The organism is Thalassiella azotivora, from assembly GCF_054781695.1.
Window position 1 is genome coordinate 1 of sequence record NZ_BAAGTX010000027.1, and the last position, 53,071, is coordinate 53,071.

Consider the following 53,071-nt stretch of genomic DNA (forward strand, 5'->3'; position numbering starts at 1 on the left):
ACCGAGGCCCATCGCCATCGCGGCGACGCCGAAGGAGACGACCGAGGTGAACAGCGAGGCCCGCAGGAACGAGCCGTTCATGACCATCGCGCGGCGGGGGTCCTCGCGGTCGAGCTCGGCGTAGGTCATGCCCTCGGCGCCCTCGAGGGCGTGCTTCTCGATGATGTCGGCCTGGGAGTAGGCGGTCAGCGGGCCGTCGACCGGCTCGCCGGCGAACCACTGCGCGTCCTCGGCGACCGTGATCTTCTCGTCGCCCAGGGACGTCTGCACCATGCCCCAGGTCGCGGCGCCACCGACGGCGAGGACGACGCCGCCGACCATGACGAGGACGGCGAGCAGGCGCACGATCCGGGAGCCGGAGGCGGTGGCGGGGGTGGTGGCCGGGGTGCTGCTGACGGGGGCGGCGAGCGTGGCGCTCATGGCGGGGCTCCATGTCTGGTGATCGGGTGAGCGGCGTTCTCGCCGTTCACCAGGATCATCGGGAGGGCACGCCGTCCCCCCGACGTGCCGGACGGCCCCTCCTGGGGGGACCTTGGTCCCCGGACGCCGTCGGCCCGCCGCAGCCGGGGCTGCGGCGGGCCGACGTGGCGCGTCGTGGCGGGTGGCCGTCAGGCCATCGCCGCCGTGAGGTTCTCGTCCAGCGCGGCGAGGAACTCCTCGGTGGTGAGGTGCCCCTGGTCGGGGCCGACGAGCAGCGCGAGGTCCTTGGTCATCTTGCCGCTCTCGACGGTCTCGACGCAGACGCGCTCGAGGGTCTCGGCGAACTGCGTGACCTCGGGGGTGTTGTCGAGCTTGCCGCGGTGCTTGAGGCCACCGGTCCACGCGAAGATCGAGGCGATCGGGTTGGTGGAGGTCGGCTTGCCCTGCTGGTGCTGGCGGTAGTGCCGGGTCACGGTGCCGTGCGCGGCCTCCGCCTCGACCGTCTTGCCGTCCGGCGTCATCAGGACCGACGTCATCAGGCCGAGCGAGCCGAAGCCCTGCGCGACGGTGTCGGACTGCACGTCGCCGTCGTAGTTCTTGCAGGCCCAGACGTAGCCGCCCTCCCACTTCATCGCGGCGGCGACCATGTCGTCGATGAGGCGGTGCTCGTACGTCAGCCCCTTGGCGTCGAAGTCGGCCTTGAACTCCTCCTCGAACACCCGCTGGAAGATGTCCTTGAAGGCGCCGTCGTAGGCCTTGAGGATCGTGTTCTTCGTCGACATGTAGACGGGGTACTCCCGCTGCAGGCCGTAGGAGAACGAGGCGCGGGCGAAGTCCTCGATGGACTTGTTGAAGTTGTACATGCCCATCGCGACGCCGCCGTCCGCGCCGTAGTTCGCCACGACGTGCTGGATCGGCTCGGAGCCGTCCTCCGGCGTGAACGTCATGGTCAGCTGGCCGGCGCCGGGGACCTTGAAGTTCGTGGCCTTGTACTGGTCGCCGTGCGCGTGGCGGCCGATGATGATCGGCTTCGTCCAGCCCGGCACCAGCCGCGGGATGTTGCCGATGATGATCGGCTCGCGGAAGACGACGCCACCGAGGATGTTGCGGATCGTGCCGTTCGGCGAGACCCACATCTTCTTCAGGCCGAACTCCTCGACCCGCGCCTCGTCGGGCGTGATGGTGGCGCACTTGACGCCGACGCCGTGCTTCTTGATCGCCTCGGCCGCGTCGACGGTCACCTGGTCGTCGGTGGCGTCCCGGTGCTCGATGCCCAGGTCGTAGTACTCGAGGTCCACGTCCAGGTACGGGTGGATGAGGCGGTCCTTGATGAACTGCCAGATGATCCGGGTCATCTCGTCGCCGTCGAGCTCGACGACCGTGCCCTCGACCTTGATCTTCGCCATGCGAGCGCTCTCCTGACTGCTGTCGGTGCTCGTGAACTTGCTCGTGGGGGTGCCCGCCGCGCGGGAGCGGCTCGGCGATCTTTCTTGACGTCAAGATATCGGACGACGCCGACACGGTCACCCTGCCCCGTGCGGGATGCGTGAGCCAACCGCACTACGGTCGCGGGATGCGTCCCGAGCACCTCGACCTCCTGCGCTCCTGCGCCGACCCGGCGCTCACCCCCGACGGCCACCACGCCGTCGTCCCCGTGCTGCGCCCCGACACCGCCACCGACGAGTACGTCGGCAGCCTGTGGCTCGTCCGCACGGACGGCACCGCACCGCCACGGCCGCTGAGCCGCGGTCACCGCGACACCTCCCCCGCGGTCAGCCCGGACGGGCGCGCCGTCGCTTTCCTGCGCGCCGAGCGGAAGGGCAGGCCGCAGCTGCACGTCGTCCCGCTGGGCGGCGGGGAGCCCGTGCGGCTGACCGACGCGCCCCTCGGCGTGGGGGCGCCGGTGTGGGCGCCGGACTCGCGCCGGCTCGCGTGGTCGGCGCGCGTCCCCGAGGAGGGCCGGTACGGCACCGACCCGGACGTCTCCCCCGACGCCGAGCCGCCCCGGCTGGTGACCCGCCCGGCGTACCGGACCGACGGCCTCGGGTACACGGTCGACCGCCGCCAGCACCTGTTCGTCCTCGACCTGTCCGCGCACCTGCACGAGGTCGGCCTCGCCGACGGGCCCGGCTGGGAGCAGCCCGGTCCGGACGCCGCGACGCCGCTGCACGAGCGGCTGGAGCCCGTGCAGGTCACCGACGGCGACCACGACGACACCTCCCCCGCGTGGAGCCCGGACGGCGCCCGGCTGGCGTTCGTCTCCGACCGGCACGAGGGCCGCGAGCGCGACCTGCGCCGGCACGCGTACGTGCTGGACCTCGACCCCTCGGCCGGCGGCGACGGACCCCAGCCGGTGACCGCCGGTGACCTGACCGTCCTGCAGGTGGCCTGGTCGGGTGCCGAGCAGCTCGTCGCGCTGGCGATGGAGGTCCCCGGCGGCACGGACTTCGTCGCCCGCAACCCGTCGCTGTGGTCGGTCGGCGCCGACGGAGACGACGCTCGCCGTCTGACGGACCCGGCGAGCATCGACCTCAACGAGACCACGGCCCCGCTCACCGTGACCGAACGCGGCGTCCTCGTGCAGGACCGCACGCGCGGCGCCGTCCGGGTGCTGGAGGTGGACCCGGACGGCGGCGAGGTCGACGCCGCGAGCGCACGCGTCGTCTCCGGCGGGCACCGTCGGCACCGTTCCGTCGCCGCCACCGCGGACGGCTCGGTGGTCGTCGCGGTCGTCGCCGACCCGGGCACGGCCGGTGACCTGGAGGTGCTGCGCGCGCCGGGGCTGGACGGCGCCCCCCGCCGGCTCACCGACGTCGGGGCGGCGCTGCGTGCCCAGACCTCACTGCGGCCGCTGGTCGAGGTGGACCTCACCGCCGACGACGGGTACCCGCTGCACGGGTGGGTCGTCCTGCCCGACCCCGAGCGGTACGGGCCGGGTCCGCACCCGGTGCTGCTCGACGTCCACGGCGGCCCGTACGGCGACTACGGCTGGGGCCTGTTCGACGAGGCGCAGGTGTACGCGGGCGCCGGGTACGCCGTCGTCCTGGCCAACCCGCGCGGCAGCGCCGGGTACGGCGAGGCGCACGGCCGGGTCATCCGCGGCGCGATGGGCGGGCGGGACGCCGACGACCTGCTCCAGCTGCTCGACGGCGTCCTCACCGGTGACCTGCCGCTGGACGCCGGCCGCGTCGGGGTGATGGGCGGGTCGTACGGCGGGTACATGACCGCGTGGCTGACCACCCGCACCGACCGCTTCGTCGCCGCGGTGGTCGAACGCGGGTACCTGGACCCGGTGTCGTTCGTGGGCTCCTCGGACATCGGCTGGTTCTTCCCCGCGCAGTACCACGGTGACGGGGACGGCCTGAGGGACCAGTCGCCGATGACCTACGTCGACCGGGTCACCACCCCGACCCTGGTCATCCACTCCGAGGCGGACTGGCGGACGCCGGTCGAGCAGGGGCAGCGGTGGTTCACCGCGTTGCAGCTCCAGGGGGTCGAGTCCGAGCTGCTGCTGTTCCCCGGCGAGGGGCACGAGCTGACGCGCAGCGGCCGGCCGCGGCACCGCGTCGCCCGGTTCGAGCACCTGCTGCGGTGGTGGGCGCGGCACCTGCCGACGGCTCCCCGGCCGGACGACGCGTCCGCCGGCTGACACGCACTCGGCCCGCTGAGTGCGCGAACCGGCCGCCCGAGAACGCAGTCAGCCCGCTGAGTGCGTCGAACCGGGGGCGGGCACGGCGACCGCCGGACGCGCGAGAGGCCCCGCACCGGCGTCCGGTGCGGGGCCTCTCGGCTGCGAGCCGTGCTCGCTGCGGCTCAGAGGTTCGCGACGTCCGCGGCCTTGGCCTTGACCGCCTCGGCGGCCTCGGTCAGACCCTGCTTCTCGGTGTCGGTCAGGTCGCGCTCGACGACCCTGCGCACGCCCTCGCGGCCGATCTCGGCCTCGACGCCCAGGTACACGCCGGAGATGCCGAACTCGCCGTCGACCCACGCGCAGACGGGCATTACGGCACCGGAGTCCTCCATGACGGCGCGGGCCATCCGGGCGGCCGCGGCGGACGGCGCGTAGAACGCCGAACCGGACTTGAGCAGCGCGACGACCTCGGCACCGCCGTTGCGGGTGCGGGTGACGAGCTCGTCGATCGTCGCCTCGTCGAGGACGTCGGTCAGCGGCTTGCCGTCGACGGTGCAGGCGCTCGGGACCGGGACCATCGTGTCGCCGTGCGAGCCGAGGGTCAGGGTGCGGACCTTGCCGACCTCGACGCCGCACCTCTCCGCCACGGAGTTGGTGAACCGGGCCGTGTCGAGCATCCCGGCCTGGCCCATCACGCGCTGGTGCGGGAACTGGGTCGCGAGCTGGGCGAGCGTGGTCATCTCGTCGAGCGGGTTCGAGACGTTGATGACGACGGCGTCCGGCGCGTACCGCGCCACGTTCTCCGCCACGCCGCGGACGATCTTGGCGTTGACCTCGAGCAGGTCCATCCGGCTCATCCCGGGCTTGCGGGGCAGGCCGGCGGTGATGACGACGACGTCGGAGCCCTCGATGACCTCGTAGCCCTCGCCCTCGGCGCTGGTGGTCCTGCCGACCACCTGGGTCTCGAAGCCCTCGATCGGGCGGGACTGGTTGAGGTCGAGCGCCAGGCCCTCGGCCCACCCGTCCTTGATGTCCGTCAGGACGACGGTCTCGAAGATGTCGTACTCGGCCAGCCGCTGGGCCGTGGTCGAGCCGTAGTAGCCGGCTCCGACGACGGTCACCTTGCCCTTGCGCGCCATTGCTGCGGGTCTCCTCGTGTCGGGGGGGGGGTGGGACCTGCGCCCGAGGCTAGCGGAGCACCGCGGTCGACCCCGCGCCGAGGGGGCCCGTCGGACCGCCCCGGCGGGCGGTCACAGGGGGATGCCCTCCGCGACCACGACGAGGCCCGTCGCGGTGACCGCCGCCACGGCCACGTCGAGCGCGCGCGAGCGGACCGCCAGGGGCCCCACGAGGGCGACGGGCAGCACCGCCCGGACGACGGCCACGACGACCAGGACCGAGGCCAGCCAGTACGCGGCGAGCCGGAAGTCCAGCACCAGGGCGACGAGGACGGCGCCGACCACGGCGGTGGTCACCGCGGCCAGCACCGCCGGTCCCAGCCAGTCGGGGGCGGGGTCGACGGCGGGCGTCGTGCGCTGCGGGCGGTCCTCGCCGCCGGGCTCGCCAGGCCCGGGCGACCCGGCGTCGCCGGGCCCGGGCGTCCGGGGACCGTCGGTCGCCACGACCACGCTCAGTGCGCGAAGTGGCGGGTGCCGGTCAGGTACATCGCCACCCCCGCCGCGCGGGCGGCCTCGACGACCTCCTCGTCCCGGACCGAGCCCCCGGGCTGCACGACGGCCCGCACCCCGGCGTCGAGCAGCACCTGCAGCCCGTCGGCGAACGGGAAGAACGCGTCGGACGCCGCGACGGCGCCACGGGCGCGCTCCGCACCGGCGCGCTCGACGGCGAGCCGGCAGGAGTCGACGCGGTTGACCTGCCCCATCCCGATGCCGACCGTCGCGCCGTCGCGGGCGAGCAGGATGGCGTTGGACTTCACGGACCGCACGGCGCGCCACGCGAACGCCAGGTCGGCCAGGACCACGTCGTCCACGGGGTCACCTGCCGCCAACCGCCAGGCCGCGGGGTCGTCGCCCTCGGCGTCCACGCCGTCCACGGCCTGCACCAGCAGCCCGCCGGACACCGGCCGCGTCTCCACGCCACCGCGGTGGCGGGCGGCGGCGCGCAGGAGCCGCACGTTCTTGCGCCCCCGCAGCACCTCGAGGGCCTCCGGCTCGAAGTCCGGGGCGACGACGACCTCGGTGAAGACCTCGGCGACCTGCGCGGCCATGGCCACGGTCACCGGGCGGTTCGCGGCGATGACGCCGCCGAAGGCCGACACGGGGTCGCACGCGTGGGCGGCGGCGTGCGCGGCGGCGACGTCCGGCCCGACGGCCAGGCCGCACGGGTTGGCGTGCTTGACGACGGCCACGGCGGGCTCGTCGAAGTCGTACGCCGCACGGTGCGCCGCGTCGGCGTCGACGTAGTTGTTGTAGGACATCTCCTTGCCGTGCAGCTGCTCGGCGCCGGCCAGCCCCCCGCCACCGGGCGCGCGGTACAGCGCGCCGCGCTGGTGCGGGTTCTCGCCGTAGCGCAGGACCGCGGCACGCTCCCACGTCGCGCCCACCCAGGCGGGGAAGCCGGTGCCCTCGTCGGTGGGCGCGACGACGTTGCCCATCCACGACGCCACCGCGACGTCGTAGGTGGCGGTGTGCACGAAGGCCTCCGCGGCGAGCTCGCGACGCCGGCGCAGGGTCAGCCCGCCACCGGCAGCCGCCTCCACGACCTCCGCGTACCGGTCCGGGGAGGTGACGACGGCGACGCTCGCGTGGTTCTTCGCGGCGGCCCGCACCATCGACGGCCCGCCGATGTCGATCTGCTCGACGCACTCGTCGGGCCCCGCCCCCGAGGCCACCGTCTCGGTGAACGGGTAGAGGTTCACCACCACGAGGTCGAAGGGCTCCACCCCCAGCTCGGCGAGCTGGCGCACGTGCTCGGGGTCGTCGCGGCGGGCGAGGATCCCGGCGTGCACGCGGGGGTGCAGGGTCTTGACCCGGCCGTCCAGGCACTCCGGGAAGCCGGTGAGCTCCTCAACCGGCGTGACCGGCACACCGGCCGCGGCGATCCGCGCCGCGGTCGACCCGGTGGACACCAGCGCGACACCTGCCGCGTGCAGCCCCGTGGCCAGGTCCTCCAGGCCGGTCTTGTCGTACACGGACACCAGGGCGCGCCGGATCGGCGAAGCCGCCTCCGCGTCCGGCGCGGCGGACGTCTCGGGCGTCGGGGAACCGGTCTCGCTCACAGCAGGGTGACCTTTCGTCCGTCGACGGCCCAGCCGCGGCGGGCCATCCGGCCCACCGCGTCGACGAGCATCTCGCGCTCGACCGTCTTGATCCGTTCGTGCAGGGACTCGGGGGTGTCGTCGTCGGCGACCTCGACGGCCCGCTGGGCGACGATGGGGCCGGTGTCGACCCCGGCGTCGACGACGAACAGGGTGGCGCCGGTGACCTTGACCCCGTACGCCAGGGCGTCCGCGGGGCCTCGCGTCCCGGGGAAGGACGGCGACAGGGCCGGGTGGGAGTTGACGGTGCGGCCGCCGAAGCGGCCCAGGAACCGCGGGCCGCACAACCGCATGAAGCCGGCGAGGACGACGAGGTCGGGGTCGTGGGCGGTGACCGCATCGGACAGCGCCGCGTCCCACGCCTCGCGGTCGGGGTGGTCGCCGAGGCGCTCGACGAACGTCGGCAGCCCGGCGGCCTCGGCGCGTCGCAGGCCCGCGGCGTCGTCGCGGTCGGACCCGACCGCCACGACCTGCGCACCGAACGCCGGGTCCGCGGCGGCGTCCAGCAGCGCCTGCAGCAGGCTGCCCGCTCCGGAGACGAGGACGACGAGCCGCGCCGGGCTGCGCAGGGACACCGGTGCCGTCACGGGCGGCCACGATATCGGTCCGGTGCCCGGCCACGGACGCCCCCACCGGTCACGCTCGCGTGCGGCGCGGACCCGGTCCACCCGGTCCGCGGCGGGTGCGCGACGATGGGCGCGTGGTCCCGCCCGCCCAGCCCCCCGCACCCGACGACCGGGCGGGCGACCCGACCGGTGACCAGGCGGAGGACCAGGCGGACGAGGGCCCGCGCGAGCACGACGACGGACCTGCGGGCTGGGCTCCCCCGACCGGCCCTCCGGTCCAGGGGCCACCGCCTCCGGCCGCCTCCGGGGGCCCGTCCGCCCACCTCCCGGGCCCGCGCCCGGCGCCCCGGTCCGGTCCGCCGCGCCCTCCCGTCGACCCCGTGGCGCTGCGGCGGGCGGGGCGGCTGATGACGAGGTTCGCCGTCCTGGTCCTGGCCGCGGTGGTCACCTCCACCCTGCGCCTGCCCTGGCAGGCGGCGGCGCTGGTCTTCTCCGTGGGGGCGGTGGTCGTCGGCGTGCTGGCGACTCGTGCCGTGGTCCGGGCCCGGATGGGCGGGGCGGGCGTGGCGTTCGCCGCCGCAGGGGTGGGACTGTCCGCGGTGATGGTGGTCGTCAACGGCGCCAGCGTCGCGCTGTGGCCCGTCCAGGCCGAGCTCCAGCGGTGCCAGCAGCGCGCCGTCACCGAGGCGGCCGAGCGCCGGTGCCTGGCCGAGTACGAGCGCACGCTCACCGACCTGGTGCCCGGCCCCGCGACGCCCTAGGACGGGGCGGGCTCCTGCGGACCGGCGGGCGCGGCGGGGGTCGACCGCGACGGCAGCCGCAGGCCCGAGCCCACGAGCAGGGCCAGGAGCACCCCGGCCGTGGTCTCCCCCGCGACGGCGAGGGCGACCCAGCCCGGGGCGGGACCGAGGTGGGTCAACCGGTCACCCCCGGCGGCACCGGAGGCCAGCCACGCCAGCACCAGGGCGGCGGTGCCGGCGGCGACACCGACGGCGGGCGCCAGGGCGAGGCGGCGCCAGCCGGCGGTCCCCGCGGTGGCGCGACGCAGGTGGGCGCCGCCGAGGACCCCGGCCAGGACGGGGACGGCGACGACCGCCCACCACCACGCGGGGTGGACGCCGGGCTCGGGCAGGGCCCCCAGCAGCGGCATCGCCGGCAGCGGGCCGAGGACGACGGCCGCGGGGGTGACCGAGGTCCCCGTGCCGAGCGCGAAACCCGGCCCGGCCAGCCAGGACGCCGACCACACCACGGCCGTGGGCACGTAGGCCAGGTCGAGGAGGGTCAGGCCCGCGGCCGGCAGCAGGTCGGGGGCCACGGCCTCGCGGACACCGCCGACGCGGTCACGGCCCGCCACCACGGCGACCGCGGTGAGGGCCGCGCCCGCGGCGAGCCAGGCGGCGACGGTGACCGCCGCCGCTCGCAGCACGTGCCGCGACCACACCGGCAGGCGCAGGCGGCCGGCGACGGCCCCGGCGGTCGTCCCGGGCCACCCGCGCACCTGGACGACGGTGCGCGCGATCGCCGCACCCGCCGCGCCGCCCGCCAGCAGCACCGCGCCGGCGACCGCCTCGACGACGGCGGGGCGGGCACCCGGGGTCGTGGTCACCAGGCCCACCCCGGCGACCAGGGCGCCGTAGCAGCCGGTGAACGTGCCCAGGGCGCGGACGACGTGGCTGCGCATCCCGGACGGCGCGACCGCGTGCACGGCGACCCCGAGCCGGCGACCGGCCGACCACGCCCAGGCCAGGGGCAGCAGCGTCAGGCCGAGCGGCACCAGCGACAGCCGGCCGCCGGACTCCAGCAGCATCGGCCCGTGGTGCGCCAGGAGCCACGCCCCGGCGCCCGCGCGGACCGTCTCGGTCCACACCGCCCCGGTGCTCGTGGACACGACCCACGCGACGACGACCGGCGCGAGGACGCACAGCAGCGACGCCGTCCCGGCCTGCAGGGCGCCCAGGGCACCCAGCACGAACGGGGACTGGACCGGCAGCGTCCCCGGACGGTCGGGGTCGGCGGCGCGCAGGGCGCCGGCGCGGGTGAGCAGGCTCATGACCCCCTCATCGTCGGGCATCGGCCGGGCGCCCGGGCGCAGGCTCCGCGGGGTGTCGCCGGACGGCCCGTCCCCCGCGGAGCGCCCGGACGCACCGCGGCCCCGCACCCTGAGGTGGGTGCGGGGCCGCGGTGTCGGACTCGTCGCTCAGAGCGAGCGCATGATCTCCCGCATCAGCTCGGCGGTCTCGGACGGGGTCTTGCCGACCTTGACCCCCGCGGCCTCGAGGGCCTCCTTCTTCGCCTGGGCGGTGCCGGAGGACCCGGAGACGATGGCGCCGGCGTGGCCCATGGTCTTGCCCTCCGGCGCGGTGAAGCCCGCGACGTAGCCGACGACCGGCTTGGTCACGTTGTCCTTGATGTAGGCCGCGGCCCGCTCCTCGGCGTCGCCGCCGATCTCGCCGATCATGACGATCGCGTCGGTCTCGGGGTCGTTCTGGAACGCCTCGAGCGCGTCGATGTGCGTCGTGCCGATGATCGGGTCGCCGCCGATGCCGACCGCGGAGGAGAAGCCGAAGTCCCGCAGCTCGTACATCATCTGGTACGTCAGCGTGCCGGACTTGGACACCAGGCCGATGCGGCCGGGGCCGGAGATGTCCGCGGGGATGATGCCCGCGTTGGACTTGCCGGGGCTGATCAGACCGGGGCAGTTCGGCCCGATGAGGCGCGTGGTGCCGGACTGCTGGGCGTAGGTGAAGAACTCGGCGGTGTCCTTGACCGGCACGCCCTCGGTGATGACCACCGCGAGCGGGATGCCGGCGTCCACGGCCTCGACCACCGCCGCCTTCGTGAAGGCGGCCGGGACGAAGATGACGCTGACGTCGGCGCCGGTCTCCTTGATCGCGTCCGCGACGGACCCGAAGACCGGGACGGAGACGCCGCCGTCGAACTCGACGCTCTCCCCCGCCTTCTTGGGGTTGACGCCGCCGACGATGGTCGTGCCCGAGGCCAGCATCCGCTGGGTGTGCTTGCGGCCCTCGGAGCCCGTCATGCCCTGGACGATGACCTTGCTGCTGTCGTCGATGAAGATCGCCATGTCTGGGTCCCCGTCCTTACTTCGCCGCGGCGGCGAGCTCGGCCGCCTTGCGGGCGGCGCCGTCCATGGTGTCCTCCATCGTCACGAGGGGGTGGGCGGCATCGGCCAGGATGCGCCGCCCCTCCTCGACGTTGTTGCCGTCGAGCCGGACCACGAGCGGCTTGGTGGCCTCGTCGCCGAGGATCTCGAGGGCGTGCACGATGCCGTCGGCCACCGCGTCGCAGGCGGTGATGCCGCCGAAGACGTTGACGAACACGCTCTTGACCTGCGGGTCGTTCAGGATGATGTGCAGGCCGTTCGCCATCACCTGCGCCGAGGCGCCGCCGCCGATGTCGAGGAAGTTCGCCGGCTTGACGCCACCGGCCTGCTCGCCGGCGTAGGCCACGACGTCCAGGGTGCTCATGACGAGCCCGGCGCCGTTGCCGATGATGCCGACCTCGCCGTCGAGCTTGACGTAGTTGAGGCCCTTCTCCTTGGCCTCGGCCTCGAGCGGGTCGGTCGCGGCCTTGTCCTCCAGCTCGGCGTGGGCCGGGTGCCGGAAGTCGGCGTTCGCGTCGAGGCTGACCTTGCCGTCCAGGGCGATGACCCTGCCGTCCTCGGTCTTCACCAGCGGGTTGACCTCCACGAGGGTGGCGTCCTCGTCGCGGTAGACCGTCCACAGCAGCTGGGCCACGCGGACGACCTCGTCGGCCACCTCCGCGGGGAACTGGGCCTGCTCGACGATCTCGCGCGCCTTCGCCTCGTCGATCCCCGTGTTCGGGTCGACCGGCACCTTCGCGAGGGCCTCGGGGCGCTCGACCGCGAGCTGCTCGATCTCGACGCCACCCTCCTTGCTCGCCATCGCGAGGTAGGAGCGGTTCGCGCGGTCCAGCAGGATGGAGAAGTAGTACTCCTCGGCGATCCTCGCGCCCTGGGCCACCATCACGCGGTGCACGGTGTGGCCCTTGATGTCCATCCCGAGGATCTCGCCGGCCTTCTCGGCGGCCTCGTCGGGGCTGTGGGCCAGCTTCACGCCACCGGCCTTGCCGCGGCCGCCGGTCTTGACCTGCGCCTTGACGACGACGGTGCCGCCGCCCATCTTCTCCGCCGCCTCGCGGGCGGCCTCGGGGGTGTCCGCGACGTAGCCGTCGAGCACGGGGACCCCGTGCTCGGCGAACATGTCGCGTGCCTGGTACTCGAACAGGTCCACGGTGGTCCGTCCTCGTCGTCGAAGCGTCACGGGTTCCGGCGGCAAGGCTATCGGCCCCGTCGGGGTGCCCCCGACCGAGCGGAGGTGAGCCGGGTCACGCAGGCCGCGCGGACGTCCGGGACGCCCGCCGGGTCAGGCGGGCTGGACGTTCTGCCGCACCCAGTCGACGATCGAGGACGTCGGGGTGCCGGGCGTGAAGACCTTCGCGACCCCCTGCCCCTCCAGGGCGGTGAGGTCGTCGTCGGGGATGATGCCGCCGCCGAAGACCACGATGTCGGCGGCGTCGCGCTCGGCGAGCAGGTCGACGACCTTGCGGAACAGCGTCATGTGGGCGCCGGAGAGCACCGACAGGCCGATCGCGTCGGCGTCCTCGGCGATGGCCGTCTCGACGATCTGCTCGGGGGTCTGGTGCAGGCCGGTGTAGATGACCTCCATGCCGGCGTCGCGCAGGGCCCGGGCCACGACCTTGGCCCCGCGGTCGTGCCCGTCCAGTCCCGGCTTGGCCACCACGATGCGCAGCGGTGCCTCAGTCGCCATCGGTCTCACTCGCCCTCTCCGCGGACGCCGACGCGGCGCCCAGGTTCGACGGGACGGTGACCGCGCGGCAGGGCCGCCGCGACCGCCGCACCGCGCCGTCCGGTCGGCGGCAGGCTAGCCGAACCGGACGCGCCCCCGGTCGTCCCGCGCGCCGGTGCGAGCGAGGTCACGCCCCACCGCCAGCACCGCTGCGCTCACGGTGAGTAGCCACGAGGTGGGGCGGGCGAGCGTTTCCCCGCACGGGACGGGCCGCTCCCCGCGGTTCGGGGGGCCGGGTCGCGCACAGCGCGCTACCGTCCGGAGCAGCGGACGGTTGCACGGTCAACTGCTGGGAGCACCCAGACCGGTCCGCCGCCGTGGCGTCGGACCCCGGTCCGGCGCCGTCAGCCGGGCGCACGAGGAGGTGGCAGGTGGCCGAGACCATCGGTCCGGCGGGGTCGCGCCCCGCCCTGCGCCCGGCGCTCCCGTCGTCCCTCCCGTCGATGCTGACGGGTGCCCGCGACCGCGGCCTGGGGCTCGAGCACGCGGCGGTCCGCGCGGGCAGGGTCGCCGGCGGCGTCGTCGGCAGCACCGCCGCCGCGCTGGCGCGGGGGGCGCAGGCGGTCTGCCGTCCGGCGGGGCTGGCCGGCGTCGCCGTCGAGGCCGCGTGGTGCGCCGCCCATCTCGCCGTGTACCCGTGGGGCCTGGTGTCCGAGCGGCACGAGGAGCGCGACGAGTACCGCCTGGAGGGCCTGACCCCCGCCCAGCGCGCCCTGGTCATCGGCGACGTCGAGGCCGCGGGGACGCCGATCCTGCTGGTGCACGGCATGGTCGACAACCGCTCGGTGTTCACGCTGCTGCGCCGAGGGCTGCGCCGCAAGGGCTTCGGTCGGGTCCTGACCACGAACTACTCCCCGCTGACCAACGACGTGCGTTCGGCCGCCGCGCAGCTCGCGGCCGAGGTGGAGGCCCTCGTCGCCGACACCGGCTACGAGCGGGTCCACGTCGTCGGGCACAGCCTCGGCGGCCTGATCGCCAGGTACTACGTGCAGCGCCTCGGCGGCCACGAGCGCGTGCACACCCTCGTCACGCTCGGGTCCCCGCACGCCGGGACGCGCACGGCGTACCTGTACCCGGCGGCGCTGGGCCGCCAGCTGCGCCCCGGCAGCGACCTGATGACCGAGCTGGACGCCCCGGCACCCGGGTGCACCACCCGGTTCATCTCCTACTGGACCGACATCGACCACATGATCGTCCCCCAGCGCAACGCCCGCCTGAAGCACCCGGACCTGCACGTCCACAACCACCTGGTCCGCGGGGTGGGCCACATGTCGCTGCCCATCCAGGGTCGGCTGGTCCACGAGATCACCGGTGCCCTGAGCCAGCTGGACACCGACGGCAGCACCTTGACGGCCGGCGTGACGCCGCTGCCGGCGCCGGGCGAGCGGACGGCACGGGCGGACCGGGCGAGCGGACCGGGCAGAGGCGGTCGGCGCGGCCGCCCCCACCGGCCCGCGCGCCCCGCGACGCGACGTCCCGGCTGACGTCCGACCTGGACCTGTGACCGGACCCGGACCCGGTCACAGGTCCGGACGGTGCACCACCTCCACCGTGCTGACGATCGCCGGCCGGTAGCCACGCCGGTCGAGGAACTCGACGACGAGCGACCCGCCGTCCTCCTCGACCTCGGCGCGGAAGACGTGAACGTCCGCGTGCCGGCCGCCCACCTGCGCCGCGACGTCGTAGCCGACGAGCGCCCACTGGCCGTCGACGCGGACGTCGAACCGTCGCCAGTCCGTGCGCGGCCGCGTCAGCAGCTCGGCGAAGCCGAGGCGCACCTCGTAGGTCCCGGCCGGCAGGTCGTCGAAGCGGTACGCGTCCATCCCCTGCCGCTGGTCGCGGAAGAGCGCGTCGTCGTCCGTTCCCCCGATCTGCGCCGTCCGCTCGGTCGCCGTCGTCGACCGGCCCAGCCAGCCGAAGCCACCTTCGGTGTGCTCCCGGTCGGCGACCCAGGTGCGCCCGTCCGCGGCGACCTCCTCGCCCCCACCCGCGTTGACGGACGTCCACGACCCGCTGACGACCAGCTCCACCGGGACCCGGACCTGCGGCCGGCGGCCGGCGTCGGTGCGCAGGACGAGCTCCGCCCGGTAGACGCCTGCCGCCAGGCCGGTCGTGTCCACGGCCACCTCGAGCTCCACGGTGCCCCCGGGCGGCACGGTCGCCTCCCGCGGCTCCACAGCCAGCCACGGCACGTCGAGGTCGACCGGCAGCCCGCTGTCCACGCGGTAGACGGTGCCGCTGGACTGCGAGACGAGCCACAGGTCACCGTTCGGGTCGAGGTCCAGGCCGGCGCCGGAGTAGGGCGTGGCCTCGGGGAAGCCGAGCGTGCCCAGCGACGTGCAGTCGTCCGGGTCGAGCCGGTGCAGGAGGTTGCCCTCGCTGCTGGTCGCCGCCCACAGCACCTGCGCCGTCGGGTTCCAGGCCAGGCCGGCGAGCGCCAGCGGCGCGGAGCACGACGACAGCACCGCCCCGGGCTCGGCGTGCGAGGGACCGGCCACGTGGTAGACGACGTCCTCGTTCCAGCCGCCGACGTAGAAGGTGTCGTCGTCGGCCCGGTAGGCGACGCCGCGCTGCGAGACGGCGCTCCACGGCCCGGTCAGGACGTCGTCCTCCTGCCCGGTCGCCGGGTCCCAGCAGTGGATCCCGTTGTCGCCGCCGACGGCGACCTGGCAGACCCGGTCGCGTCGGGTGTCGTGGGCGAGGTCGGCGTTCCAGGTCGAGGCCCACGGCGGGTCGAGCGTCCTGCCGGTGGGGGTGCCGTCGACCGTGAACTCCACGTCCCCGCCGGTGTCGGCGTCGGAGACCCAGACCCCGTCGGCGCGTCCGAGCCCCCACGGCGTGCTCAACCCGGTGGCGGGCCAGGAGGCGATCACGTCGCCGGGTGCGTGCGTGCGCGGGTCCTGCCCTGCCGACGGCGCGGCCGAGGCCGAAGCCGACGGGGCGGCGGGCGCGGAGGACGCACCACCCACCCGCGCGGTGCGTGCCTCGAGGTCGAGCTCGCCGGCCCGGGCGGCGAGCGCGCCAGCGGGCTCGTGCGCCGGCACCGCGGCCCCGCCGCTCTCGGAGACCTCGACGCGCAGCGGCAGGAGCCCGGGGTTGCGGACCGTGACGGTCGCCTCGGCCCGCTCGCCGGCGGCGAGCAGCCAGCTCAGGCGGCCCGGGTCCACCTCGACGGCCGCCGTGCGCAGCGCCAGGTCGACCGTCACCACGTCACCGTCGGCGACCTGCACCTGCCGCTCGGCGGGCTCGTACCGGGGCGCCTCGGCCCGCAGGGTCCACGACCCCACGGGCACGGTGACGCGGTAGGCGCCGTCGGCGCCGGTGACGGTCTCGCGCTCCGCGCCGCCCGCACCGGTCAGCGTCACCGTCGTCCCGGCGACGGGGCCGCCGTCCACGGCGTCGGTGACCGTTCCCTGGACGACCCCGCTCGGCGGCGGGGTGAAGCGGACGGCCACGCCGTCCTCGAGCACGGGCTCGTCGGCGGAGTACTGGAGCGCGTCGGTGCCGGTGCGGTCCTCGATCCCCACGGTCGCCGACGACCCGCGCTCGCGCGCCGACCCGGGGTCGATGCCGCGCCAGGCGAGCACGACCTCGCCGGACTCGTGCAGCCGGACCTGGGCGTCGACCCTCGTCTCGCCGTCGCCGAAGAAGGTGGCGTCGCGCCACTCGACGACGAGCACCCGGTCGGGTGCCTGCCCGCTGGTCCCGGTGCGCACCGACGCCTGGTCGTCGACGACGAGGTCGTCCCAGAACGCGTAGACGGCACCGTTGGGCTCGGTCGCGCTCGGCAGCGTGCCGTTGCTGAAAGCCGCCACCGGGCCCAGCACGTTGAGGTGCCCGTTCGTGGAGACCCACAGCATGTGGTGCGTCTCGCCGTACAGGGTCACCGGGAAGGGCGTGGCGAGAGGGGTGGTCGCGTCGTCACCGGTCAGCGGCAGGACCGTGTCGGTGTCCACCCACTGCGCGGGCTCGGTGGTGCACCGGTGGCCGAACGCGTCGGTGCGGTCCGGGAGCACGACCTGGACGTCCTGCGGGCCGTCGACGACGAGCTCCCGGACGACGTCCGCGGTGCACTGGGTGCCGCTGGCCGTGAGCCGGTAGCGACCCTCGGGGACGTCGCCGAGCGACCAGGCGCCGTCGCCGCCGGACGTGACGGGCGCGACGGGGGTGCCGACCAGGGCGACCTGCGCCCCGGCGACCGGCTCGCCGCGCTCGTCGCGGACCGTGCCGCGCACCTCGTGCACCGGCGCCGCGTCCAGGACCACGTCGACGGTGGTCGTGGCGTCCTCCGTCACGGTGACCGTCCGGGAGGCGGGCGCGTACCCGAACGCGGTGAACGTCACGGTGCGCTCGCCGACCGGCAGGCGCAGCGACCACGTGCCGTCCTCGTCCGTGGTGGTGGACCGCTGCACCTCGCCGTCCGTGCTGACCCGGGCGCCGGCGACCGGGTCACCATCGGCGTCGGTGACGGTCCCGGACAGGGTGCCCGTCGGTCCGCGCGGGGAGGCCTCCACGGCCGCGAGGGCGTCGAGCTTGCCCTCGCCCCAGACGTTGTTGTTGCCCGGGGTCCCCCCGCAGGTGGTGTCGTCGGTGTCGACGGCCGTGGCGGCGAGCAGCTCGCGGGTCGCCTGCACGTCGCCGGTGAGCGCCGGTGCGGCCGACCACATGAGGGCGACCGTCCCGGACACGTGGGGGGCGGCCATCGACGTGCCGCTGGCGGTCCCGTAGCCGTTGCCGGGCAGCGAGGAGCGGACGTCCACCGCGGGAGCGGACAGGTTCGGGCGGATCAGCCCCGGCTGACCGGGGCCGCGGCTCGAGCTGGTGTAGACGCCGCCGTCGGAGCGGAACCCGCCCACACCGAACGCGTGCACGGAGTCGGCCGGTGACCCGGTGGTGTCGCAGCCGGGGCCCTCGTTGCCGTTGGAGAAGACCCCGAAGATGCCGGACGCCGTCCAGGCGCGGATGACGTCGTCGTACCAGGGGTCGACCTCGGCGCCGTTGCCCGCGCCCCAGGAGTTGTTGACGACGTGCGGGCGCAGGTCGGGCCGGGGGTCCTCGCCGGCGCGGTCGGTGGGGGCGAGCATCCACTGCCCGGAGGCGAGCAGGCTGGCGTCGGAGCACCCGTTGGTCTCGCAGCCCTTGGCGGCGACCCACCGGGCGCCGGGGGCGACGCCGATCTGGTCGTCGCCGGCCTCGCCGACCATCGTGCCCATGGTGTGCGTGCCGTGGCCGTTGTTGTCGCACGGCGCGGCGGTGGGCGGTCCGCAGGTCCCCGACGGGTCGAACCAGTGGTGGTCGTGCTCGACGGCTCCGGGGCCGCTCGCGCCGCGGTAGGACGCCGCGAGCGCGGGGTGGTCGAACTGGACGCCGCTGTCGATGCTGCCGACGACGAGGCCCTCGCCGCGCACGCCGAAGCCGGTCCAGACGTCGTCGGCGTTGACCGCGGCGACGCCCCACTCGACCGCGAGCGTGCCCGGGGCGCCCGTGGGGTCCGGCGGGCCTGCCGGCTCGGCCGGTCCGACCGGCTCGGGCAGCTCGAGCACCTGGGTGGCGGCGATCCGGGCCACGCCGTCGAGCCCGGACAGCCGCGCGGTGAGGGCCTCGTCGGCGTCGTGCACCAGCACCCGGTTCGAGGCCCAGAACGCGGTGTGGCGCACGCCCCCGTCGCTGAGCGCGGCCAGGACCGGACCCTGGCTGCTGCGCGCCGTGGCCTGCAGGGCCTCCACGACGGCCTCGCCCCGTTCGGTCCAGTCGTCGACCGCGGCGGCGGCGCGCAGGTCGGCCCGCTCGTCCAGCACGACCCAGAGGTCGGAGGCACCCTTGCTCGCCAGGGCACGGGCCACCGGCGGGTCGACCGGGGCGGCCGTCCGGGCGTCGGCTGGTGACCCGGTGGCCGCGGCTGGCGACGACGCGGCTGCGGGGAGCGGACCGCCCGCGACGGCGAGGGGGGCGAGGAGGGCCGCCCCGGCGAGCCAGGCGACGAGGCGGCGGGGCACGCCGGCTGCCCTGCGTCGACGGACGCCGCCCCCCTCTGCCCGTCGGTGCGAGCTGTCAACGCTGGTGTTCACGGTGCCCCCCGTCCGGCCGCCGGCGCCCCGTGGCGCCCCTGGACGGCACGACCAGCCAACTGCGGCGAGCACGCACCGGCCAGGACCGGCCGGGGGCGGTCGGTGGCGCGGCCGCGGGCAGTCAGGGGGCGGACGACGGGTCCCCGACCGTTTCGCGACCGGAAGGGCCTTACGTCGGGGACGCGACCCGTGTCATGCTCCGCCCCACGGGTAGTCACGATCCGGGTGCTCACAGTGACTCGGGTCGGGCGCGGAGGACGGGGAGGCAGCGTGACCGAGCAGCTCGACGTACCGCACGTGACGACGGCGCACCTGAGGGGGCAGCTGTCGGAGCACGTGCCGGCGCAGGTCCCGGCGCACGTTCCGGCGCAGCCCACGACGCAGACCGCGGCCCAGGCCGCGACGCGCACCTCGACGCAGGACCCGCTGGTGGTGTGCATCGGCACGAGCGCCGACCAGAACGACCGGGTCCTGCGCAGCGTCGGGGGCGACGCCCTGGTCGTGCTGGCCGCGGACACCAACAGCGTCGTCCACCTCCTCGACGGTGCCGCGCGCGGAGCCCACGGGCTGTCCCCGGCGCACCCGACGACGGTGCGCGCCCCGGGTCCGGCCCGCGGGGACGTCCTGACCGTCGGCGACCTGACCGTCGACGCGGCGTCCCGGGAGGTCCGCTGGCGCGACCGGGTGGTCGAGCTGTCCGCGCGCGGGTTCGACCTGCTGCGCACCCTCGCCAGCGAACCGGGCCGGGTCTGGAGCTTCGCCGAGCTCACCTCGCAGGTGTGGCACCGGCCGTACGTCGGGGACGACGACTCGGTGACCTCCGCCGTCAAGCGGTTGCGCGCGCGCCTGGCCCAGACGGCACCGGACGTCGGTGTGGTGTCGGTGCGCGGCGTCGGCTACCGGCTGGTGGTCCGCTCGTCCTGACCTCGGGTCACGGGCCGACGACCTCGCGGCGACGGCGGCCCGCCAGCCTCCAGGGTCGGGCCGCTACGACGAGGACGAGCAGCGGGACCACGAGCAGCGACCAGCTGCCCGTCACCGCGATGGAGAGCCCACCGTCGTCCGGCACGTGCGCCTCGACGCCGACACCCGGCAGCAGGGTGAGCTCACCCGACACGGGCCGGCCCACCCCGCTGGCGGCGACGCCGTCGGCGAACGCGGCGGCCTGCAGCAGCGTCAGCCACAGCAGCAGGACGAGGCTGCCGGCCGCCCAGAGCAGCCCGACGGTCCAGGCGGGTCGGTTGCGGTCGCTCACGACGCTGTCCGCGGCCAGCTCCCGCACGCCGCCCAGGCGCCGGACCGCCGCCCGCACCCCGACGTCGTGCCCGGCCTCCTGCAGGTTCGACCGCAGCTCCCGGCGCAGGTCGCGACGGCGCCGGCCCGGGACGCCGTGCAGGTCGAGCCACAGGTCGTAGCGCACGACGGCGCCCTCGATCCGCAGCCGGTCCACCACTCGTGCGCTCACGTCGTCACCCTCTCCTCGTCACCCTCCGCCTCAGCACCCCGAGGTCCGGTCGCTGCCGACCCGACCCGCGCGTCACCCGGTGCCGACGCCGTGACGGCGTCCACGGCCCGGACGAGACCGCGCCACGCCGCGGCGGCCCGGTCGCGCTCCCGCTCCCCGGCCCGCGTCAACCGGTAGTACTTGCGGGCCGGCCCGGACGCCGAGCGGACCAGCCGCGACTCGAGGAGCCCCTGGCTCTCCAGCCGCGTCAGCGCGGGGTAGACCGTGCCCTCCGCGACGTCCTCGACGCCGTAACCACGCAGGCGGACCACGAGCCGGTACCCGTAGTCCTCCTCCGCCCCGACGAGGTGCAGCAGCAGCATCGTGAGCACCCCCTTGAGCATCTGGGGGTCGGTGGACGGCACGCGACTAAGCTAAGCCGGGTACCTGGCATCGTCAAGTACCTGGCGACGTCACAGCTCATCCTCCGACGGGCCGCGGTGTCAGAGCTTCTCGAGCGGGGCGTAGCGCAGGAGCAGCCGCTTGGTGCCCTCGCCGCGGAAGTCGACGTGCGCCACGGCCTGCTGACCGCTGCCGTCGACCTGGACGACGGTGCCGAGCCCGAAGGAGTCGTGCGTGACCTTGTCACCGGGCTCGAGGTGGACGACCTCCCGGTTGCCGGTCGAGCGGACCCCCGGTCGCTGCGCGAGCCTGGCCACCGCGGGTGTGGACGACGGCCGCACGCCGGTGCTCTCCGAGCGCCGCCAGTCGACCAGCTCGGCGGGGATCTCGTCGAGGAACCGGCTCGCCGGGTTGTACTGCGGCTGGCCGTAGGCGCTGCGGACGACGGCACGCGAGAGGTACAGCCGCTGCTGGGCGCGCGTGATCCCCACGTAGGCGAGCCGGCGCTCCTCGGCCAGCTCGGACTGGTCCCCCAGCGAGCGCATGTGCGGGAACGTGCCGTCCTCGAGGCCGGTGAGGAAGACGGCCGGGAACTCCAGCCCCTTCGCCGTGTGCAGCGTCATCAGCGTCACGACCCCGGGGTCGGGCGCGGGCTCGGCGTCCGGGGAGTGGCCGCCGTCCGCGACGGCCTCGTCGGGCACCTCGTCGGAGTCGGCGACCAGCGACACCTGCTCGAGGAAGTCGGTCAGCGTGCCGCCGGGGTTGGCGACCTCGAACTCGCCGGCGACCGCGACGAGCTCGGCGAGGTTCTCCACCCGCGACTCGTCCTGCGGGTCGTGGCTGGCGCGCAGCTCGTCGAGGTAGCCGGTGCGGTCGAGGACGGCCTCGAGCACCGTCGCCGGTGGCGCGCCGCCGTCGACGAGGGCGCGCAGCTCCTCGAGGAGGGTGGTGAACGCCTTGACGCACGCCAGCGAGCGGGTCGCGATCCCCGGCGCCTCGTCGGCCCGGGCGAGCGCCTCGGCGAAGGCGATCCGCTCCCGCTCCGCGAGGGCGACCAGCGCACCCTCGGCCCGGTCGCCGATCCCGCGCTTGGGCACGTTGAGGATCCGTCGCATGTTCACGGTGTCGGACCCGTTCGCCAGCACCCGCAGGTAGGCCAGCGCGTCCTTGACCTCGCGGCGCTCGTAGAACCGGGTGCCACCGACGACCTTGTACGGCAGACCGACCCGGACCAGGACCTCCTCCAGGGCCCGCGACTGGGCGTTGGTCCGGTAGAAGACCGCCACGTCGCCGTAGCGCACGCCCAGGTCGTGCAGCCGGTCGATCTCCTCGGCGACGAACGACGCCTCGTCGTGCTCGTTGTCGGCGACGTAGCCGACGACCTGCTCCCCCGCCCCGGACGCCGTCCACAGGTTCTTCGGACGCCGGTCCGGGTTGCGGGCGATGACCGCGTTCGCCGCCGACAGGATCGTCTGCGTCGACCGGTAGTTCTGCTCGAGCAGGATCGTGCGGGCCGCCGGGTAGTCCGTCTCGAACTCCACGATGTTGCGGATCGTCGCGCCGCGGAAGGCGTAGATGGACTGGTCGGCGTCGCCCACGACGGTCAGCTCGGCGGGCGGGACCTGCGGCGCCGGCGCCTCGCCGTCCGCGGCGCCGGCGCGGCCGGCCCGCACGAGCGTGCCGTCGACCGCACGCACGTCGGCCGCGGCCTCCTGCTCGGACGTCGACCCGCCCACCAGCTCGCGCACCAGCACGTACTGCGCGTGGTTGGTGTCCTGGTACTCGTCGACCATGACGTGGCGGAAGCGCCGCCGGTAGTACTGCGCGACGTCCGGGAACGCCTGCAGCACGTTCACGGTCGTCATGATGAGGTCGTCGAAGTCGAGCGCGTTGGCCTGCCGCAGGCGCTGGGTGTAGAGCCGGTAGGCGTCGGCGAGGACCTTCTCGGTGAGGCTGCCCTCCCGGACCCGGTCGGCGTACGTCTCGTCGTCCACGAGCTCGTTCTTCAGGTTGGACACCTGGTGGCTGAAGGAGCGGGGCGGGTAGCGCTTGGGGTCGAGGTCCAGCTCGCGGCACACCAGGGCCATGAGCCGCTGGGAGTCGGCGGCGTCGTAGATGGAGAAGCTGGACCGCAGCCCGACCTTCGTCGCCTCGCGCCGCAGGATCCGCACGCAGGCGGAGTGGAACGTCGAGACCCACATGCTGCGGGCGGCACCGCCGACGAGGGCCTCGACACGCTCCTTCATCTCGGCGGCGGCCTTGTTCGTGAAGGTGATGGCCAGCACCTGACCGGGGCGGACACCGCGCTCGGCGAGCAGGTAGGCGATCCGGTGGGTCAGCACCCGGGTCTTGCCGGAGCCGGCACCCGCCACGATGAGCAGCGGCGGCCCCGTGTGCAGGACCGCTTCCCGCTGGGACGGGTTGAGCCCGGCCAGGAGCGCCGCGCCGTCCAGCCGCGGCCCGGCCGCGGGAGCGCGGTCCCCCTCCCCGGCGGTCGAGCCGTCCCCGCGGGGTGGGACGGCGGGCAGCGGCGCGTGCCCCGAGGGGCGGGGCGGGCCGGGCAGCGGGAGGTCGTCGAAGAGGGTGCTCATCTCGCGAGCCAGCCTACGTGCGGGGGGCGACGGCGGGCGCGACCGGCGGGCGCCACGGACGGCTATCGGCGGAGGGCCCGCCAGTCATAGAGTGTTCATGCTCTAGTCAGCAGTGATCTTTACGGTTCGGCCCGTGCGCCGCCCGGCGCACGGGCACCCACCTGCCGTCGAAGGGACTCCCATGTCGTCACTGCCCGGCCGCGCACGCGCCGTCCTGCTCCTCGTGACCACCGCCTCGCTGGCCCTCGTCGCACCCACGGCGACCGCCACGCAGACGCCCACCACGACCACGTCGGTCTCCGTCGAGACGACGCCGGCCGGTCCCACGGCCGGTCCGTCAGCACGCCTGCCGGCCGGCTCGACCGCGCCGTCCGCCAGCGCGCCGCCCGCCGCGCCCCAGACGCTGGGTCTGCCCCCGCGGGACACGTGGCTGGCGGACGTGTCGGCCGTCACCGACGAGGCGACCGCCTACCTCGCGGCGCGGCTCCCGGACCCGTCCGTGCGAGCCGCCGTCGTCCTCGACATCGACAACACGGCGCTGCAGACCCAGTACGCCCCCGGCCACGCCACACCGCAGGTGCTCGCCCTGGCGCAGCAGGCCCGGGCGGACGGCGCCGCCGTCTTCTTCGTGACCTCCCGGCCGGAGATCCTGCGACCGCTGACGCTGCACGTGCTGCGGCAGAACGGCTACCCCGTCGACGGCCTGTTCATGCGGGGGTGGCTCGACTTCGGTCCGGACGCCGAGCGCAAGACGCGCGCCCGCGCCGAGATCGAGCGGCGTGGCTTCACGGTGGTGGCGAACGTCGGCAACTCCGACAGCGACCTCGTCGGTGGCCACGCGGAGCGGACCTTCAAGCTGCCCGACTACGACGGCCGGTTGGTCTAGGTCCCGAGCGGTCGGCCGTCCGAGCGCACGGTCCGGGCGGCCGGCCGCGCCACGCGGTCGTGGTGCCCCCGTCAGCGCCAGAGGACGGCGATGAGCACGTTGAGCAGCGACAGTCCGCCGACGGCGTGGACCATCCCCGCGTCGCCCTCCTTGCGGCGACGGGCGAGGAACACCACGACGGCGACGGCGAGGGCCACCAGCAGCTTCACGGTGATCTTCGCGTTGTCGACGTCCCGGTCCACCACGTCGGCGGACGCCAGGCCGACGAGCGCGACCCCCGTGACGAGCTGGGTGAGCGCACCGTGCCACATGCCCGGCAGCACCTTCGGGGTCCGGACCGTCACCAGCCACCCCCCGACGAGCATCGCCATCCCGACGAGGTGCAGCACCACGAGCAGCTGGTAGACGAGGTCCATGGCCGCAGGCTATCCACCGGCGGCCACCGCGCGACCAGGTGGTGCTCACCGAGCCAGCCCAGCCGGTCAGCCCAGCCGGTCAGAGCGGGTCAGAGCAGCCTGCGGTCGGCCGCCCACCGGGTCAGCTCGTGCCGCGACGACAGCTGGAGCTTGCGCAGCACCGACGAGACGTGGGTCTCCACGGTCTTGACGGAGATGACGAGCTCCCTGGCGACCTCCTTGTAGGCGTAGCCGCGGGCGATCAGCCGCATCACCTCCCGCTCGCGGGCGGACAGCCGGTCCAGCTCGTCGTCGCCGGTGGCCAGGTCGGCCGCGCCGGTGCCGAAGGCGTCGAGGACGAAACCGGCGAGCCGCGGCGAGAAGACCGCGTCGCCGTCTGCGACCCGGCGGACGGCCGCCGACAGCGCCGCGCCGTCGACCGACTTCGTCAGGTACCCGCGGGCGCCGCCGCGGATCACCGCGATGACGTCGTCCGCGGCGTCCGAGACGCTGAGCGCGAGGAAGCGGACCGGCGCGCCGCCGGCGGTCGTGGTGCCGCCGCAGCGGCGCAGCACCTCCGCCCCACCGCCGCCGGAGCCGCCGGGCAGGTGCACGTCGAGCAGGACGACGTCGGGGCGGGTGCGGGCGACGAGCTCGACGGCACCGTCGACGTCCTCGGCCTCGCCCACCACCTCGAGGTCGTCGGCGAGCTCGGTGCGCACGCCGACGCGGACCAGCCGGTGGTCGTCGACCAGGGCCACGCGCAGCACTCAGGTCCTCCCGTCCGGTGCCGCGTCGCCCGCGCCACCGGCCCCATCCTGCCCGGCGGCGAGCGGTCCGTGCACGAGGCGCACCTCGGTGCCCCCACCGGCCGGGCGGCGCACCGAGGCGCTGCCGGAGTGCCGGGCCATCCGCTCCAGGACGGACCGGCGCAGCCCCAGCCGGTCGGCCGGGACGGCGTCCAGGTCGACCCCCGGACCGTGGTCGCGGACGAACGCCTCGACGCCGTCCTCCGTGACCTCGACGTACACCGAGACCGGCGGCGCGCCGTGCCGCACCGCGTTCACGAGCGCCTCGCGCAGCGCCTGGACGAGCGCGTGCAGGTCGCCGTCGAGCGCGGTGTCGCCGACGGTGACGACCTCGACCGGGACGCCGTGCAGGTCCTCCACCTCCGCCACCACGCCGCGCACCGCCTCGGCCAGGCGGGCCGGCGCCGGCGCCGCGTACAGCCACTGGCGCAGCTGCCGCTCCTGCGCGCGGGCCAGCCGCGTCACCTCCACCGGGTCGTCGGCGCGCTTCTGAACCAGGGCGAGGGTCTGGAGCACCGAGTCGTGCAGGTGCGCGGCGATCTCCGCGCGCTCGTCGGCCCTGACCCGCGCCGCGCGCTCGGCGACGAGGTCGCGGCCGAGCTGGGTCACCCACGGCGCCAGCAGGAGCCCGGTGCCCACCAGCACGGCCCCGGCCGCCAGCAGGGCACCGCGCAACGCGGCCGCGTCCACCGTCCCCGACAGCAGCAGGAGCAGCCCCACGACCGCGAGCGCGACACCGGAGGCCAGCCGCACCAGCCCGGGCCGGGTGTCACCGCCCGCGCTGGCCAGCCACCGCGCCCGGTCCGACCGGTCGAGCCGGCCCCACGCCAGCAGCGCGCCGACGACGATCGCCGCGAGCGCGGCGACGGTGAGCGGCTCCACCCCGACGCCGGCCCGCTGCGCCAGGGTCGCGGACCCGACCGCGACCAGCGCCGCGCCGGCCACCGTCGTCAACGCGTTGTCCTGCAGCACCTGGGCGGTGGCCCGGTCGTCGCCGCCGTCCGGGCCACCCGCGTGCTCCGCTCCCGCGTCGGGGGTCGGTCCGCCGCGGCGGTCCGCGGGCGCCGTCCCCGTGCGCCGGGCGACCGGCGCCGCCGGGACGAGCAGCCACAGGAGCAGGTAGGCCAGGACGCCGGCGCCCCCCAGCGGGACCAGCAGCACCAGCACCGCCCGCACCCGGGCGACCGGCACGCCGAGGTGCGTCGCCAGTCCCGCGGCGACGCCGGCGACCCACCGGTCCTGCAGCGTCCGGCGCAGCGGCGGCCGCGTTCCCGGGCGGCCGTGCGCTCGCGTCGTCACGTCACCTCCGGCCATCCCCACATCCTGCCGGGCGACGCCGCGTCCGGGGCCCGGGAAGCACCCTGGCCCTCCCCCGGGTCCGCCCGGGGCGGGCACGCGGCCGGCTCGGGGTCGCACCAGGGTCCTCACCGATACCGGCGGACCTCCCGCGCGGGCAGGCTGGACGCATGACGACCCCACCACCGACCGCGCCGACCGGCGGACCCCACGGCGCCGCGGACGACGCCCCGCAGGCTCCAGGGCCCGCACCCGAGGCAGGGCCCGACCCCGGCCGGGACCGCACCGGCGCCGAGCAGTTCTTCGACTCCGTGCGCCGCTCCCCGGTGCAGCGCAGCGACGACCGGTGGGCCGGTGGCGTGTGCGCCGGCCTCGCGGAGCGGATCGGCGTCGACGCCGTGGTCGTCCGCGTCGCCGTCATCGTGCTGTCGGTGCTCGGCGGCGTCCCCGCCGTCCTGTACGGCGTCGCGTGGCTGCTGCTGCCCGACCGGCACGGACGGATCGAGGCCGAGGCGGTCTCGCGCGGCGACGTCAGCGCCGGTGCGGTCGTCGCAGGCGTCCTGGTGCTGTGCGCCGGGTGGCTGCCGAGGCCGTGGCAGCTGTGGTGGCCCGGCGCCGACCCGGGCTGGGACGGCGGTCCGCTGGCGGCCCTGGTGCTGGTCGCGGTCGTCGTCTCGGCGATCTGGTGGCTGCCGCGCGTGGTGGAGTCCTCGCGGACCCACGCCCCGGCCGCCGGCCCGGCCACCGGTCCGGCCACCGGTCCGGCCGCCGGGCCGCCCGGCACCCCCACGGGGCGCCCCGCCGGCAGCCGGACCGCACCCCGGCCCGCCGAGTGGGCCCGGCACGGCGACGCCGGTTCGGGACCACCGCCACGCCGCCCGCGCCGCCGTGGGCCCGGACCGCTGCTGACCACCGCCGTCGTCGGCGTGGCGCTGGTGGCGGCCGGCCTGGCGGCCACCTGGGCGCTGCAGGGCGGCCTGGACCTGCCGACCCGGCTCGCCGCGGCGCTCGCCGCCGGGGCCGTCCTCGGCCTGGCCGTGGTGGCCCTGGGCGTCGCCGGACGCACCGACGGCACCGTCGGCCTCCTCGCGGTCGTCGTGACCTGCCTGGCGCTGTGGTGGTCCGTCGTCCCCGGCGACGCCCGGGTGGCCTTCGCCGACGCGTCGTACACCCCGACGGGGCGGTCGGACGCGGCCCGCGGGCACGTGACGCTGTTCGGCGACTCGCGCGTCGACCTGACGGACGTCCCCGCCGACGCCGACGACGCGCTGGTCGTGCCCTTGCGCGCCGGTGTCGGGCGCGTGGAGGTGGTCGTGCCGGACGACGTCCCGGTGACGGTCAGGGTGCAGGCGGTCGTCGGCGGGACCGACGCCGCGACGGTCCCGGACGGGTGGACCCGCAGCGGGCTCACCGGGGGTGTCGGCGCGGACGCCGAGCTGCGCAACGCCGCCCGGGCCCGCGGCGAGGACGGCGGCCTGGTGGTCGAGGTCTCCGCGCTGGTCGGGGACGTGGACGTGGTCGAGGAGGGGTCCCGATGAGCGAGCCGACGAGCGAGCAGCCGCACGAGGCGGCGCACCAGCCGACGCACCAGCCGACGCAGCAGCCGACGCACGAGCACCCCGAGCCGGCTCCACCGGTCGGGCCGTCCGCGGCCACCGTCGTCACCGGGCTGGTCGTCCTGACGGTGCTGGGCCTGATCGCCCTGACCCGGCTGACCGACGTCCGGGTCGACTACGGGCTGGTGCTGCCGGTCGGGATGGTGGTCGCCGGCGTCCTGCTGCTGCTCGGCACCGGACTGGCCCTGCTGCGCGGTCGCCGCCGCTGAGCCGAGCACCGCCGGGCCCGGTCGGGCCTGGTCCGGTCCGGGACGATCTCCCCGAACTGCCCACGGAGATCACCCGCGGGGCCCTACGATCCCCGTCGCCGTGCCCCACGAGGGCGCGTCCCCGAACCGGAGGCCTCACCCCCGTGCGCTCGTCACCGCCGCTGCGGCGCCTGTCCCTGCCCGCCGTCGTCCTCGCCGTGCTGCTGGCGGCCGTCAGCCTGGCCGCCGTGCCGGCGAAGAGCCCCGCGTTGTACGCCGAGGGCGTCCGGCTCGGCGCGGACGGGCGACCGCAGGACCTGCCCGTCGGTTCCTCCCTCCAGGACGCCGGCCCCACCTGGGCGGGCGCCGTCCCCGGACAGGGGACGCGGTGGGAGGACATGGCCCGCCGGGCGATGGCCGACCTGGACGTGCTGACCGTCCCGGCCGACCTGGACGACGACCCCGCGACCGCCGAGCTGGCGGCGCTGGCCGGGTGGCGCCCGCTGTGGCGGTACGTGTGGCCCAGGGACTCCTCGTTCGTCACGGCCGCCCTGTCGGTGTCCGGTCGCACCGACGACGCGGAGGCGGTGCTGCGGCACGTGCAGGGGCTGCAGGCCGCCGACGGCACGTTCCAGGCGCGCTACCGCGTGGACGGGTCCGTGCCCGACGACCGCGGTGAGCAGCTGGACGGCGTCGGTTGGGTGCTGTGGGCCACCTGGGTGTGGGTGGAGTCGCTGCGCGCGCAGGGCGTCCCCGAGGACGCGGTGGGCGCGCGGCTGGAGGGGCTGCGCCCCCTCGTGACCCGGTCGGCCGCACTCGCCGCGGCGTCGGTCGACCCGGGCACCGGGCTGCCGCCCCCGTCGATGGACTACTGGGAGATCGAGCTCGACGAGACCTCGCAGGGGACGGCCGCACCGGTGCTGGTGGGACTGCGCGCCGCCGGGCAGCTGCTGCCGCTCCTGGACGAGACCGACCTCACCGCGCAGGTCGCGGACACGGAGGCCCGGCTGACCACCGGTATCGCGGACACGTTCGGGAGCCGGGGCTACCCCCGGCTGCTCAGCACCGGCCGCGCCGACGCGTCGGTGGCCTTCCTGATGCCCCCGTTCACCGAGCAGCCGGAGGGCCAGCAGGACGCGTGGGTGAGGGCACGCGGCGTGCTCACCGCCCCGAACGGCGGGCTGCGGCCCGGCGAGGAGTTCCACAAGCCGTGGCTGGCGTGGACCCCGCAGACGGCGCTGTTCGCCATGACCGCCGCCGCCACCGGGGACACCCGGACGGCGCACGAGCTGCTCGACTGGCTGGACGCGCGGCGCACCCGGGTCGGCTCGCTGCCGGAGAAGGTCGACGAGAACGGCCGTCCGGCCGCCGTCGCCCCGCTCACCTGGACCGCGTCGCTCGTGCTGCTGACCCTCGCCGCCCTGGAGGGTGACCTGCCGGCGCCGCCGCCGGCCTGACCCGCTCGTCGGGCCGGAGGTCAGGCGGGCGGCAGGAGCAGCCGCCGGACCGCGTCGGTGAGGTGCACCTCGCCGGCGCGCACGGCGGCGAGCGGTACCCACGCCGCCGCGTCCGTCGTCCCGTCGACCTCGACGACCCGGGGCGGCGCGTCGTCGTCCGTGGCGGCCTCGAAGACGAGGCCGACGGAGTGGTAGTCCTCCCACCGACCGGACGGCGCTCGCCCGGTGAAGTGCACCGACGTCACGTCGACCAGGCGGCCGACCGCGACCACCAGGCCGGTCTCCTCGCGCACCTCCCGGGTCACCGCGTCGCGGGGGTGCTCACCGTGGTCGACCCCTCCCCCGGGCAGCGCCCACACCCCCGGCCGCGGCGCCCGGTCGCTGTACCGGGCGAGCAGCACCTCGTCCCCGCGACGGCACAGGGCGTACGCCGCGAGCCGCTGCAGGCGCACCGGCTCGACGCCGGGGGGAGGTCGGTCCACGCGGCGACGGTACCGACCGGCGTCCCGCCCGGCTCCCGGGGCGCGCGACGCGGGGCCGGTCCTAGGGTGGGCTGCGTGCCCCCGTCCCCCCGGTCCCTGCGTCGCGCCGCGCACACCGCGGCCCTGACCGCCTTCCGCCGGCTGCCGCCGTCCGTGCGGCGCGCCGTGGTGCGCACCGCGGCCCCGTCGTACACGGTCGGCGCGGTCGCCCTCATCGAGCACGACGGCGAGGTCCTGTTCCTGCAGCAGCCGCACCGTCAGGGCTGGAGCCTGCCGGGCGGCCTGCTCGACCGCGGTGAGACGCCCGCACAGGCCGTGGAGCGGGAGGTCCGCGAGGAGACGGCCCTGCGGATCGAGGCGGGGGACGTGCTGACGACGGGGGTGCACCCGTCCGTCGGCCGGGTCGACGTGGTGTTCCGGGTGCGCGCGCAGCAGCGGCCGCACGTGCGCGTCGGGGGCGAGGCGCGCGACCACGCGTGGTTCCGTCCGCAGGACGTGCCCGAGGTGGACGGGGCGACCCGCGACATCCTCGCCTCGCTGCGCGAGCCCGGCGACCGGCGCGACGGCCGGGTCCTGCCGACCACGTGAGCGACCTCGCCGGGGTGGTCCTGGCCGCGGGCCTGGGCACCCGCCTGCGCCCGCTGACGATGCTGCGCCCGAAGTGCCTGTGCCCCGTGGCCGGCGTCCCGCTGCTGGGGCACGCCCTGGACCGCCTCGTCCCGTGGTGCGGGTCCGGGCCCGGGCACCTGGCGGTCAACGCCCACCACCACGCCGACCAGGTGACGGCCTGGCTGGGGCGGCGCGCGCACGTGTCGCTGGAGGCCGACGAGCCGCTGGGGACGGCGGGGGCGCTGGGCGCCCTGCGTCCGTGGGTGGGTGACCGGGACGTGCTGCTGACGAACGCCGACGCCTACCTCGTCGGGTCGCTGGGGCCGCTGCTGGACGGTTGGGACGGTGAGCGCTGCCGCCTGCTCACCGTCGACACCGGCGCCCCCGCCGACTTCGGGACCCGCCGCTACGTGGGGGCGTGCCTGCTGCCCGGCCGCCTCGTCCGGGGCCTGGAGGCGACGCCGTCCGGCCTGTACGAGGCGCTGTGGCGGGGTGAGCAGGCGGCCGGACGGCTGGAGCTGGTCGACCTCGACGGGGAGGCGGTCGACTGCGGGACCCCGGCCGACTACCTGCGCGCGAACCTGCTGGCCTCGGGGGGCCGCAGCGTCGTCGGCGTCGGCGCCGTGGTCGAGGGGACGCTGGAGCGCTGCGTCGTCTGGGACGGCGCGTGGGTCGGACCGGACGAGCACCTGGTCGACACGGTCAGGGCCGGGACGCGCGAGAACGTCGTCACGGTCCCCTGCGGGTGAGCCCGGCGACGGCGGGTCGCCGGGGCTGACTCAGCCGTCCTGGCGGGCCCGGCCCCAGCCGTGCCAGCGGTCGACCTCGATCCACGCGTCCACCCGGGGCCGGTCCCGCACCGGGTAGGGGTTGCCCGTGTAGTGGCGCGAGATGCGGTCGATCCCGCGCAGGTCGGTGTCGTCGGTGAGCTCGGTGACCCGGCCCTGGACGCTGACGTGGGTGTACCAGTCGTCGTCCGCGAGCACCGTCAGCGAGACCCTCGGGTCCCGGCGCAGGTGCTGCAGGCGGGTGCGGGACTCGTCGAGGTTGACCAGCAGCCGGTCGCCGTCGAGCAGGTACCAGGTCGCCACGGACACCGGCGAGCCGTCCTTGCGCAGCGTCGCCATCACGGCGGGGTTGGGCCGGGCGAGCAGGTCGCGCAGGTCCTCGGGCAGCGGTCCGGTCGGCACGGTGGCACCCCTCTCGTCGCGTCCCGGGCGTGGTCGCCGGGCGTGGGTGCCCAGCCTGTCAGCGGCGGCGCCCGCGCGCACCGGGTCACCGGGCGGTGCCCCCGGCGCCGGGTTAGCGTCCGGGGGTGCGGGTGGCGACGTGGAACATCCTCAACGGCACGTCGCTGCACGACCGCCGGGTCGAGGCGGCGCGGCTGCACGACGCCGTGCGGGTCCTGGACGTCGACGTCCTGGGGCTGCAGGAGGTCGACCGGGACCAGCCGCGGTCCGGTCGCCTGGACCTGACCGCCGAGGTGGCGGACGCGCTCGGCGCGCCGCACTGGCGGTTCGTCCCCGCCGTCGTCGGCACCCCGGGGGAGACGTGGCGTGAGGCGACGGACGACGACCAGGAGCGGCGCGGGCACCGGCACTACGGCGTGGGGCTGGTGTCCCGGTTGCCGGTGGTGTCCTGGCACCACCTGCGGCTGCCCGCGGCGCGGGTGCGCGCACCGATCCTGCTGCCCGGTCACAGCCGCCCGCTGCTGTGGCTGCGCGACGAGCCGCGCGTCGCCGTCGCGGCGGTCGTGCGCGCGCCCGTGGGCCTGGTGACGGTGGCGTGCACGCACCTGTCCTTCGTCCCCGGGTGGAACGTGCGGCAGCTGCGGCGTCTCGCCCGGTGGCTGTCCGGCGCGCCGGGCCCGCACCTGCTCGTCGGTGACCTGAACCTGCCCGCCGGTGCGGCGGAGCGGGTCTCGGGCTTCCGGGCGCTGGCCCGGCACGCGACGTTCCCGGCGCCGGCACCGCGGGTCCAGCTCGACCACGTCCTGGGACGCGGTGCCCTGCCGCCGGTCCACGCCAGCGCCACGCACGACCTGCCGGTGTCCGACCACAAGGCACTCAGCGTCCACCTGAGCGCGACCGGCTGACGGCGACCGGCTGAGGGCGACCGGCTGATCCCGGGCCCCGGACGCCCGCTGCACCCGGCTCGCTGCGCCGACGGGGTCCCTCGGACGGCGCATCCAGCCCGCGGGACGGTGCTCGCGCCGTGCCCGCGTCCGGCCCTAGCGTTCGCCGGTGCGCACAGCGACGTGGTGGCGGGCGGGCCTGGCGGTGGCCCTGGTGGCCGGGGCCGGCTGGGTGGCGGTCGCGAACGGCCCGGGCGGCTCCGACGCGGGGCACGACGGCCACGCGGCTCCGGCTGCTGCCGTGGAGCCCGCCGGGGTGCACCACCCGACGACGCCCCCTCCCCCGTCCGCGCCGCTGCGGGCGGGCGAGGCGTTCCTCGACCTGGCGATGCCCGAGCCGTACACGCCGTCCGCCCGGGGGACGGGCACCGACGACTACCGGTGCGTGCTGCTCGACCCGGGCCTGACCGAGTCGGCGTTCGTGACCGGCGTCGACGTGCGGCCGGGCCGGACGGACCTCGTGCACCACGTGATCCTGTTCCGCGTCCCCCCGGAGCAGGTCGCGGCGGCGCAGGAGAAGGACGCCGACGAGCCGGGCCAGGGTTGGACGTGCTTCGGCGGGACGGAGCTGGACTCGGGCGGACCCGGGTCGACCCTGGACAGCGCCCCGTGGTTGGGCGCGTGGGCGCCGGGCGGCGGGGAACGGGTGCTCGCCGACGGGATCGGCACCCCGCTGGAGGCGGGCAGCCGGGTCGTCATGCAGGTGCACTACAACCTGCTCGCCGGTGAGGGCGCGGACTCCACGACCGCGCGGTTGCGCGTCGCCCCCGCGTCGTCCGGCCTGCAGCCGCTGGAGACGGTGCTGCTCGTGGCGCCGGTCGAGCTGCCGTGCCGGCCGGGTCACGACGACGCGCCGCTGTGCGACCGGGAGCGCGCCGTCCTGGACGTGATGGCCCGGTTCGGACCGGACTCGGGCCGCACGGTCGCGGGTCTGCAGGTGCTGTGCGGTGACGTCACGGCGCCCGCGGCCGGGCCCGTGCAGTCGTGCGACCGGGTGGTGCGCGAACCGGGCACGTTGCACGCCGCGGCCGGGCACATGCACCTGCTCGGCCGGTCCCTGACGATCGAGCTCAACCCGGGGACGCCGCAGGCCCGCACGGTGCTCGACCTGCCCGTGTGGGACTTCGACGACCAGGGCGCCAAGGCCCTCCCGGAGCCGCTGCCCGTGGCCGAGGGGGACGTGCTGCGCGTGACGTGCCGGCACGACCAGGCGACGCGCGACCTGCTGCCCTCGTTCGACGGCCAGCCGGACCGGTACGTCGTCTGGGGTGAGGGCACGACGGACGAGATGTGCCTGGGGACGCTGCTCCTCACCCGCCCCTGAGTGCGTCCGCGCTGAGCCGGTCCAGGGAGCCGGTCAGAACATGTCGGGGCAGAACGGGGCGCGCTGGCCGGCGAAGGCGGCGGACGCGGCCGCGAGCGCGCCCGGGGTGCGCTCGGTGACCCGGCCGGCTCGGGCGAGCTCGCAGAGCGTCGGGCCGCCGAGGTAGACCGTCCCGAGCTCGCGGACGTCGAGCTCGAGGTCGGCAGCGTCGTCCGTGCGCTGCACGTCGGCGGACGTCGGCCCGCCGCGCAGCCGGAACCGCGCGTCGTTGTGCGGCAGCAGCCGGTCCCGCACCCCGAGGACGACGTCGACGTCCGAGGAGTACCGGCGGGCGCCCAGGGCCGCGGCGACGTCGACCAGGCGGACGTAGATCCCGTCGGTCAGCTCGGTGTGCACGGCCCGGTGGTCGGCGACGAGGTGGCGCAGGACGTCGTCCGCGGGGGCGTTGCGCTGGATGAACTTCCGTGCGAGGTCGAGGTCGAGCAGGTAGCGCCACAGCCGCGCGTAACCCTGCGGGGTGGCCGCGTCGACGTCGGCGACGCGCACCTCCCCCTCCGGCACGCCGCTGGGGTCGTAGCCCTCCTTGAACCGGTACCGCGCGAAGCCGGTGGGGGTGCCGTCGGCGTCGAAGTGCAGGACGTACCGGGCCGCGGTGGCGCCGTCCCGCCACTCGGAGGGGTCGAACAGCGTGCGCTCCCACCAGGGGCCGGGGCGGTCGAGCGCCCCGACGCGCTGGGGCAGCAGCCGGGCGTGCAGGTCGCGGACGACGTCGAGGTACTCCTCCTGCTCGACCTCGGCGACCGAGCCGTCACCGAGGTCCACGTCCGGCAGGTACGCGAGGTTCCTGGTGCGGCCGGAGATCCTCGCCCGGGGCGCCGCGTGCCCGTAGCCGAACCGGCCGTAGATCAGCGACTCCGAGGCCCACAGCGTGGCGACCGGCTCGCCGCGCCGGCGCACGTCCTCGAGCTGGTGGGTCATCATCTCGGTCAGCAGCCCGCGACGCCGGTACGGCGGGTGGACGGTGACGATGGTGACCGCGGCGGCCGGCACCGAGGCCCCGCCGGGCACGGTCATCCGGCGGCTGAACGCCCCGCAGGTGGACACCCACCGGCCGTCGACCTGGTGACCGAAGGACCGGTCCCACTCGACGACCTTCCGCTCCGCCTCGAGGGTGTGCTCGGGAGACTCCTCCTGGAAGCCCCTCAGGATCGCGGCCGCGTACTGCGGCCAGCCCTCCTCCGTGGCGTACGTCAGCTCGGGCTTCGCCAGGTGCGGCGGCGTGGTCGGCATGGGTCCCATGAAAGCGCCTGCGCGCCGGGACGAGCCACCCGATATCCGCGGCCGGCGACGGCGGAGCCACCGTCGGTGCGGGACCTGCCGGGCCCGGCGCGCGGCGCGTCTCAGCAGCCCCGGGTGAGTCGTCGCGCGATCCCGGTCGCCGCCGCGACGGGGTCGACGTCCGGCTGCAGGGGGACGGTCAGCCGGTCGAGGACCACTCCGGTGACGACGTGGTGGAGGGCGGCGACGAGGTCCGCGCCACCGGGGAGCTCGCGTCCCTGGTGGAACGCCACGTCGGCCGCGAACCCCTCCCGCAGGAACGGCGTGAGCCGCTCGGCGACCTCGGGACTGCGGGCCGCCTCGAGGCGCAGCTCGATCAGCGTCAGGGCGAGGTGCGGGCGCGCGAGCAGCCGTTCGAGGACGTAGGCGGTGTACGCGACGACGGCGTCCTCGCCGGCCAGTCCGGCCATCGGCTCGAGCCGCTGGACGTCGGGCGACAGCAGCTCGAAGCTGCGCTCGCCGACGCCCACCACGAGGTCCGCTCGGCGCGGGAAGTAGTTGGCGCACGTCCCGACCGGCACGGCCGCCTCGGCGTCGACCGCCCGGTGCGTGAGGCCGCGCGCTCCCGACGAGCCCAGCAGGGCGATCGCGGCGTCCAGCAGCTGGGTCCGCCGCCCGGGGTTCGCGACCATGCCCCCAACCTACGCCAACCACTACGATCGTTGTAGTTTGTGCGCGACAACCACCCGGACGCCAGGAGGTCCCGTGCGCTCGCTCGTGTACTACGTCGCCACGTCGTTGGACGGGTTCATCGCGGACCCCGACGGGGACACCTCCGCCTTCCCGAACGACCCGGAGGTGCTGCGTGACCTCTTCGCCCGGTACCCGGAGACCTGTCCCGCGCACGTGCGGGACGCGCTCGGCGTCAGCGGTCCCGCACGGCGGTTCGACACCGTGGTCATGGGGGCCCGCACCCACCAGCCGGCCGTGGACGCGGGTCTGGTGAGCGCCTACCCGCACCTGCGTCAGCTGGTGGTGACCCACCGGGACCTCGCCACGGACGGCACCATGGAGCTCGTCCGCGGGGACGCCACGAGCCGCGTCCGCGACCTGAAGTCCGAGGACGGCATGGACATCTGGCTGTGCGGCGGGGCGGACCTGGCCGCACAGCTCGTCGACGAGATCGACGAGCTCCAGGTCAAGGTGAACCCCGTGCTGATGGGATCCGGCGTCCCGCTGACCCGGCTGGCGCACGCACCTCGCCGGATGCGGCTCGCCGCCAGTGAGCAGCTCCCCGGCGGTGTCCTGCTCAACACCTACGTGCGGGCGTGAGCGCTCACTCCCACTCGATGGTGCCCGGCGGCTTGGACGTGACGTCCAGGACGACCCGGTTGACGCCGTCCACCTCGTTGGTGATGCGCGTCGACACGCGCGCGAGCAGGTCGTACGGCAGCCGGGACCAGTCCGCGGTCATCGCGTCGTCGGAGGACACCGGCCGCAGCACGACCGGGTGGCCGTAGGTGCGGCCGTCGCCCTGCACCCCGACGGAGCGGACGTCGGCCAGCAGCACCACCGGGCACTGCCAGATGTCGCGGTCCAGGCCGGCCGCCGTCAGCTCCTCGCGGACGATCGCGTCGGCGCGCCGCAAGGTGGCCAGCCGGTCGGCCGTGACCTCGCCGATGATCCGGATGCCCAGGCCCGGGCCGGGGAACGGCTGGCGCCAGACGATCGCCTCGGGCAGCCCGAGCTGCTCGCCGACGGCGCGGACCTCGTCCTTGAACAGGGTCCGCAGCGGCTCGACGAGCTCGAACTGCAGGTCGTCCGGCAGCCCGCCGACGTTGTGGTGGGACTTGATGTTCGCCGCGCCCTCGCCGCCGCCGGACTCGACGACGTCCGGGTACAGCGTCCCCTGGACGAGGAAGCGCACCTCCTCGCCGTGCGCGCCGGCGTCCGCGACGAGGTCGCGCGCGGCCTGCTCGAAGGAGCGGATGAACTCGCGGCCGATGGTCTTGCGCTTCTCCTCGGGGTCGGTGATCCCCTCGAGCGCACCGAGGAACTGCTCGACCGCGTCGACGACGACCAGCCTCACCCCGGTGGCGGCGACGAAGTCGCGCTCGACCTGCTCGGCCTCGCCCTCGCGCAGCAACCCGTGGTCGACGAAGACGCAGGTCAGCTGGTCACCGACGGCCTCGTGCACGAGGGCCGCGGCGACGGCGGAGTCGACACCGCCGGACAGGCCGCAGATGACCCGGGCGTCGCCGACCTGCTCGCGGATCCGGGCGACCTGCTCGGCGATGACGTTGCCGGTGGTCCAGTCGGCGGTGATGCCTGCGCCGCGGCGCAGGAAGTTCTCCAGCACCTGCTGGCCGAACGTGGAGTGCCGCACCTCCGGGTGCCACTGGACGCCGTACAGCCGGCGCTCGGCGTCCTCGAACGCAGCGACGGGCGCGCCGGGCGACGTCGCGGTGGCCCGGAACCCCTCCGGGGCGGACTGGACGGCGTCGCCGTGGCTCATCCAGACGCTCTGGTCGGTCGGCTGCCCGTGCAGCAGGACGCTGTCACCGCGCTCGACGCTGACGGCGGTGCCGCCGTACTCGCGCAGGCCCGTGCGGGCGACCTCCCCGCCGAGCGCCTTCGCCATCGCCTGGAAGCCGTAGCAGATGCCCAGCACGGGGACGCCGGCCTCGAACAGCCCCTCGTCGACCGCAGGGGCCCCGTCGGCGTACACCGAGGACGGCCCGCCGGACAGGATCACCGCGGCCGGGTCGCGCTCCAGGATCCGCTCCGCGGACCAGGTGTGCGGCACGATCTCGGAGTACACGTTCGCCTCGCGCACCCGCCGGGCGATGAGCTGGGCGTACTGGGCGCCGTAGTCGACGACGAGCACGGGCCGCTCCCGGCCGGTGCCGCTCGCCTCGCCCGGGCCGGACGCCGGCGCGCCGTCCGCGGTGATCTCGCTCGTCGGGTCGTCGTCGTGCCCGTGGTGCTGGCGGTGGGTGGGGGCGTCCTGCGCGGAGGACCCCGGGACCGGGCGCTCGTCCGGGTGCGGCTGGCTCACGCGGCCAGCCTAGTGGCGGGCGGACGCCGGGCCGACCGGGCGGGCGTCCGGTCCGGCGAGTGCGGGCGGAGGGCCGACGGGCGCTCAGGCCTCGCCGCGCTCGCGCATCAGCTCGCGCACCTCCGCGGTGGTGCGGTGCTCGGCGACGAACGACAGGACGGGCACCACCCCGGCCAGGACCAGCGCCACGAGACGCCCGAGGCTCCAGCGGAGCTTGGACCACAGGTCGACGACTGTCACCAGGTACACCACGTAGATCCAGCCGTGGACGATGGCGATCCAGCTGCCGAGCCACGACTCGCCCCCCAGGACGACGTACTTCGCGACCATCTCCACGCACAGCAGGAGCAGGAAGGCGCCGGTCACGTACGCCATCACCCGGTAGCGCGTCAGCGCGGGCCCGAGCCGCTTGCCGGCGGCCCCGGGCCGCACCTGCGTCCCGCCGCGGCGCGCCGCCACGGGCTGCTCAGTGGTGGGCTGGCCGTTCTGCTCAGGCACGGGGGCGCTCCTGCGGTGTCGTGGTGACGGGTTCGGTGGGGCCGGGTTCAGTGGGGCCGTGTTCGGTGGAGTCGGGTTCGGCGGAGCCGGGTGGGACGTCCGGTCCGGGCTCGCCCCGGGCGGGGTCGGCGTCGGCCGAGGGGCCCGGCTCGGCGTCCTCGACCTCCCGGCGGTGCGCGTCGGCGACGACCCGCCACCAGAGGAACACGGCGAAGCCGGCGAACACCCACCACTGCAAGGCGTAGGACAGGTTGAGCAGGTTGAACCCCCGGCCCTGCGACGACTGGACCGGCACCGGCGCGAGCCCGGGGTCGACGTCCTCGGTGACGACGAGGTAGCCCGCGTACAGCGGCGGATCCCAGACATTGACCAGGTCGGCGGCGCTGACGCCGCGCACCTGGTCGGGGGGCAGGTCGGTGCGACCGGCCGGCCGCATGCTGCCGTGCATCCGGCCGAGGACCGTGACCTCACCGTCGGGCGGCGCCGGGAGCGGCTGCCCTTCGGCGACCCAGCCGCGGACGACCGGCAGCGTCGCCGTGACGGTCGCCCCGTCGACGACGTCCCGCACCTCCAGCGGGGCCAGCACCCACCGGCCCGGCCGGCCGTCGAGCTCGCGCTGCACCACCTCGAGCTGGTCGCCGGCGCGGTAGGCGCCGGTCACCCGGACCTCGGGGCGCAAGGCGTCCTGCGGCAGGGCGACCTGCGGCTCGGCGACCTCCACCAGGTCGACGACCGGCGGCGGGGCCGCGTCGGGGTCGGACCGCTGGGACCGGTCGAGCTGCCAGCGCCCCAGCAGCGAGAAGACGGTGGCGACGGCGAGCGCGAGCACCAGAGCGGCGACCCAGCGCGGTCGCAGAGCCGTCCTGAGCACCCTCCGACGGTAGCCCGCGGGCGGGCCGGCGCGGCCGTCAGGGTGGGCGGGTGGCGGTCGGACGCGACAGGACCCCGCACCCGGAGGGGGGTGGGTGCGGGGTCCTGCCTCGGTCCGTGGAGTGGCCGCGGACCGAGTCCTGCGGGACGGCGGGCGTCCGGGTGGTCAGGCGCTGTGCGCGGCCCTGCGACGGCTGCGGGTGAGCAGGACCATCCCGACGCCGCCGGCGACGAGGACGGCGCCCAGCCCGAGGGCGAGCAGGGAGTTCGAACCGGTCCGCGGCAGCTCGTCGCCGGGCTCGCGCTCGACCACCTCGTCCTCGACCTCGGTCGGGGCGGTCGGGGACGGCGACGGGGCCGGCTCCTCGGCGCACTCCAGGACGCCCTCGAGCTCCCAGGTGGTCGTGCCCTCGAGCTCGTAGCCGTCGGCCGGGTAGGCCTCGACGGTCACGGCGTACGCCTCGCCCTCGGCGACCTCGAGCGCCACGTCACCGGCAGGGACCGGCTCGCCGTCCACGAGCCACTCGACGCCCTCGGTGGCGGGCAGGGTGATGACGACCAGGTCGTCGTCGCAGTCGGAGCGCACGGTCGGCTCGGCGGGCGTCGCGGGCTCCGGCTCGGGCTCCGGCTCGGGGGACGGCGACGGGGACGGGGACGGCTCCGGCTCGGGCGCGGGCTCCTCGCAGTTGCGCACGCCCTCGAAGACGAAGCGCTCCTCCGTCTCGTAGCCGTAGGAGCCGGTCACGGCCTTCGCCACGACGCGGTACGCGGCGTCCTCGGCGACCGGCACGAGGTGCTGCTCGTCGGTGACCCGCTCGCCGTCGACGACGTAGGTCACGCCCTGGCGGGGCGGCAGGGTGACGAGGAGGCCACCCGCGGCGCAGTCCAGCTCGGCCGTCGGGACGGCCGGCTGGGTCTCGCCGGGGCAGGCGTCCTGGGTGCCGCTGCGGGAGAAGGTCCAGCCCATGCGGCCGCGCAGGTCGTCGTGCGCCTGGACGTCGACGACCCACCGGGCGGTGGGCTCGACGGAGAAGTCGAACGGCACGGTCGCCTCGAAGGAGGCGCCGAAGTCCTCCTCGACGACGACCTCGTCGTTGACGATGATGCGGACGGTGTTCGTCCCGCGGGCGACGTACTGGGTCAGCTGCACGGACAGCGCCTGGCAGGTGCTGGAGATCCGTGGGGTGTGGGCGGAGGCCGAGGGGGCCAGCACGGCCCCCGCGGTCATCACGAGGAGGGCGGCGAGGATCGCCCTGAGGGCACGGGTCACGTGGTCTCCCTGTCAGGTCCGGTGGGTCGTCTGGCAGAGGGGCCGGTCTCACCACTCGCTCCGCGCGGCCGTGCACCTCGTCGGGTGCGCGGTGACCGGGTTCGGCCGCGCCTCGTCACGTCCCCCGAACGGTCGCCGTCAGGCGCCCGCTCGGCGCGAAGTCAAGCAGCCGCCCGACCGACCGGGACCGTCGATCCGGGTGTGACATGGGTCTCATCGCCAGCACGTGAGCCGGTGGACACGAGCGGTCACTCTCGTTGTCGCTCAACGTCCCTGGCCGGTCACGGCACGTGCGTCTCGTGACGCCCGGTGACCGCCCGCGACCCGAACGCGGCCACGGCCCGAGGCTCCGGCGACAGGCCGCCCCGCCGGGCCTGTGCTTCGCTGGGGCCATGGCCGACACCAGCACCCAGGTCCGCAGGGACGACGACCGCTCGCGCTACGAGGCCGTCGTGGACGGCGAGGTCGCCGGCTACGTCGAGCTCGAGCAGCACGAGGACCGCGTCGTCCTGACGCACACCGTCGTCGAGGACGCGTACGAGGGCCGCGGCGTCGGCTCCGCGCTCGTCCGCGGCGCCCTGGACGACCTGCGGGACGACGGACGCACCGTCGTCCCGCAGTGCCCGTTCGCCGCCTCCTGGATCGAGCGCCACCCCGAGTACCAGGACCTGCTCTCCTGACTACCCGCCGCCGGGCACCCGGACCGCACGGCCCGCCCGGTCAGGACGACGAGGGCAGCGTCCAGCGCACGCCCGTGAGCTCCTGCGACCGCTCCCACAGCCACGCCGCGTCGTCGGGGTCGAGGGCCGCGGACGCCGGGCGCACCCGGCCGGGCGCCCCACGCGCCTCCCCGAAACCGGTGGGACCCCACAGGTCGCCGCCGGCCACGTCCCCACCCGTGGCGGCGACCAGCACCGGCGCCGCCCCCAGCCGGGCGTCGTTCAGGAAGGTGGCCGTGACCGCACCCACCAGCGGACCCAGGACGCGGGCCGCCACCGTCGAGCGCGCCATCGGCCCGGCGGCGACGAGGTTCGTGGCGGCCACGCCCGGGTGGGCGGCGACCGACCGCACGGCGGAGCCCGCGGCGACGAGACGCCGGTGCAGCTCCAGCGCGAACAGCACGTTCGCCAGCTTGGACTGCGCGTAGGCGTCCCAGGGCCGGTACCGCCGCTCCCCCATCAGGTCCTCGCGGTCCAGGCGACCACGGCGGTGCGCGATGCTCGTCACCGACACCACCCTCGCGTCGCCGCCGTCGTCCGCGGCGGCCTGCAGCAGGTCCAGCAGCAGACCCCCGAGAGCGAAGTGCCCGAGGTGGTTGGTGGCGAGCTGGCGCTCGAAGCCGTCGACGGTCACCGACCGCGGGACGGCCATCACCCCGGCATCGGCGACCAGCAGGTCGAGCCGCCCGACCCGGCGGCGCACGTCCCCCGCCGCCGTCCGCACCGACGCCAGGTCGGTCAGGTCGAGCGGGACGTGGTCGACGAGGGCGCCCGGCACGCCGACCCGGACGGCGCCCAGCGCCTCGTCGGCGCGGGCGGGGTCGCGGGAGGCCATCAGCACGTGCGCCCCGGCCGCGGCGAGCGCCCGGCAGACCTCGAGACCGATCCCCGAGCTCGCGCCCGTGACGAGCGCGGTGCGGCCGCTCAGGTCCGGCAGCACCACGGGCAGGGGGACCCGGGAGCCGCTCACGCCGGCTCCACCGTCGACGCCCGCGCGGGCGCCGCCGACGCGGAGGACGGCACGGGTGTCACCGGGATCAGCCGCAGCGCGCCGGGCGCGCTGCCCGGCACGGCCGGGCGCACCGGCGGCACGGCGGCCAGCCGCCGGTAGCCCTCACCCTGCCGGGGGCGCGGGTCCTCCTCACCGGCGTTGGGCCACAACGACGTCGCGCGCTCGGCCTGCGCGGTGATCGTCAACGACGGGTTCACCCCGAGGTTGGCCGACACCGCCGAGCCGTCGACGACGTGCAGCCCCGGGTACCCGTGCACCCGGTGGTACGGGTCGACGACGCCGCGCTCGGCGTCGACGCCGATCACGCACCCGCCGAGGAAGTGCGCGGTCATCGGCACGTCGAACAGGTCGCCGACCGTCCCACCCGGCTCGGCCCGCTGACCGGTGCGCTCGGCCAGCCGCACCGCCATCCGCCGGATCGCGGTGTGGGCCACCGGGATCCACGTCGGGTTGGGCTCGCCGTGCCCCTGCCGGGACGTCAGCGACCACCAGCGCACCGGTCCCGCCCCGCGGCGGCGCGCGGACACCGTCAGCGAGTTGTCCAGGGTCTGCATGACCAGGGCGATGATCGTGCGCTCGCTCCAGCGCCGCACGGACAGCGCCATCGCCAGGTCGCGGGGACGCCGGACCGCCTCGCGCAGGAACCGCGCCCACCGCGGCCGTCGCCCGCCTCCGTCGACGAGCAGCGTGGCCAGCAGCCCCATCGCGTTGGAGCCGCGCCCGTACCGGACGTTCTCGACGTGGGTGTCGGCGTCCGGGTGGAACGACGACGTGATCGCCACCCCGCGGGTCAGGTCGACGCCCTGCGGCACGCGCGCTGTCATCGCGCCCAGCAGCGCTTCGGAGTTCGTCCGGGTCAGCTCCCCGAGCCGGTCCGACAGGCGGGGCAGGGCCCCGGTCGCCTTCATCCGGTGCAGCAGCGACTGGGTGCCCCACGTGCCCGCCGCGAGGACGACCTGGTCGACCTCCAGCACCCGACGGGTGCGGCGCCGCCACGGCCCGACCGCCCCCGAGCGCTCGGACGTCACCCGGTACCCGCGGGACGTGTCGGCCGGGTCGACCGGGCGCACGTCGACGACGGTCCGCATCGGCTCGATCCGCACGCCGAGACGCTCGGCCAGCGCCAGGTAGTTCTTCACCAGCGTGTTCTTCGCCCCGACCCGGCACCCGGTCATGCACGACCCGCACTCGGTGCACGTCGTCCGCTCGGGACCGGCGCCGCCGAAGTACGGGTCCGGCACCGTCTCACCCTGCCGCTCACCGAACAGCACCCCGACCGGGGTCCGCCGCCACGTGCTCGCCACGCCGAGGTCCTCGGCGACGTCGCGCATCACCTGCTCGGCGAGGCCCTCGCACCGGTTCCGGACCACCCCGAGCATCCGCTGGGCCTGGTCGTAGTGCGGGGCGAGCTCGTCCTGCCAGTCGGTGATCCGCCCCCACTGCGGGTCGCGGAAGAACGGCTCCGGCGGCACGTACAGCGTGTTGGCGTAGTTCAGCGAACCGCCGCCCACGCCGGCGCCCGCCAGCACCAGGACGTCGGGCAGGCGGTGGATGCGCTGGATGCCGAAGCACCCGAGCGCCGGCGCCCACAGGTACCGGCGCAGGTCCCAGGACGTGCGCGGCAGCTCGTCGTCGGCGAACCGGCGCCCGGCCTCCAGGACGGTGATGTCGTAGCCCTTCTCGGCCAGCCGCAGCGCCGCGACGGAGCCGCCGAAGCCGGAGCCGACGACCGCGACCCGCGTCACCGCCACCCCGCCGCCTTCATCGCCCGCAGCGCCCCGGTGAACGCGGCGGTCCACTGCTCGGGCGGGCGGCCGAACACGGCACCGAGGCCGACGCCCTGGTTGGCCCCGACCTGCACCGCGACGGTCTGCGACTCGGTGTACTTCGTGATGCCCTCGGCACCGTGCCGGCGACCCAGGCCGGAGGCCTTCATCCCGCCCATCGGCGCGCCGATGCTGCCCCACGCGGCGGCGTAGCCCTCGTTGACGTTGACCGTCCCGGCCTGGATGGCGCGGGCGACGCGGCGGCCGCGCTCGACGTCGGCGGTCCACACGCTCGCGTTCAGCCCGTAGTCGGTGTCGTTGGCGAAGGCGACGGCCTCGGCGTCCGACGTCACCCGGTACACCGACACGACGGGACCGAACGTCTCCTGCGCGTGGCAGACCGCGCTCGGCGGGACGCCGTCCAGGACCGTCGGCTCGTAGAAGAGCGGCCCGACGTCCGGCCGCGGCCGGCCCCCGGCCAGCACTGTCGCCCCGTGCGCCACGGCGTCCTGCACGTGGGCGGTGACCGTCTCGAGCTGGGCGGCCGAGACCAGGCTGCCGACGTCGGCCGACCAGTCGAGACCGGTCCCGAGCCGCAGCGCCCGGACCCGGCGCAGGAAGGCCGCGAGGAAGGCGTCGGCGATCCCCTCGTGCAGCACCAGGCGCTCGACCGACACGCACAGCTGGCCGGCGCTGGCGAAGCACACCCGGACCGCGCACTCGGCGGCCGCCTCGACGTCCGCGTCGTCCGCGACGTACATGGCGTTCTTGCCGCCGAGCTCGAGCGAGGCCCCGACGAGCCGCTCCCCCGCCCGGGCGGCGACCCGGCGGCCCGTCGCGGTCGAGCCGGTGAAGCAGACGTAGTCGGCGAGGTCGACGACGGCCTGCCCGATGGTCGGCCCGTCGCCGACGACGACCTGGACCAGCCCGTCGGGCAGCCCTGCACGCGACAGCGCCCGCACCGCCCACAGCGCGGTCAGCGGCGTCTGGCTGTCCGGCTTCAGCACGACGGCGTTGCCGGCCAGCAGCGCGGGCAGCGCGTCGGACACGGCCAGGGTGAGGGGGTAGTTCCAGGGGGCGACGATCCCGACGACGCCCTTGGGGTGGCGGACCTCGTGGGTCACGGTCAGCACGGGCACCAGCGCGGCCCGCCGCCGGGTACGCAGGTACCCGGCGCCGCGGCGGGCGTAGTGGCGGGCGACCAGCGCGACGTCGGCGACCTCCTCGTAGGCGTGCGCCCGGGCCTTGCCGGACTCGAGCTGGACGAGGTCGAGGACGTCGGCCTGCTCGGCCAGGACCAGGTCGTGCAGCCGCAGCAGGACGGCGGCGCGGTCGCGCAGCGGACGCCGGGCCCAGTCCCGCTGGGCGGCGCGGGCGCTCTCCACGGCCAGCGCGACGTCCTCCGGGGTGGACAGGCGGACCTCGGCGAGGGCCTCGCCGGTGAAGGGGGCGGTCGTGGTCAGCGTGCGCGCCCGCGGGGACGCCACGACCCGCTCGGTCAGCGCGGCGACGAGCTCGGGGTCGAGCCGGTGGCCCGGGCCCCGGTCCGGACGGTCACCGACCGCGCTGGAGGGCTGCTCGGACGCCGCGGGGCCGGACGGACCGGCCGTGACCGTGCTCATGGCGCTCAGACTAGGCACCGACCGCCCCGGGTGGCTACCCATCGGTAACCAGCCCACCCGCCCGCCCCGCGCCGCCGTCAGGCCAGCGGGACGATGTCCGGCGCACCCAGCCGCGCGGCGTCCGCGGTCTCGTCGTCCTGCTGCTCCTGCGAGGCGCGCTCGGCCTCCACCCGGGCCAGGTAGTGCGAGATCTCCTTCGCCACCTGCTCCTCGCTCCACCCCAGCACACCCGCCATCACTGCGGCCGCGTGCGGGGCCGCGGACACCCCGCGGTCCCACGTCTCGATGGACACGCGCAGCCGCCGGGTCAGGACGTCGTCGAGGTGGCGGGCGCCCTCGTGCCCGGCCGCGTACGCCACCTCGGCCGCCAGGTAGTCCTCGGCGCCGTCCAGCGGCTCGGCCAGCGACGGGTCCTCGGCGACCAGCGCGAGCACCTCGTGCACGAGCGTGCCGTACCGCCGCAGCAGGTGCTCGATCCGCGCCACGTGCAGGCCCGAGGACTCGGCGATCCGGTTGCGGCTGTTCCACGCGGCGTGGAAGCCCTCGGCCCCCACCAGCGGGATCGTCGCCGTGCAGCTCGGGGCCACGCGGAAGTCCAGGGCCCGCGCCACCTCGTCGACGGCGTCCTGGGCCATCACCCGGTACGTCGTGTACTTGCCGCCGGCCACCACGACCAGCCCGGGGACGGGGTGGGCCACGACGTGCTCGCGGGACAGCTGCGAGGTCTCCTCGCTCTCCCCCGCCAGCAGCGGCCGCAGCCCCGCGTACACGCCCTCGACGTCCTCGCGGGTCAAGGGCGTCGTCAGCACCCGGTTGACCCGCTCCAGCAGGTAGTCGATGTCGGTGGCGGAGGCGGCCGGGTGGGCCTTGTCCAGGTCCCAGTCCGTGTCGGTCGTCCCGATCACCCAGTGCCGGCCCCACGGGATGACGAAGAGCACGGATTTCTCCGTGCGCAGGATCAGCCCGGTGGAGGACAGGATGCGGTCGCGCGGCACGACCAGGTGGATGCCCTTGGACGCCCGCACCTTGAACTGGCCGCGCTCGCCGACCATCGCCTGCGTCTCGTCGGTCCACACCCCGGTCGCGTTGACGACCTGCCGGGCCCGGACCCGCAGCTCGCGGCCGGCCTCTAGGTCGCGCACCCGGGCGCCGACGACGCGCTCGCCCTCCCGCAGGAAGCCGACGACGCGGGCGCGGTTGGCGACGTGCGCGCCGTACGCGGCCGCCGTCCGCACGATCGTCATGGTGTGCCGGGCGTCGTCGACGAGCCCGTCGTGGTACTGGACGGCGCCGACGAGCGCGTCCTTGCGCAGGCTCGGGACGGCGCGCAGCGCCTGCCGCCGGGTCAGGTGCCGGTGCCGCGGCAGGCCGCGCGAGGCGCCCGCCCCCACCCCCATCGTGTCGTAGAGCGTCAGCCCCGCGGCGACGTAGGGGCGCTCGACGACACGTGTGGTCAGCGGGTACAGGAAGGGCACCGGGCGGACGAGGTGCGGGGCGAGGCGCTGCAGCAGCAGCCCGCGCTCGCGCAGCGCCTCGCGGACCAGGCCGAAGTCGAACATCTCCAGGTACCGCAGGCCGCCGTGGATCAGCTTGGACGAGCGGCTCGAGGTGCCCGAGGCGAAGTCGCGGGCCTCGACGAGCGCGACGGACAGCCCGCGGGTGGCGGCGTCCAGGGCCACCCCGGCCCCGACGACCCCGCCGCCGACGACGAGGACGTCGACCTCCTGGGCGGCCATCGCCTCCAGGGCGCGCTGGCGCTCGACGGGGCCCAGCCGGGCCGACCCGGGTCGCGATCTCATGGCCACAGCCTGCCACCGGGACCTTCGGCGGTGGCGCGCCGGGGCGCAGGCAGCAGACTGTCCGCATGGTCAGCACCTCCTCCACCGACCGCCCGTGGCTCGCCTCCTACGCACCGGGGGTCCCCGCGGACGTCGAGGTCCCGGACGCGCCGCTCACCCGGCTGCTCGACGACACCGTCGCCCGCCACGGCGACCGGGTGGCCCTGGACTTCCTCGGCGGCACCACCACGTACGACGAGCTCGCGGACGCCGTGTCCCGGGCGGCGCGCACGCTGCAGCGGCTCGGCGTGGGCGCCGGTGACCGGGTCGCGATCGTGCTGCCGAACTGCCCCCAGCACGTCGTGGCCTTCTACGCGGCCCTGCGGCTGGGCGCGGTCGTCGTCGAGCACAACCCGCTGTACACGGCGGGCGAGCTGCGCCGCCAGCTGGCCGACCACGACCCGGTGGTCGTCGTCGCCTGGGACGTCGCAGCCGGCCGGGTCGTGGAGGCGCTGCGCGGCACCGGCGCGGCCGGGGCGACGGTCCTGACCGTGGACCTCACGACGGCGCTGCCGGCGACGAAGCGGCTGGCGCTGCGGCTGCCCGTGCCGGCCGCCCGTCGCACCCGCGCGCAGCTGACCGCCGAGCCGCCGCCCGGCACCCACCCGTGGGACCCGCTGGTCGCGGCGTGCGAGCCCCTGGACCCCGCGACGCCGCAGCCGCGGGCCGGTGACGTGGCCCTGCTGCAGTACACCGGTGGGACGACGGGCTCGCCGAAGGGCGCCGTGCTGACCCACCGCAACCTGGCCGCCAACGCCGCGCAGGCCCGGGCGTGGGTGCCCGACCTGCGGGAGGGTGACGAGGTCTTCTACGCCGTGCTGCCGCTGTTCCACGCCTACGGCCTGACCCTGTGCCTGACCGTGGCCATCTCGGTGGGCGCCACCGTGGTGCTGCTGCCGCGGTTCGACGTCGACCTCGTCGTGCAGGCCGCGAAGCGGCGACCGCCCACCTTCCTGCCGGGTGTGCCGCCGATGTACGCCCGGCTCGCCGAGGTCGCCGGCGAGGGCCGCTTGGACCTGTCGTCGGTGCGCCACGCCATCTCCGGCGCGATGTCGCTGCCCGAGCAGGTCGCCCGGCAGTGGGAGGACCAGACAGGCGGCATGCTCGTCGAGGGGTACGGGATGACCGAGACCTCCCCCATCACGGTCGGCAACCCGTTCTCGGCCGCCCGGCGGCACGGCACGGTCGGGGTGCCGTTCCCGTCGACGTGGATCCGGGTCACCGACCCCGAGGACCCCGAGCGGGAGGTGGCTCCGGGCGAGCCCGGCGAGCTGCAGGTACGCGGGCCGCAGGTCTTCTCCGGCTACTGGAACCGGCCGGAGGAGACCGCAGCGACGCTGCTGGACGGCGGCTGGATCCGCACCGGCGACGTCGTCGAGGTCGACGCCGACGGCTTCGTCCGCGTCGTCGACCGGATCAAGGAGCTCGTCATCACCGGCGGCTTCAACGTGTACCCCACCGAGGTGGAGGACGTGATCCGCGAGCACCCCGACGTCGAGGACGTCAGCGTGCTCGGCGTCCCCGGACCGGACGGCGGCGAGCAGGTCGTCGCGGCCGTGGTGCCCGTGGACGGCCGCGCGCCCGATCCCGAGGAGCTGCGCGCCTGGACCCGGGAGCGGGTGGCCGGCTACAAGGCCCCACGGCAGGTGCACCTGGTCGAGGACCTGCCCCGGTCGGTGATCGGCAAGGTGCTCAGGCGCGAGCTGCGCGAGCGGCTCACCGCCTGACCGGCCGCCCGACCGAGCGCCGGCGGCCCACCGGTCAGCGGGTCGGCTGCGGCAGCGTCGGCTGGTACGGGGAGACGACGACCTCGACCCGCTGGAACTCCTTGAGGTCGGAGTAGCCGGTGGTGGCCATCGACCGGCGCAGCGCCCCGATGAGGTTCGTGGTGCCGTCGGCGACGCGGCCCGGCCCGTTGAGGATCTCCGCCAGCGGGGCGACCGTGCCCACCTGCACCCGCTCACCACGCGGCAGCTGGGGGTGGTGCGCCTCGCTGCCCCAGTGCCAGCCCCGCCCGGGCGCGTCGACCGCGCGGGCCAGCGCGGCACCGAGCATGACGGCGTCCGCGCCGCAGGCGACGGCCTTGACGAGGTCACCGGAGCGGCCGACGCCGCCGTCGGCGATGACGTGCACGTACCGGCCGCCGGACTCGTCCATGTAGTCCCGCCGGGCGGCGGCGACGTCGGCGACCGCGGAGGCCATCGGCGCGTGGATGCCCAGGGTGACGCGCGTCGTGTGGGCGGCGCCCCCGCCGAACCCGACGAGGACGCCGGCCGCGCCGGTGCGCATCAGGTGCAGCGCCGCGGTGTACGTGGCACAGCCGCCGACGATCACCGGGACGTCCAGCTCGTAGATGAACCGCTTGAGGTTCAACGGCTCGGCGTTGCCGGAGACGTGCTCGGCGGACACGGTGGTGCCGCGGATGACGAACAGGTCGACGCCGGCGTCGACCACGGTCTTCCAGAGCTGCTGGGTGCGCTGCGGGGACAGGGCCCCGGCCACGGTGACCCCGGCGTCGCGGACCTGCCGCAGCCGCTCGGTGACGAGCTCCGGCTGGATGGGGGCGCTGTAGATCTCCTGCATCCGGCGGGTCGCGGCGGAGGCGTCCAGGGCGGCGATCTCGGCGAGCAGCGGCTCAGGGTCCTCGTAGCGCGTCCACAGCCCCTCGAGGTCGAGGACGCCGAGCCCGCCCATCCGGCCGAGGGCCACCGCGGTCGCCGGCGACACCACCGAGTCCATCGGCGCGGCGAGCACCGGCAGGTCGAAGTGGTAGGCGTCGATCTGCCAGGCGACCGAGACCTCCTCGGGGTCGCGGGTGCGCCGGCTGGGGACGATCGCGACGTCGTCGAAGGAGTACGCGCGCCGTCCGCGCTTGCCGCGGCCGATCTCGATCTCGCTCATCACACCGGCCAGGCTACCGGCGGGGGGTGGCCCGCCCGTCCCCGGCGTGCGGCGTCAGCGCGAGTAGTTCGGCGCCTCGACGGTCATCTGGATGTCGTGGGGGTGGGACTCCTTGAGGCCGGCGGCGGTGATCCGCACGAAGGAGCCGTTGCGCTTGAGGTCCTCGACGCTCGCCGCGCCGCAGTAGAACATCGACTGACGCAGCCCGCCGACGAGCTGGTGGGCGACCGCGGACAGCGGCCCGCGGAACGGCACCTGCCCCTCGACGCCCTCGGGGACGAACTTGTCGTCGGTGGCCACGTCGTTCTGGAAATAGCGGTCCTTGGAGAAGGAGCGGTCGCCGGCGCGGGTCTGCTGCGCCCCCAGCGAGCCCATGCCCCGGTAGGACTTGTACTGCTTGCCGTTGATGAGGACGAGCTCGCCCGGGCTCTCCTCGCACCCGGCCAGCAGGGACCCGAGCATCACCGTGTCCGCGCCGGCGACGAGGGCCTTGGCGATGTCGCCGGAGTACTGCAGCCCGCCGTCGCCGATCACCGGCACCCCCGCCGGCCCGCACGCCAGGGACGCCTGGTGGATGGCCGTGACCTGCGGCATGCCGACACCCGCGACGACGCGGGTCGTGCAGATCGACCCCGGCCCGACGCCCACCTTGACGCCGTCCGCGCCCGCGTCGACGAGCGCCTGCGCGGCCGCGCGCGTCACCACGTTGCCGCCGACCACGTCGACGTGCGCGGCGGCCGGCTCGGCCTTCAGCCGCGAGATCATCTCCAGGACGGCGGCCGAGTGGCCGTGGGCCATGTCGACGACGAGGACGTCGACCCCGGCGTCCACGAGCAGCATCGCGCGCTTCCAGGCGTCCTCGAAGATGCCGACCGCCGCGCCGACGCGCAGCCGGCCCTCGTCGTCCTTGGTCGCGTGCGGGTACTGCTCGCTCTTGGTGAAGTCCTTGACGGTGATGAGGCCGCGCAGCCGGCCGCCGTCGTCCACGAGCGGCAGCTTCTCGATCTTGTGCTGGCGCAGCAGCTCCATCGCGTCGGTGCGGTCCACGCCGACGGGCGCGGTCACCAGCGGCATCGGCGTCATGACGTCGCGGACGAGGCGGGAGTGGTCGGACTCCCAGCGCAGGTCGCGGTTGGTGACGATACCGACGAGCACGCCGTCCGCGTCGACGACCGGCAGCCCGGACACCCGGTACCGGCCGCAGACCGCGTCCACCTCGGCGAGGGTCGCGTCCGGGCCCGTGGTGACGGGGTGCGTGATCATCCCGGCCTCGGACCGCTTGACCAGGTCGACCTGCGCCGCCTGGTCCTCGGCGGACAGGTTGCGGTGCAGCACGCCGAGCCCGCCCTGCCGGGCCATCGCGATCGCCATCCGCGCCTCGGTCACCGTGTCCATGGCGCTGGACAGCAGCGGGACCGCCACCTCGACCCGGCGCGAGACCCGCGAGCGCGTGTCGGCGTCGCTAGGGACGACGTCGCTCGGGTACGGGACCAGCAGGACGTCGTCGAAGGTGAGCCCCTCGAGGCCGAAGAGGCCGTGCTCCTGGGCGCCGGGGTGTCCGTCGGTCGGGGGGAGGCTCACGGCGTCGACCTTCCTGAGGAGGTGGGGTGGCCTGGGGATCGCGCCCAGGCCACCAGGCTAGCCGCGCCCGGAGGGTGCTCGGGACGCGGTGCCCGCGCCCGCCGGGCCGTCCGACGGGACGGCGGGGTCCGCGGCCTGCCCGGCGTCCGGGACCGCGTCGCGCTCGGGCGCCGACCGCCCGGCCCCTGGGCCCGGCGCGCCGCCCTCGGCGCC

General features: G+C 75.6%; 46 protein-coding genes. 15 read left to right on the forward strand and 31 right to left on the reverse strand.

The genetic code is table 11. The features are described 5' to 3' along the window. Positions 1–420, reverse strand: a 420-nt coding sequence (locus ACYVQV_RS16420; protein ID WP_461024392.1) for an aromatic ring-opening dioxygenase LigA, incomplete at its 3' end; no start/stop codon positions are given. A gap of 188 nt (positions 421–608) precedes the next feature. Beyond that, positions 609–1,826, reverse strand: a complete 1,218-nt coding sequence (locus ACYVQV_RS16425; protein ID WP_461024393.1) for an NADP-dependent isocitrate dehydrogenase — start codon at positions 1,824–1,826, stop codon at positions 609–611. Between the two features lie 167 nt (positions 1,827–1,993). Between ACYVQV_RS16425 and ACYVQV_RS16430 the strand changes: the two genes are divergently transcribed. Continuing rightward, positions 1,994–4,069: a S9 family peptidase gene (locus tag ACYVQV_RS16430; RefSeq protein ID WP_461024394.1), complete on the forward strand. Its 2,076-nt coding sequence runs from the start codon at positions 1,994–1,996 to the stop codon at positions 4,067–4,069. A gap of 164 nt (positions 4,070–4,233) precedes the next feature. Here ACYVQV_RS16430 and ACYVQV_RS16435 read toward each other — a convergent pair whose 3' ends face one another. From ACYVQV_RS16435 to purN, 4 genes are all read right to left on the reverse strand, one after another. Further along, on the reverse strand, positions 4,234–5,190 hold the full coding sequence (locus ACYVQV_RS16435; protein ID WP_461024395.1) for a malate dehydrogenase: 957 nt from the start codon (positions 5,188–5,190) through the stop codon (positions 4,234–4,236). 111 nt (positions 5,191–5,301) lie between these two features. Continuing rightward, entirely contained in the window at positions 5,302–5,673 is a 372-nt protein-coding gene (locus tag ACYVQV_RS16440; RefSeq protein ID WP_461024396.1) for a DUF3017 domain-containing protein, read from the reverse strand. Positions 5,674–5,681: 8 nt separating this feature from the next. Next, the gene (gene purH / locus ACYVQV_RS16445; RefSeq protein WP_461024397.1) at positions 5,682–7,289 is read right to left on the reverse strand and encodes a bifunctional phosphoribosylaminoimidazolecarboxamide formyltransferase/IMP cyclohydrolase; all 1,608 of its coding nucleotides are present in this window, start codon (positions 7,287–7,289) and stop codon (positions 5,682–5,684) included. Beyond that, on the reverse strand, positions 7,286–7,915 hold the full coding sequence (gene purN, locus ACYVQV_RS16450) for a phosphoribosylglycinamide formyltransferase (protein WP_461024398.1): 630 nt from the start codon (positions 7,913–7,915) through the stop codon (positions 7,286–7,288). Before purN ends, purH begins: the two co-directional genes overlap by 4 nt. A gap of 359 nt (positions 7,916–8,274) precedes the next feature. Here purN and ACYVQV_RS16455 point away from each other — a divergent pair, with 359 nt between their 5' ends. Then, the gene (locus ACYVQV_RS16455; protein WP_461024399.1) at positions 8,275–8,655 is read left to right on the forward strand and encodes a hypothetical protein; all 381 of its coding nucleotides are present in this window, start codon (positions 8,275–8,277) and stop codon (positions 8,653–8,655) included. On the opposite strand, the gene ACYVQV_RS16460 is transcribed toward ACYVQV_RS16455, so the two are convergent. The 4 genes from ACYVQV_RS16460 to ACYVQV_RS16475 all read right to left on the reverse strand — a co-directional run bounded on the left by ACYVQV_RS16460 (position 8,652) and on the right by ACYVQV_RS16475 (position 12,705). Continuing rightward, positions 8,652–9,944, reverse strand: a complete 1,293-nt coding sequence (locus ACYVQV_RS16460; protein ID WP_461024400.1) for a cell division protein PerM — start codon at positions 9,942–9,944, stop codon at positions 8,652–8,654. The two genes, ACYVQV_RS16455 and ACYVQV_RS16460, sit on opposite strands and share 4 nt — an antisense overlap. Before the next feature lie 147 nt (positions 9,945–10,091). Continuing rightward, entirely contained in the window at positions 10,092–10,979 is an 888-nt protein-coding gene (sucD, locus tag ACYVQV_RS16465) for a succinate--CoA ligase subunit alpha (protein ID WP_461024401.1), read from the reverse strand. A 16-nt stretch (positions 10,980–10,995) separates the two neighbouring features. Continuing rightward, a complete protein-coding gene (gene sucC / locus ACYVQV_RS16470; protein ID WP_461024402.1) occupies positions 10,996–12,168 on the reverse strand; it encodes an ADP-forming succinate--CoA ligase subunit beta in 1,173 nt (390 codons plus the stop codon). Between the two features lie 132 nt (positions 12,169–12,300). After that, positions 12,301–12,705 carry a cobalamin B12-binding domain-containing protein gene (locus ACYVQV_RS16475; protein WP_461024403.1) on the reverse strand — a complete coding sequence of 135 codons (405 nt, stop codon included), beginning with the start codon at positions 12,703–12,705 and terminating at the stop codon, positions 12,301–12,303. Between the two features lie 410 nt (positions 12,706–13,115). Between ACYVQV_RS16475 and ACYVQV_RS16480 the strand changes: the two genes are divergently transcribed. After that, entirely contained in the window at positions 13,116–14,228 is a 1,113-nt protein-coding gene (locus ACYVQV_RS16480) for an esterase/lipase family protein (protein ID WP_461024404.1), read from the forward strand. 36 nt (positions 14,229–14,264) lie between these two features. On the opposite strand, the gene ACYVQV_RS16485 is transcribed toward ACYVQV_RS16480, so the two are convergent. Continuing rightward, a complete protein-coding gene (locus ACYVQV_RS16485; RefSeq protein ID WP_461024405.1) occupies positions 14,265–18,740 on the reverse strand; it encodes a carboxypeptidase regulatory-like domain-containing protein in 4,476 nt (1,491 codons plus the stop codon). Positions 18,741–19,082: 342 nt separating this feature from the next. On the opposite strand from ACYVQV_RS16485, the gene ACYVQV_RS16490 reads away from it, so the two are divergent. Beyond that, positions 19,083–19,736 carry a winged helix-turn-helix domain-containing protein gene (locus tag ACYVQV_RS16490; RefSeq protein WP_461024406.1) on the forward strand — a complete coding sequence of 218 codons (654 nt, stop codon included), beginning with the start codon at positions 19,083–19,085 and terminating at the stop codon, positions 19,734–19,736. 7 nt (positions 19,737–19,743) lie between these two features. On the opposite strand, the gene ACYVQV_RS16495 is transcribed toward ACYVQV_RS16490, so the two are convergent. From ACYVQV_RS16495 to pcrA, 3 genes are all read right to left on the reverse strand, one after another. Then, complete coding sequence (locus tag ACYVQV_RS16495) at positions 19,744–20,277, reverse strand: hypothetical protein (RefSeq protein ID WP_461024407.1); 534 nt, start codon at positions 20,275–20,277, stop codon at positions 19,744–19,746. Next, the gene (locus ACYVQV_RS16500; RefSeq protein WP_461024408.1) at positions 20,274–20,681 is read right to left on the reverse strand and encodes a PadR family transcriptional regulator; all 408 of its coding nucleotides are present in this window, start codon (positions 20,679–20,681) and stop codon (positions 20,274–20,276) included. The genes ACYVQV_RS16495 and ACYVQV_RS16500 overlap by 4 nt, the downstream gene beginning before the upstream one ends. A gap of 78 nt (positions 20,682–20,759) precedes the next feature. Then, complete coding sequence (gene pcrA, locus ACYVQV_RS16505; RefSeq protein WP_461024409.1) at positions 20,760–23,249, reverse strand: DNA helicase PcrA; 2,490 nt, start codon at positions 23,247–23,249, stop codon at positions 20,760–20,762. A gap of 181 nt (positions 23,250–23,430) precedes the next feature. Between pcrA and ACYVQV_RS16510 the strand changes: the two genes are divergently transcribed. Then, entirely contained in the window at positions 23,431–24,135 is a 705-nt protein-coding gene (locus ACYVQV_RS16510; RefSeq protein ID WP_461024410.1) for an HAD family acid phosphatase, read from the forward strand. Positions 24,136–24,206: 71 nt separating this feature from the next. On the opposite strand, the gene ACYVQV_RS16515 is transcribed toward ACYVQV_RS16510, so the two are convergent. The 3 genes from ACYVQV_RS16515 to ACYVQV_RS16525 form a co-directional block, all read right to left on the reverse strand. After that, positions 24,207–24,551 (reverse strand): hypothetical protein, encoded by a 345-nt coding sequence (locus tag ACYVQV_RS16515; protein ID WP_461024411.1) that lies wholly within the window; start codon positions 24,549–24,551, stop codon positions 24,207–24,209. An 89-nt stretch (positions 24,552–24,640) separates the two neighbouring features. After that, positions 24,641–25,300 carry a LuxR C-terminal-related transcriptional regulator gene (locus ACYVQV_RS16520; RefSeq protein ID WP_461024412.1) on the reverse strand — a complete coding sequence of 220 codons (660 nt, stop codon included), beginning with the start codon at positions 25,298–25,300 and terminating at the stop codon, positions 24,641–24,643. Next, on the reverse strand, positions 25,301–26,653 hold the full coding sequence (locus ACYVQV_RS16525; protein WP_461024413.1) for an ATP-binding protein: 1,353 nt from the start codon (positions 26,651–26,653) through the stop codon (positions 25,301–25,303). A gap of 152 nt (positions 26,654–26,805) precedes the next feature. On the opposite strand from ACYVQV_RS16525, the gene ACYVQV_RS16530 reads away from it, so the two are divergent. The 3 genes from ACYVQV_RS16530 to ACYVQV_RS16540 all read left to right on the forward strand — a co-directional run bounded on the left by ACYVQV_RS16530 (position 26,806) and on the right by ACYVQV_RS16540 (position 29,896). Beyond that, entirely contained in the window at positions 26,806–28,173 is a 1,368-nt protein-coding gene (locus ACYVQV_RS16530) for a PspC domain-containing protein (RefSeq protein ID WP_461024414.1), read from the forward strand. After that, the gene (locus tag ACYVQV_RS16535; protein ID WP_461024415.1) at positions 28,170–28,460 is read left to right on the forward strand and encodes a hypothetical protein; all 291 of its coding nucleotides are present in this window, start codon (positions 28,170–28,172) and stop codon (positions 28,458–28,460) included. The genes ACYVQV_RS16530 and ACYVQV_RS16535 overlap by 4 nt, the downstream gene beginning before the upstream one ends. A 143-nt stretch (positions 28,461–28,603) precedes the next feature. Continuing rightward, a complete protein-coding gene (locus ACYVQV_RS16540) occupies positions 28,604–29,896 on the forward strand; it encodes a glycoside hydrolase family 15 protein (protein ID WP_461024416.1) in 1,293 nt (430 codons plus the stop codon). A 20-nt stretch (positions 29,897–29,916) separates the two neighbouring features. On the opposite strand, the gene ACYVQV_RS16545 is transcribed toward ACYVQV_RS16540, so the two are convergent. After that, complete coding sequence (locus ACYVQV_RS16545; RefSeq protein WP_461024417.1) at positions 29,917–30,378, reverse strand: NUDIX hydrolase; 462 nt, start codon at positions 30,376–30,378, stop codon at positions 29,917–29,919. Positions 30,379–30,453: 75 nt separating this feature from the next. Between ACYVQV_RS16545 and ACYVQV_RS16550 the strand changes: the two genes are divergently transcribed. Together ACYVQV_RS16550 and ACYVQV_RS16555 are read left to right on the forward strand one after the other, a co-directional pair. After that, the gene (locus tag ACYVQV_RS16550) at positions 30,454–30,966 is read left to right on the forward strand and encodes an NUDIX hydrolase (RefSeq protein WP_461024418.1); all 513 of its coding nucleotides are present in this window, start codon (positions 30,454–30,456) and stop codon (positions 30,964–30,966) included. Then, positions 30,963–31,736 (forward strand): NTP transferase domain-containing protein, encoded by a 774-nt coding sequence (locus tag ACYVQV_RS16555; protein ID WP_461024419.1) that lies wholly within the window; start codon positions 30,963–30,965, stop codon positions 31,734–31,736. Before ACYVQV_RS16550 ends, ACYVQV_RS16555 begins: the two co-directional genes overlap by 4 nt. 30 nt (positions 31,737–31,766) lie before the next feature. Here ACYVQV_RS16555 and ACYVQV_RS16560 read toward each other — a convergent pair whose 3' ends face one another. Further along, the gene (locus tag ACYVQV_RS16560; RefSeq protein ID WP_461024420.1) at positions 31,767–32,177 is read right to left on the reverse strand and encodes a PPOX class F420-dependent oxidoreductase; all 411 of its coding nucleotides are present in this window, start codon (positions 32,175–32,177) and stop codon (positions 31,767–31,769) included. Positions 32,178–32,302: 125 nt separating this feature from the next. On the opposite strand from ACYVQV_RS16560, the gene ACYVQV_RS16565 reads away from it, so the two are divergent. After that, the gene (locus ACYVQV_RS16565; RefSeq protein WP_461024421.1) at positions 32,303–33,082 is read left to right on the forward strand and encodes an endonuclease/exonuclease/phosphatase family protein; all 780 of its coding nucleotides are present in this window, start codon (positions 32,303–32,305) and stop codon (positions 33,080–33,082) included. Positions 33,083–33,230: 148 nt separating this feature from the next. Further along, on the forward strand, positions 33,231–34,445 hold the full coding sequence (locus ACYVQV_RS16570; RefSeq protein ID WP_461024422.1) for a hypothetical protein: 1,215 nt from the start codon (positions 33,231–33,233) through the stop codon (positions 34,443–34,445). Positions 34,446–34,478: 33 nt separating this feature from the next. Here the strand turns inward: ACYVQV_RS16570 and ACYVQV_RS16575 are convergent, their stop codons facing one another. Together ACYVQV_RS16575 and ACYVQV_RS16580 are read right to left on the reverse strand one after the other, a co-directional pair. After that, positions 34,479–35,735 carry a GNAT family N-acetyltransferase gene (locus tag ACYVQV_RS16575; protein WP_461024423.1) on the reverse strand — a complete coding sequence of 419 codons (1,257 nt, stop codon included), beginning with the start codon at positions 35,733–35,735 and terminating at the stop codon, positions 34,479–34,481. 110 nt (positions 35,736–35,845) lie between these two features. Next, a complete protein-coding gene (locus tag ACYVQV_RS16580; RefSeq protein WP_461024424.1) occupies positions 35,846–36,415 on the reverse strand; it encodes a TetR/AcrR family transcriptional regulator in 570 nt (189 codons plus the stop codon). A gap of 73 nt (positions 36,416–36,488) precedes the next feature. Between ACYVQV_RS16580 and ACYVQV_RS16585 the strand changes: the two genes are divergently transcribed. Then, on the forward strand, positions 36,489–37,055 hold the full coding sequence (locus ACYVQV_RS16585; protein ID WP_461024425.1) for a dihydrofolate reductase family protein: 567 nt from the start codon (positions 36,489–36,491) through the stop codon (positions 37,053–37,055). A 4-nt stretch (positions 37,056–37,059) separates the two neighbouring features. Here the strand turns inward: ACYVQV_RS16585 and guaA are convergent, their stop codons facing one another. The 4 genes from guaA to ACYVQV_RS16605 form a co-directional block, all read right to left on the reverse strand. Further along, positions 37,060–38,676, reverse strand: coding sequence for a glutamine-hydrolyzing GMP synthase (guaA, locus tag ACYVQV_RS16590; RefSeq protein WP_461024436.1), 1,617 nt, complete (start codon positions 38,674–38,676; stop codon positions 37,060–37,062). A 189-nt stretch (positions 38,677–38,865) separates the two neighbouring features. Continuing rightward, on the reverse strand, positions 38,866–39,213 hold the full coding sequence (locus tag ACYVQV_RS16595) for a DUF3817 domain-containing protein (protein ID WP_461024437.1): 348 nt from the start codon (positions 39,211–39,213) through the stop codon (positions 38,866–38,868). A 58-nt stretch (positions 39,214–39,271) separates the two neighbouring features. Next, a complete protein-coding gene (locus tag ACYVQV_RS16600; protein WP_461024426.1) occupies positions 39,272–40,150 on the reverse strand; it encodes an SURF1 family protein in 879 nt (292 codons plus the stop codon). Positions 40,151–40,315: 165 nt separating this feature from the next. Then, positions 40,316–41,419: an LPXTG cell wall anchor domain-containing protein gene (locus tag ACYVQV_RS16605; RefSeq protein WP_461024427.1), complete on the reverse strand. Its 1,104-nt coding sequence runs from the start codon at positions 41,417–41,419 to the stop codon at positions 40,316–40,318. Positions 41,420–41,811: 392 nt separating this feature from the next. Between ACYVQV_RS16605 and ACYVQV_RS16610 the strand changes: the two genes are divergently transcribed. After that, positions 41,812–42,099: a GNAT family N-acetyltransferase gene (locus ACYVQV_RS16610; protein ID WP_461024428.1), complete on the forward strand. Its 288-nt coding sequence runs from the start codon at positions 41,812–41,814 to the stop codon at positions 42,097–42,099. Positions 42,100–42,139: 40 nt separating this feature from the next. On the opposite strand, the gene ACYVQV_RS16615 is transcribed toward ACYVQV_RS16610, so the two are convergent. The 4 genes from ACYVQV_RS16615 to ACYVQV_RS16630 form a co-directional block, all read right to left on the reverse strand. Continuing rightward, the gene (locus tag ACYVQV_RS16615) at positions 42,140–43,108 is read right to left on the reverse strand and encodes an oxidoreductase (protein WP_461024429.1); all 969 of its coding nucleotides are present in this window, start codon (positions 43,106–43,108) and stop codon (positions 42,140–42,142) included. Then, a complete protein-coding gene (locus ACYVQV_RS16620) occupies positions 43,105–44,901 on the reverse strand; it encodes a GMC oxidoreductase (protein WP_461024430.1) in 1,797 nt (598 codons plus the stop codon). The genes ACYVQV_RS16615 and ACYVQV_RS16620 overlap by 4 nt, the downstream gene beginning before the upstream one ends. Next, entirely contained in the window at positions 44,892–46,538 is a 1,647-nt protein-coding gene (locus tag ACYVQV_RS16625; RefSeq protein ID WP_461024431.1) for a succinic semialdehyde dehydrogenase, read from the reverse strand. The genes ACYVQV_RS16620 and ACYVQV_RS16625 overlap by 10 nt, the downstream gene beginning before the upstream one ends. 77 nt (positions 46,539–46,615) lie before the next feature. After that, complete coding sequence (locus ACYVQV_RS16630; protein ID WP_461024432.1) at positions 46,616–48,337, reverse strand: glycerol-3-phosphate dehydrogenase/oxidase; 1,722 nt, start codon at positions 48,335–48,337, stop codon at positions 46,616–46,618. A gap of 65 nt (positions 48,338–48,402) precedes the next feature. On the opposite strand from ACYVQV_RS16630, the gene ACYVQV_RS16635 reads away from it, so the two are divergent. Continuing rightward, positions 48,403–50,103 (forward strand): long-chain-fatty-acid--CoA ligase, encoded by a 1,701-nt coding sequence (locus tag ACYVQV_RS16635; protein ID WP_461024433.1) that lies wholly within the window; start codon positions 48,403–48,405, stop codon positions 50,101–50,103. Between the two features lie 34 nt (positions 50,104–50,137). Here ACYVQV_RS16635 and ACYVQV_RS16640 read toward each other — a convergent pair whose 3' ends face one another. Then, entirely contained in the window at positions 50,138–51,280 is a 1,143-nt protein-coding gene (locus tag ACYVQV_RS16640; RefSeq protein ID WP_461024434.1) for a GuaB3 family IMP dehydrogenase-related protein, read from the reverse strand. 51 nt (positions 51,281–51,331) lie between these two features. Beyond that, positions 51,332–52,858, reverse strand: a complete 1,527-nt coding sequence (gene guaB / locus ACYVQV_RS16645) for an IMP dehydrogenase (protein WP_461024435.1) — start codon at positions 52,856–52,858, stop codon at positions 51,332–51,334. Between the last annotated feature and the right edge of the window lie 213 nt (positions 52,859–53,071).

Bases quoted from the DNA above. Each gene is read 5' to 3' on its own strand.
- pcrA (WP_461024409.1), bottom strand. From the start codon at position 23,249: ATGAGCACCCTCTTCGACGACCTCCCGCTGCCCGGCCCGCCCCGCCCC.
- ACYVQV_RS16575 (WP_461024423.1), bottom strand. From the start codon at position 35,735: ATGCCGACCACGCCGCCGCACCTGGCGAAGCCCGAGCTGACGTACGCC.
- ACYVQV_RS16630 (WP_461024432.1), bottom strand. From the start codon at position 48,337: ATGAGATCGCGACCCGGGTCGGCCCGGCTGGGCCCCGTCGAGCGCCAG.
- ACYVQV_RS16535 (WP_461024415.1), top strand. From the start codon at position 28,170: ATGAGCGAGCCGACGAGCGAGCAGCCGCACGAGGCGGCGCACCAGCCG.
- ACYVQV_RS16610 (WP_461024428.1), top strand. From the start codon at position 41,812: ATGGCCGACACCAGCACCCAGGTCCGCAGGGACGACGACCGCTCGCGC.
- ACYVQV_RS16625 (WP_461024431.1), bottom strand. From the start codon at position 46,538: ATGAGCACGGTCACGGCCGGTCCGTCCGGCCCCGCGGCGTCCGAGCAG.
- ACYVQV_RS16510 (WP_461024410.1), top strand. From the start codon at position 23,431: ATGTCGTCACTGCCCGGCCGCGCACGCGCCGTCCTGCTCCTCGTGACC.
- ACYVQV_RS16430 (WP_461024394.1), top strand. From the start codon at position 1,994: ATGCGTCCCGAGCACCTCGACCTCCTGCGCTCCTGCGCCGACCCGGCG.
- ACYVQV_RS16460 (WP_461024400.1), bottom strand. From the start codon at position 9,944: ATGAGCCTGCTCACCCGCGCCGGCGCCCTGCGCGCCGCCGACCCCGAC.
- ACYVQV_RS16530 (WP_461024414.1), top strand. From the start codon at position 26,806: ATGACGACCCCACCACCGACCGCGCCGACCGGCGGACCCCACGGCGCC.
- ACYVQV_RS16475 (WP_461024403.1), bottom strand. From the start codon at position 12,705: ATGGCGACTGAGGCACCGCTGCGCATCGTGGTGGCCAAGCCGGGACTG.
- ACYVQV_RS16435 (WP_461024395.1), bottom strand. From the start codon at position 5,190: ATGGCGCGCAAGGGCAAGGTGACCGTCGTCGGAGCCGGCTACTACGGC.
- sucD (WP_461024401.1), bottom strand. From the start codon at position 10,979: ATGGCGATCTTCATCGACGACAGCAGCAAGGTCATCGTCCAGGGCATG.
- ACYVQV_RS16525 (WP_461024413.1), bottom strand. From the start codon at position 26,653: ATGGCCGGAGGTGACGTGACGACGCGAGCGCACGGCCGCCCGGGAACG.
- ACYVQV_RS16425 (WP_461024393.1), bottom strand. From the start codon at position 1,826: ATGGCGAAGATCAAGGTCGAGGGCACGGTCGTCGAGCTCGACGGCGAC.
- ACYVQV_RS16515 (WP_461024411.1), bottom strand. From the start codon at position 24,551: ATGGACCTCGTCTACCAGCTGCTCGTGGTGCTGCACCTCGTCGGGATG.
- ACYVQV_RS16580 (WP_461024424.1), bottom strand. From the start codon at position 36,415: ATGGTCGCGAACCCCGGGCGGCGGACCCAGCTGCTGGACGCCGCGATC.
- ACYVQV_RS16635 (WP_461024433.1), top strand. From the start codon at position 48,403: ATGGTCAGCACCTCCTCCACCGACCGCCCGTGGCTCGCCTCCTACGCA.